Origin of the sequence: Candidatus Enterococcus wittei (genome assembly GCF_002140175.1) — a bacterium.
In the GTDB taxonomy this organism is placed as follows: Bacteria; Bacillota; Bacilli; order Lactobacillales; family Enterococcaceae; genus Enterococcus_B; species Enterococcus_B wittei.
On record NZ_NGMO01000001.1, the window covers coordinates 237,963 to 293,685 of the forward strand.

Below are 55,723 nucleotides of genomic sequence, written 5' to 3' on the forward strand. Positions count from 1 at the left end.
AGACAATATAAATCACCAGACGGCTTTCTTAGTTCACCTAAACGGTCAATGCAAATTCCCTTATTCCTCTTCTTCTGTTCTTAGCACATATGGTTGACCTTCATATGTGTACTCTGTATTCAATGTACCATCATTTTCATCCGTATAAATTCGACGGCTGAAAGGAAAGCGATGGCTTGTACCATCTTTTGCATCTTCCGCGGCTAGCACAAACTCGTCTGCTTGCGTTTCATTTAATTGGTTGATGACTTGATCAGCTAACTGATCAATATCGACTGTTTCCGATACAGCTACTTCTTGATAATCTTCTAAGAAAGCGTCTTGTTGTACAAAATATTCTTTTTCCATTTTAATCCTCCTCATAGATACAGGCTGCTATTTCTTCTCAAACAAGAGATCCTGCCATTCCTTCATTTTGGCAAAAAAATCATTCTCTGACAACTAATTGCAACTATCTGGAAAATAAAAGGTATCCATCAGGAAATATGTCCTCAAGTTGGAATAACTAAATGGTTAAAGAAAAGTAGAGGTCGGGAAAAGATTTCCCACCACTTGAATCCAAATAAGTAAGTAGAATCACTTTTCTTTTTGTTATCCCATCTAACTCTAAATGGATGTAATAAGGCTTGCTCAATTTCTGTCTTATTACTCAAAGATAGCCTTTTTTTCACAAGCATAGAAAATGATAATCAGACTGATGCCCTTTGAACCTCAAAAAGCAAACACAAAAACAGTCAGGACTTTAAGAAAGTAAGATAGATTTTCTCAAGTCCTGACTTCACCCTCCGAGCTTAACGGGCTATTTACAGTCGTTTGTTTATTATTGTTTTGTTTCCATTTCGCCTAAAGCTGCTTGAGCAAGAAGGTTCAAGTAGTTCCAAGGACGGTCAAAATGCGGTTGGAAGAAGAAGTCAGATAAGGCTAAGTCTTCTACAGTCATTTTGTTTTGGATAGCTAATGACATCGTGTTTGCAGATTGTGTAATATCATATTTAGACATGAACTGCGCACCAACAATACGATTGGTTCCTTTTTCATATACCAATTCCATCATAACTTTTTCTGTTGTTGGCATGAATTCTGGGCGATAGTTATCTTCAAATAAAGTCGCTTGAACATCTAAGTTGTTCATTGGCGCACTTTCTTTTGTTACGCCAGTTGAGCCAATCGTCCAACCAAATAAGTAAAGACCTGAAGTACCTTGTGTTCCTCGATAAGCCATTTTGTTTTCTGTCAAATTGTTTCCTACTAATAAACCTTGACGAACCGCATTTGTAGCTAAAGGAATATAGTTTTGGGTACCACTTGGATTGTAATGAACAACCGTAGAATCTCCAGCTGCAAAAATGTCTGGATCGCTTGTTTGCATATATTCATTCACTTTGATCGCACCATTTGGTAAAGTATCTACTTTTCCTTGGATCAATGTCGTATTTGGTCTAAACCCTACACATAAGATCACCATATCAGCGTCAAATGATTCACTCGGTGTCGTTACTTGTTTTACTTTACCATTTTCATCAGCAACGAATTCAGTCACGTTTTCACCAAGTGCTAAGGTAACCCCACGATCAACTAATTCTTTTTCTAGTACATCAGTAAACGGTTGATCCAAGTATTTGTTTAAAATACGATCTAAGCCATCGATCAATGTAACTTGTTTACCCGATTCAACAAACGCTTCTACTAATTCGATCCCGATGTAACCTCCGCCGACGATCACTACTTTATTTGCGTCTTTGGCTTTTTCAATGATTTCATTTGCCTGATTATAGTTTTTACATAAAAGAACATTTTCAGATTCGATTCCTTTGATTGGTGGAATGATTGGCCAAGAACCTGTTGTCATGACTAATTTGTCATACTCGACCGTTTCAGTTTCACCAGTCTTCAAATCTTTTGCGGTAACTTTTTTGTTTTCTGTGTCTACATCTGTTACGTCATGTTCCATTTTCACTGTTGCTCCTAATGAAGCAAGTTCTTCAGGGTTAGAGTAAAATAAGCCAGCTGGATCTTTTACTACGCCACCGACATATAATGCAATTCCACAAGATAAAAATGAAACATTATCATTACGTTCATATACAGTCACTTGCGCTTCTGGGTTATTTTTAAGAATGCTTTTTACAGCTGCTGTTCCTGCATGAGTACAACCAATTACTACTACTTTCATGTGTGTCCCTCCGATAAACGATTTGTCCTTTGACATTCCTTACTATACCAAAAATAAAACGTATCCAATAGTTTAATGCTTGTGAATTCACAAGAGCCAACTTGTTGTTTTATGCGCTTTTATTTTTAAAAGTACTTTATTTACAGGCTTTTTATTGTGAATGTAATAACTATAGGTGAACTGCTTGTGAATAAAAGAAAAAAGTTGGAAATATATCTCATCACTTCTTCTGATTTTATCTCTTAGCGCTCCTTTCCATCCCCTTTTCATCCGAAATCTATTGTAAACCAGTTTCGACAAAAAAAGAGCCGAATCATTCTGGATTAAGAAAAACTAGTTCCAGAATGATTCAGCTTGTTTATAGACTTGCATTATTTATTTTTAACTACACCTTGAATATACTGATAGTGACAGAAACTTCTCTTAAACACATCAAGAGTTAAATCAATTACTTTCTTTACAATTCGGACACAATCCATAGAGTTCTAATCGATGTTCGTGGATCTCAAAGTCAGTCAAACGCCCCGCAGCCATTTCGATGTCTTCTAGACCAGGATAATGAAAGTCAACGATCTTTCCGCAATTCTCACAGATCACATGATAATGACGTTGTGAACTAAAGTCAAAGCGACTTGAAGCATCTCCATATTTCATCTCTTGAACAAAACCAATACTGGTAAATAATCTGAGATTGTTATACACGGTCGCAACACTCATATTGGGAAAACGATGTTCTAATGCGCGATAAATTTCATCAGCGGTTGGATGTGAACGGTTTTCAATCAAATATTCTAATACCGCATAACGTTGAGGTGTAATTCGAATATTTTCTTTTTTTAAACGTTCAATTGCTTCTTCCACTTTCCTATTTTCCATATAAATAAACCCCACCTTATTCTTCTTGTCTTATCATACTATGTTTATTTTTTAAAATCTACTCAATTAAAAAGAAATCTGAAAGAATTTTTGAAAGCTCCATTACTATAGAATTAAAAGATTCGTTTTTCTAAAAATAAACAAATATTGTATAAATAGTCAAGTCTTAACCTTAAGTCTAATAAATTTGCAAAAGCGATCTCCAAATATCCACCTTTGTTCTGTTGATCACTTCCGCTTCCTATCTTTTTTTGGTACAAAAAAGCCAACCTCATCTTACTATCAAGTGGTTGGCTTTTCATGTATTTCTTATTTTGATCAATCTACAATTATTTTCATTCTGTTTCTTGATATAACGGCGTAGATAAATAACGTTCACCGTTATCAGGAATGACAGTTAGCACCTTTTTATCAGGGCCTAATTCTTTGGCTAAGCGAATCGCTGCTGCCACGGCGGCTCCACCTGAGATGCCAACGAGGATCCCTTCTTCATATCCCATTGCTCTTGCTGTCTGCATGGCTTCATCACTCGTTACAGACAATACTTGATCGTACACTTGAGTATCTAGCGTATCAGGCACAAAGCCAGTCCCGATCCCTTGGATTTTATGTGTTCCTGGTTCTTTTCCTTCTAAGACCGCTGATTCAGCGGGCTCGACTCCGACGATTTTGATCCCTGGATAAATCCGTTTTAGCTCATGTCCTACACCAGTGATAGTCCCACCTGTGCCGATCCCCGCAACAAATGCATCTAACCCATTGACTCCGAAAGCATCTTTGATTTCTGGGCCTGTTGTCTTTTCATGAATCATTGGGTTTGCTGGATTTTCAAATTGCAATGGTAAGAAGTAGCCATTTTCTTCAGCTAAACGTTTGGCTTCTTTGATTGAACCGCTAATGCCTTCTGTTCCAGGCGTTAAAATCAATTCTGCCCCGTATCCTTTCATCAACAAGCGACGTTCGATACTCATGGTTTCAGGCATAACGATTTTTACCTTATACCCTTTTGCCACACCAACCATCGCCAGTCCGATCCCTGTATTCCCTGATGTAGGTTCTATAATCGTGTCCCCAGGATTCAATACCCCATCATGCTCAGCTTTTTCGATCATACTCAGTGCAATGCGATCTTTCACACTACCTCCAGGATTAAAAAATTCTAGTTTCACAAAGACTTCTGCGGCATCTTGTGGTACTAATTTATTTAATTTAACGATCGGTGTTTTGCCAATCAACTCTGTAATTGAATGATAAATGTGTGTCATTTTTCTTCCCCCTTAAGATTTAACTCTCTTTAATCTTAATACAAAATCAAGACATCTGCGAATGTTTCGCTTTTAAAAAAGGAAAGAGCGTGGAACAAAAGTATTTTTTACTCTTGTTTCACGCTCTAAATTCGTATAATCGGCGAAATCAGAAGCACTTTCTTCGATAATAAGCCGAAATTCACAAAAATTTGAAAAGTAATTTTCGTGAATCCCTTCTTATTTCTCGGAGTTTACCGATTCTGTCCCTTTTTATTTTATTATGAATGATATACTTTAAACGTTCAATTCCTGACCAACTACTAGAGAATAATTTGACATGGACATTCCATTTTTAGCCATTAAATCATCAACTGACAACCCAAATTTTTGGGCAATATCCCAAAATGTATCGCCAGAGACGACTGTATAACTTTGACTGCTAGTAGTCGTAGTGGTAGATGATGAAGTCGTTGTTGTTGTCGTACTACTACTTGTAGTTGTAGTTGTCGTTGACCCAGTTGATGGTGTATCAAAACGTGTGAGATTATACGTATTGATCAATGTGTTCAATTTTGATCCGTAATTTGGATCAGTTGCGTAGCGCCCAGTTAAGTAAGATGTCGCATCGTAAAAACTTGTGGTATTACTTTTCCATACACCCGCATAATGATAATCTCCCGTTGAAAAACTAGTAGATCGCAAAACATTGGCATGATCTTGGAAAGATTCCCAATAAGAAGAATACTGACGAAAAGGTTCATTCAGTGTCACCCATTGGCCGTTCAAATATTCTTGGGTATTCATATACACGACTTGTTGACTAGAATGGCCTTTTACACCGAATAAATTATAATACGGCGCACTAGATAACCCTGAAGTGCCATATGCACTTTCAAGTAATGCTTGAGCGATCATAACAGAAGCATATAAATCATTACTTGCGGCTACTTCAGAAGCAGCCCAACCGATTTGGTTGATGAAAGCTTGAGGATCCGCACTTGTTTGTGTTCCTTGTTCATCGGCACGGACTTGTTGTGGTGCTGCTGTAACCATCATTGGCCCAACTAATAGGCTTGTTCCCACTAAAGGAGCGATGGCTTTCTTGTTGAGAACCATGGTCCGTTTAGGCCTATGATGTCGTGCGCTACGGGTTTTCAGCTCTTGCATTCGAATTCCTCCTCAGAATAATACACTAAATAAAAAAAAACTTCTTAAATTAAACTTAATCATTTAAATTATACGTTTAATTTTATATAAACTCAAACTAATACGCAAACTTTTACCTTTTGTAATCTAAGTGTAATAAAAAAGAAACAAAAAGTTACGCAATCCATATTTTATAAAATATTCTGACTTTTCATTTCCTTTACAAAAAAACAGAAGATCTAGCAAACCTCTTGCTAAGATCTCCTGCTTTCGCTAAAGATAACAAATTGATTATAGTTGGTTATACGTATTCACTACGTTGTCTACAGTAAATCCAAATTCTTCAAGGATTTTAGCTCCTGGAGCAGAGGCACCGAAATGATCAATTGTAATTGTTTTTCCTTCTGTTCCTACATAACGTTCCCAGCCAAATGAAGTGGCTGCTTCAATCGCTACACGCTTCTTCACTGCTTTTGGCAATACTGTTTCTTTATATTCTGCTGATTGATTTTCGAACAAATCAAAACTTGGCATCGATACAACAGACACATCTTTACCATTTTCAGCCAACACTTTTTGTGCTTTGACCGCCAAATCAACTTCCGCACCAGTAGCAATCAAAATCCCTTCAGGCTGTTCCCCTTTTGCTGGTGAAAGTACATAGGCACCTTTTGGAACCATAGTATCAGCCACTTCTTTCGTTGATGGTAGGACTGGTAAGTTTTGACGACTTAATACCAATATCGTCGGTGTTTCTGTCGATTCCATTGCCACTTTCCAAGCTGCACGTGTTTCGTTTCCATCAGCTGGACGTATCACATGGATATCAGGCATGCATCTTACAGAAGCTAATTGTTCCACTGGTTCATGAGTCGGACCATCTTCACCAACAGCTACTGAATCATGGGTTAGAACATAAATGACCGGTGTATTTTGGATCGCAGCTAAACGGACTGCTGGACGCAAGTAGTCAACGAAAACGAAGAAAGTTCCGCCGTAAATACGTGTTCCTCCATGCAATTGGATACCATTCATGGCTGATGCCATGGCAAATTCACGAACACCAAACCAAATATTGCGACCTTCGTAATGTTCAGGGGTAAAGTCTTTATCAGCTGTGACCATCGTGTTATTTGAACCGGATAAGTCAGCTGATCCACCCCAAAAACTTGGGATTGCTTTAGATAATTCTTGGATTACTTCTTTACTTGAAACTCGACTTGCCTGACTTTCTCCAACTTCATAAGTAGGAAGTTCAGCATCCCAGTTTTCAGGTAATTTGCCATCAAAGGCATCTTCGAATTGTTGTGCTAATTCAGGATAAGCAGCTTTATATTCGGCAAACATTTCACGCCAAGCATTTTCTGCTTTCTCTCCTTCTTCTACCATTGTTTGGCGGAAACGTTCCGCTACTTCTTCTGGTACAGTAAATTCAGGATAAGACCAGCCATATACTTCTTTCGCTTTTTTGATTCCTTCTAATCCAAGAGGTGCGCCATGGACAGCCGAAGTACCTTCGTTAGGTGCACCAAATCCAATAACAGTTTTAACTTCGATCAGCGTTGGTTTTTCAGTTTCTGCCTTAGCTGCTTCAATTGCTTTTGAGATTGCTTCTAAGTCGTTGCCGTCTTTAACTAAGATATGTTGCCAACCATAAGCTTCAAAACGGGCACCTACATTTTCAGTAAATGCTTTTGAGGTTGGGCCATCTAATGAGATATCATTTGAATCATATAAAACGATTAGTTTGCCAAGTTTCATATGGCCTGCCATGGAGCTTGCTTCTTGAGAAACACCTTCCATTAGGTCCCCATCACCGCATAGCGCATACGTATAATGATCCATCACTTTGTAATCATCTTTATTATAAGTAGCTGCTAGATGAGCTTCAGCCATTGCCATACCAACAGCCATTGCAATCCCTTGACCTAGTGGTCCAGTCGTTGCTTCCACACCGTCTGTATGGTGTACTTCAGGATGTCCTGGCGTTCTTGATTCCCATTGGCGAAATTGTTTTAAGTCATCAATCGTCACTTGATAGCCTGCTAGATGCAATAAACTGTAGAGCATAGCAGAACCATGCCCTGCTGAAAGTACAAATCGATCACGATCCGCCCAGTTTTTTGAAGTCTTTGGATTCACTTTCAAGTGTTTTGTCCATAGTGCATAAGCCATAGGCGCTGCTCCCATTGGTAATCCTGGGTGTCCTGAATTTGCTTTTTGTACTGCATCCACACTTAACGTACGGATCGTATTCACTCCAAGTTGGTCTATTTTATCAAACAATCTAACCCCTCCAGTAATTTAGGTTTTTTTTACCTATATTCTACACTTACATATTTTATAAGATACGACTCGAAAAAGCAATGTTTTTTAGTATTTTTTACTAAAAGTTGTCCTTTCGATTGTGTAAGCCTTTTTTCTTTTGGATTTCTTTCAGTTTTTCAGGTGTCACATCATTTCCGTCTGGATCAACAACTTTCATTCCTTCGATGTGGTGTCTCATTCCCGAACGAAAGGCACTTAAATAAGCTTCTCTCAATTGTGCTTGTTCTTTTTCTTCTGCTGGTGTCAGTCCTTCTTCTTTCTTTTTGCGGGCTAACTGATTGATGCGTTCAATTTTCTCAGGTGATAACATTTCCACCCCTCCTTTTGCTTCTACTTCATATTATATAAAAAAGAGAAAAAAAACAACTAAATCCAACGAACTTCATGCGAACATTTGTTTGAAATCATACATTTTGTATGGTACTATCTAGTTATCAAGTGAAAGAAGGTGTACCTTGTGGCCCGACAAACTGAAACAAGACAAATCGAAGTCTTACGATATATTCATGAACAAGTAAACCAAAAAGGCTATCCTCCAACTGTCCGTGAAATTGGAGAAGCAGTGCAACTCTCTTCTACCTCTACTGTCCACGGTCATCTTGCAAGACTAGAAAAAAAAGGATTTATCCAAAGAGACCCTACAAAACCACGTGCCATCGAGTTGACACAACAAGGATTAGCAAAAATCGGCATCAGACCCTCTACTATCCCTGTATTAGGTGTAGTAACAGCGGGTGAACCGATTTTAGCAGTCGAAGAAGCTTCTGACTTTTTCCCGGTGCCTCCAAATCTTTCTTCCGAAGAAGGAAGTTTGTTTATGTTGACGATCCGCGGTGAAAGTATGATCAATGCTGGGATATTAGACGGAGACAACGTAATTGTACGCAAACAAGAAACAGCACAAAATGGGGATATCGTTATTGCTATGACTGACGAAGACGAAGCAACTTGCAAACGTTTCTACAAAGAAAAAGACCATTTCCGTCTACAACCAGAAAATGATTTATTAGAACCGATCATTCTTGATCAGGTAGCTATTTTAGGTCGTGTCGTTGGACTGTACCGCAGTCACATTTATTAAAATAAGAACATTAGTGCATTCGTTTTTTGGGAGACGAGCTAGTCAATTAATCCTTTCTCTTAAATAAACGTTACTCCATCAGCAGAACTTCGGTGAACAACAGCTCTTTCAATAATAAGCCGAAGAATCCGAAAATAGGCAAACTATTTTCGAATTCTTCAGCTTATTTTTCAGGACAAAAAACAAAAATCTCCTCATTTGTCTTATCTATCCCTCTCTAAATCTATTTAACTTCGATTGATCATCTTCACATATTTTCTTTTTAATCTCTCATTTTCGAATATTTCCTCTTTACAAAGCGAACAAAAGTTCGTATACTATAAATACGAACTACTGTTCGCATTCTATAAAGAGGTGACTATTCATGAAATCAATGAGACGTTTTGGTTTAGTATTAATGGTTTTATTTTTAGGTATTATTATTGGTAATTTTGGTATACGTCCAGCGTTGTTGGTTTTTGTTCCGTTATTTACATTATGGTTCATGTTGTGGGATGAAAAAAAATACCGTCAATCGGAGCGTCAGCGGAGTCATGAAGAGACTTTTTATCATGAATCTTATTACAGTTCCAGGCATTCATAAATGAACGGTTTCCGTTCGTACATCAGGAGATAAAAATAAAAGCAAACGATAGAAAATCTATTCGTTTGCTTTTTTGTCTTTGCCTTGTCCAATTGACTGAAATTAGGCAATGGCTTATTTCAATGAAAAGCTAATTCATGCTTTCATTGTTATCCATAAAATGGAACAAAAAAATAAGCCCTCTCTTTTCGTATAATAAGAAACGAATATAAATGAGAGAGCTTATTGTTCCAATCAAAACACGTTACTGAATAATTTTTAATATTCCATCAAGGTGATCATATCATAGCCTTTGATTTTGTCACGGCCTTTAAGACCCATCAATTCGATCAAGAATGCACAGCCAACAACTACGCCACCAAGTTCTTCAATTAGTTCGATCGTTGCTTTGATTGTCCCGCCTGTTGCTAATAGATCATCACAGATCAATACTCTTTGACCAGGTTTAATCGCATCTTTATGAAGAGTCAATGTGTCCGTACCGTATTCAAGTCCATAAGTTACTTCGATTGTTTCACGAGGTAGTTTCCCTTTTTTGCGTACAGGTGCAAATCCTACACCTAGCTCATAAGCGACTGGGCAACCAACGATAAAACCACGTGCCTCTGGTCCGACTACCATATCAATGCGTTTTTCTTTTGCATAGTTTACAATCTGTTTCGTTGCCTCACGATACGCATCTCCATCTGCCATCAATGGTGAAATATCCCGAAAAATGATTCCTTCCGATGGATAATCAGGGATACTAGCAATATAATCTTTTAAATCCACTTTTATGTTTCCTCCTAGGTTGTTAACCATTTTTTTATGGTTGGAATATCACTTAACAGCAAAAATTCCTCAACTTTAATTTTCTTTAGTCGCTTCTGATAATGACTACTATCAGTCAACGGATGACTCTCAGGAGTCGCGACTTTTTCTAAAACGCCATTTTCTATTGTAACAAACTTCAATTCAAAAAACACCTGTATCATAAAAATTAATAATTTTTGTGGTATCTTCAAATACTGTGCAATCGCTCCTAGTTTGTGGCGGATATCGATTTTTTCTTGCGCATGAATCAGTTTGAATAGTCTAGCATATTGTTCTCTAGAACCGACACCATTCAAATAAGCTTCATCGATTGAAATCCCTAACAAATAGATTCGGCTAAATGACCCTATTGAAAGAATCTCTTTTAGTACATTTAATTCTTCAGGACAATCAACGATGACCAATGAGTGAATCCTTTGGGCATGAAGACGTTCTTCAAATGTTGCTAAATCTTCAAATAAGATAACTTGCTTTTGAACTTCCTCGTTCAATTCTTTGAGCGATTGCTCAGAAAAAGCCACGTATACTGCTTCTTTCACTTCTTCTGGCATTATGCGATAACGTTTCGCTCGCCAGTCGAAAACCTGCAAACCATCAACTGCAAAATCTGTGACCAGCAGTTGTGGTTTTTTTCTCCCGTTCCATTCATTAATGGATAATTTCCCTATCACATTGACATCATCTGTTAAAAATTCATTCTCCTCTGCACCAAATCCAAATGCGACTGCATCTAGTTGGCTGGCTTCATCGATAATGGAAAGCTTCAAATGTTGCTGGGTAGTTCCGATTCTTCTTGTGTTTTCAACAGTGACTTGTTTGAATAAAAATGTTGGTTCTGGATTATCTGTTCCAAAAGGAGCTAGTAATCTCAGTGACTCGATCCCTTCCACCGTAATATCTTTTGGAGAAACTACTTCATCGATCATAAGCACTGGTCCTTTAGATAAATCAATTTGATTTTTCTCAATGTATTGATTCATCTGCTCCTGTAAACGATCGATGTTTTCTGCTGGCATCGTTAAGCCCACGGCCGCATGGTGTCCACCAAAAAAAGTAAACAATTCACGCATCTCATTCAGCATTTCAAATAGATTCAACGCTTCGATACTACGCCCTGAACCTTTGGCTATCTTACCTTCTTTGACACCAAGAACGATCGTTGGTTTGCCTGTTTGATTCATGATTTTACCGGCAACGATTCCTAGTACCCCTTCATGCCAACCTTCCTTCGCTAATACGTGGATTTGATTTTCATGATTGATCATGGCTAATGCTTCATTTGTGATCTCTTCCACCGTTGCTTTACGTTTTTCATTGATCAGTTGCAATTGCTCCGCAAGTGTTTTTGCTCGTGTCTCATCGAAAGTTGCTAATAACTCCACTGCTGGATTGGGGTCACCCATACGGCCAATTGCATTTAAGCGAGGAGCAATCGAAAAACCAATCATTGTTTCATCGACTTCTCTGATTTTAACACCACTTTGATCAAACAATGCCTGCAAGCCGATTCGTTCGGATTGGCGAATAGCTGCTAAACCTAATACCACTAGCGTACGATTTTCATCTGTCATAGAGACTAGATCCGCTATCGTTCCTATTGCAACTAGATCCAGAAATTCCGCAGGAGGCTCTTCCAATAACGCCGTTGCTACTTTAAAAGCAACGCCGACTCCAGCAAGTTCCCCAAAAGGATAATTCCCTTCTGGATGTCTTGGATGAACAATTGCATATGCAGGAGGGAGCTCATTTGGCAATTCATGATGGTCGGTTACAATCACATCTACTCCACGTTGTTGCGCATAGCTAATTGCTTCATGCCCTGCAACGCCGTTATCGACTGTAACGATCAATTGTATCCCTTCATCGATCTTTTCCTGATAGACTGTTCGATTTGGACCATACCCATGTTCAAAACGGTTCGGCAAAAAGACTTCGACTTGTGCCCCCAGTAATTCCAACGTCTCTTTCATCACTGTTGCACTTGTGATGCCATCTGCATCATAATCCCCGTAAACCAAGATCGGTTCATTATTGATGACTGCTTCTTGGATTCGGCTAATTGCCTTATCCATATCATGCATTAAATAAGGATCATGCAACGTCTGCTCTTTTGGGTTTAAAAATTTTTGTATGCTATCTTCTTCTTGGTATCCTCGCTGCCATAGCAATTGACCGATCAAAGGAGATAGCTGCTTTTTTTCGATCATTTGGAGAAAGGATCCAGAAGGTTCTGTCTCATTTAGTTTCCAATCATAATTTGCTTGTCTCACTTTCTCACTCCTAACTTAGTCATTATAGCAAACGTCTTCTTCAAAAAAAAGAATAAAGAAAAGATAACCTAACTATAAAAAATAAATTTTCAAAAGATGAATTGAAATCCCAAAATGACTCATAAAACAAACCGGAAGATCAAAGAAAGTAGCACACTTTCAGATCATCCGGCTCAAAATGAGATAGGCAAATTTTTCAGGCTAATTCTAGTTTTGCCAAGCATAAATTACTAACTGCTCCTTGACACTAGACCATCACAAGAAAAAAATGATTCGCTTATTTTTATCGTCTTATTTCCATAATGGATACTTGTTTCATCCAACGATGTTGATTCTTCAATCTCAAAATTTTTCTGAGTAGAGGACTTCAACTCTTTTGTCCGCTTACGCGTCTATTTTATTAATCAAAATAATTTACGCTTTGTTTTGGTTTATGAACTGATGTTTCCTTTGGTTCGGTTAATTGTTTGATTTGTTCATTTTTTGCTTGTAATTCTGCTTGATAAGCAGCTTCCAATTCGGCTCGTTCATTTCGGAACTCTCTTTGTTGTGCTTCTGTTACTGCATCGATTTTCTTTTGAAGGTCCGTTTGACTCTCAGAAAGCTCTTTATTTAACTGTTTCAACTGCTTCTTTTGTTGCCACAAGGTTGCTGAAGCAGTCAAGAAAACAATTAGTGCCCCTATCAGTGCGGAGCCGATGATTACTAGGATAAGTGGGGCCTGAAAAGAGGCAAACCCAAAACGAACTGGAACATTTTGGTTATTCAATACAGCAAAAACGACGATCACTAACACCAATAAAAAACCAGCAATCACACTCGTTTGTTTTTTCACTTACTCTCCACCTACTTTTTATTAAAAATTCCACCTGCAAGATAATCGCCAATCGTCGGGAACAAGCCATAAAATTTCGCTGCAATTTCGAGGATGACTGGCTGATTGATCTCTCGTTTTGGATGTTTCATATTACGGACGATGATTTTGGCCAGTTTAGTCGAATCAAGGACAAGTTTCCCTACCTTTTCCAAGTAGGAACCACTTGGATCGGCTTTACCGAAGAAATCCGTTTCAATCGGCCCAGGATTGACTGTCGTTACTGCGACACCTAGTGGTTTCAATTCTAAGCGTAATGCATTGGAAAAACCGATCACAGCGAATTTTGTCGCAGAATAAACTGTCGATTTTGCTGTAGCCATTTTCCCTGCCATTGAAGCAATGTTGATGATATGACCTTGTCTATTTTCAGCCATATCGATGGCAAATTTTTGAGTCAAGACCATCATACCTAACACATTCACTTCAAACATATCATACGCTCGACCAAGATCAAAGGATAAAAAGTCTTCAAAGATACCAAAGCCTGCATTGTTGACTAAAATATCGACTGTACCAACTTCTCTTTTTACCTGTTCGTATAATTCTTCCACACTCTCAGGATCACTGACGTCTAGTTGAAAGGCATAAGCAGGGTTGCCACTTAATTGTCGGCATTTTTCTTTTACTTCATTGATCTGCTGAACCCGTCTAGCACACGTAATCACGATTGCGCCCTGTTTCGCTGCTTCATAACAGATTTCTGCGCCTAAGCCACCTGATCCCCCTGTGACGAGTACTACTTTGTTTTCTAAGTCCATTCATTTTCCTCCTCGCGAAATGGAATCTCTACAAGATCAAAGTCTTTCATTATTCTTGTATTTGGAAAGATTTCTTTCGCTTCATTTTCAAGTTCAAGCGCAGCTTTTCCTAGATACCTCGCGCTAATATGCGTCAATAACAACTGTTTTGTTTCAGCCTCTTTTGCCACTTCTGCAGCTTGATGTGTCGTGGAATGAAAATAATTGTGGGCCATTTTAGCCTCATTTTTATTAAACGTACTCTCATGTACCAAGACATCACTATCCTTAGCTAATAAAACGGAATTAGAGGTTTTACGAGTATCCCCTAAAATGGTGATAATCCGACCTTTCTTATCTGGTCCCACAAATTGGCGACCATCGATCACTCGACCATCTTCTAATTGGACTGTTTCCCCTTTTTTTAGTTCCCCATAGATCGGTCCAGCCGGTATAGCCATTTCTTTTAGTTTTTCTACTTGTAACTCGCCTTTATGATCGTGTTCTACAACGCGATAGCCAAAACTATCGATCCCATGGCTAAGTTTTTTTGTGTAGACTGAGAATTCTTGATCTTGAAAAATTGGCTGATCCTCTCTTAATTCAATGAATTTTAATGGATAGCTAAGTTTCGTTTGGGAAATACTTAAAGAATTCCTGATAAACTGCTCAATCCCTTGCGGACCGTAAATCTCTAAAGGTGTTTCTCCTCCTTGGAAAGAGCGACTACTGATCAACCCAGGAAGTCCAAAAATATGGTCCCCATGTAAATGAGTGATGAATATTTTTCCAATTTTCCTCGGACGGATGTTCGTTCGTAAAATTTGCATCTGAGTTCCTTCACCGCAGTCAAATAACCAAACTTCATTGCGTTCATCCAAGAGTTTTAAAGCAATACTTGAAACATTTCGATGTTTCGCCGGTACACCTGCACCAGTTCCTAAAAATTGTAATTCCATAATCTACCTGACTTTCTTTAAGCTCTAATTAATTTTAGGGGAATTCCAACCGATAATCAACTGAAAGTCGTAAGTTCCCTGAATTTTTCAAACATAAAGAGAAAAGAATGAATAACTTACGGGATAATCCATGCGCCTACTTCAAAAAAGTTTTCTTAAAAGTTTTTCTTAGTGTTTCTTTATTTGACCAAAATATATTTTGAGATACTTAAGATGGTGTCGAATCATCAGTTTCATCTACTGACTTCTGATGTTTTTCCTTCCAGTTCTTTTGTGCCGTTTCTTTCGCATGTTTTTCCAATTCTGCCGCATCATGTACATCTTTTTCCACTTCTTCGTAATCTAACCGAGTGATTTCTCCCCCTAGTTCCATCATGACTAATTGATTCAATGGGCGATTGTCTTCTTCTTCTGCAATCAAGATCAAACCTGTTGCTCCTTCACCAATTTTGTTACTAACAAAATCAAATACCGTTTGGGCATCTTTGATCTCTTTTGCATCTTGCGTTGCGCCAATCATACCGCCGGCAAACCAGCCAAGTAGAATTCCTAGTGGTCCTCCCAAGACACCGACAAGCATGCCTATCAAACCGCCTTTTGATGAGTTATTACTACCAGTGAAATCCAAAAAGTCTTCGATCTTAAATTGATGAGTGCCATTTGGTACATGACTGATCACAGCCATTTGTTCCCCTTTGATTGCTCGGGTGCCATGTAGCTTTTTGATTTCTGAAAAAGCTTGATACGCTTGACTTTCTATCTGGAAATTTAAAATAATGACCCGTTTACTCATTAAAACCGCCTCTTTCTTAACATTTTCTTTTAGTTTAACGTGGAACAAGTAAAAATAAAAGGAAAAGACTTCAGAAAAATAACAACCTGTACAAAAAAAGAGAAGCTGTGACCACAATCACAACTCCTCTTTTGCTCTTTTCTTTTTACTCAACGAATTCGAATTCAAATTCACCGATACGTACCAAGTCTCCGTCTTTTGCTCCACGTGCGCGTAATGCATCATCTACGCCCATCCCACGTAACTGACGAGCAAAACGCATGACTGTTTCATCGTGATCAAAATTCGTCATTTGGAATAGTTTTTCGATTTTCTCTCCAGAAAGAACCCAAGTTGCATCAGAGTTACGATCAATAGTGAATTCAGGCTCATCTGGATTAAATCCATAATGAACTGTTTCTTCCTCAATCTCTTCTTCATACAATGGAAATTCTGGTGTCACTTCTAATAAATCAGCCGTTGCATTCAATAAAGCATCGAGCCCTTTTCGAGTCACACCTGAAACTGGGAAGACTGGAATATCATCTGCAAATTCATCTTCTTTGTTTTTGTTCAATTGTTCTTTGAACTTTTCTAGATTTTCTTGCGCATCGGGCATGTCCATTTTGTTTGCGACAATGATTTGAGGGCGTTCTAGTAAACGTAGATTGTGAGAAGCTAATTCATGATTGATTGCTTCATAATCTTCATACGGATCGCGTCCTTCCATACCACTCATATCGATCACATGTAAAATGACCCGAGTGCGTTCAATGTGACGTAAAAATTGCGTCCCTAAACCTACCCCTTGTGAAGCCCCTTCAATCAATCCGGGTAAGTCAGCAGCAGCAAAACTACGTCCATCGCTAGTTGTGACCATTCCAAGATTAGGAACTAATGTAGTGAAATGATAGGCACCGATTTTTGGTCGAGCAGATGAAATCACAGAAAGCAATGTGGATTTACCTACAGAAGGGAATCCTACTAAACCAACATCTGCCAACACTTTTAATTCCAATTCGATTTTTCTTTCTTGCCCTGGTTCCCCATTCTCAGCAATTTCTGGTGCTGGATTTCGTGGAGATGCAAAACGGATATTGCCTCGACCACCACGGCCACCTCTTGCAACAACTAGTGTCTGACCATCTTCGATCAAATCACCTAATAAAGCACCCGTTTGTGCATCCCGTACTGTCGTTCCTTGAGGAACTTTGACATACGTATCTTCTGACCCACGACCATGCATACCTTTACTCATGCCATTTTCACCTGGTTGGGCTTTGAAATGACGATTAAAACGAAAATCCATCAACGTACGTAATCCTTCATCAACAACTAAGATCACATCACCGCCGTGACCTCCGTCACCACCAGCTGGTCCACCATCAGGTACATACTTTTCTCTTCGGAATGCCACCATTCCGTCTCCACCCTTACCAGCCTTCACGTCGATCGTTACTTGATCTAAAAACATGGACATATTTTCGTCCTCCTATTTCATCTATCTATTATTACAAATTAATGACTACCTGAATCTCCACAATAAACACAAGTCCAGTCTATTTTATCGGTCAAACACACTTTTGTCCATCATTAAACAGAAAATTTAAGCATCTATTACTGATTACTTCCATCTTATTTTACTGCAAAGGACATGGAAAACAAATAATAAAGAAGCTTTAGACTGGCATATCCGTTTAAAAGAGAACTTCTTCTTATCGAAATATGCTAGTCTTAGCTTCTATTTTCCATACTTATTCAAAAATTCTTTCACTACTTCTTGGTATTTTTCTGGATCTGCACTATAAGCTTTTGCATGTTCGGCCTTTGGTACACTATATTTTTCTTTTGGCCCTTTAGTTGCTTCGTAAACTTGATCCAACATTTCATATGGAACGAAGGTATCTGATTCACCATGAATAAATAACGTAGGAAGAGTGTTTTTTTGCAATTGCTTCACTGCATTTGCTTCACCAAAAAAATAACCTGCTCTAGCTTTCGTCATTAAACTCGTCACCGGTATCAGAGGAAATGGCGGAAGATTGAATAATTCATCCAATTGATAACTCAATTCCTCATTCACCGTAGAATAGCCACAGTCTTCGATGATGGCTTTCACATTTTCTGGCAATGTTTCGCCACTTGTCATCATCACAGTAGCAGCACCCATGCTGATTCCGTAAAGTACGATTTTTTCTGATGAACCATTTTCTTCAAGGACACGATTGATCCATTGTGTATAATCTTTTCTTTCAGGCCAACCAAAACCAATATAATTTCCTTCGCTTTTTCCATGCCCACGAGCATCAGGAACCAAGACATTATAGCCTAAATCATGAAACATTTTCGCATAATTGGCCATTGTTTCGGCATTGCCCATATAGCCATGAGCGACAATTGCTGTCTTATCGCTTTTGTCAGCAGGTAAATAAATGGCTGACAGTTTTAAGCCATCATTAGAGGTGATGTGCCATTCACTGCGATTAGTAGAATCAGCGAACCATCTTTGAGCCTCTGTTTCTTCCCCAGTTTTTGTCGTACCTGGTGTATCTTCTTCTAAAAAGTCTTTTTGCGAAGGAACAACTGCATAGTTATAAAAATAATTGCCAGCGTAAAGCAATACGACAATTACTAGCAAAATGACCCCAATTCCTATTTTCATCCAAAGTTTCATCGTTTACCTACCTCTTCATTTACAAAGTATCTTGAATAAAGTATAAACAAAGAAAACAAAGGATGCAATATCTGCAAAAATCAGTCAATTATTTTAGAATTTTTTTATGCAAGCGACAAAATTTTTTTGATTGAATACGTGTCCAATTATAAATATTCCTCCATATCCGATGATCTTTAGACAACAATCAAAAAAAACGAGCCTGACATGTTAAACATCGTCAGACTCAAATCATTGATTATTTATTTTCCACTAATTTGAAGTTCGACCAAGGTTTCAGGAAGTCAAGCAAGAATAATTCATCCTCTGAGATACGACCAACTACATTGACACGACCGTCATTTTTCATGTCCTTTAATGCGATTTGCGTTTCACCTTTATACTGTCCATATCCTTCGTTATCGATCAAGACATCTCCATGGGACATATCGCGTGTATTATGCGCTGGAAAAGGCTTATCTTTGTAATAAACTCGAGTCATCGTCGAACGCAAAATATATTCGGAACGGTCTCCACGATAACTATGCAGATTATCAAACAGACAAATCCGTTCATCTTCCGTGATATCCTCTGCTACATCTACTTTTAAAGTTGGATAAGACGCATTGAATGCTTCTGCCATTGCTTTAAGTTCTGCTTCACTTGCATAAGCATTACCAATTGAAATATCATCAATCAGCCCCGTCAACATCAAATGTTTGACTTGGGTAGAAATCTCTAGATCTCGATGATCTTCTAATGAGCATAGACCATCTTGAGTTGGCCACGGACCAAAATCAGCTGTCTGAGAATTGACAAACGCCATCGTATTTAGATTATATTTACGGAATTTTTCAGAACAGTAGACAAAATGATCATACCCCAAACCAGAATAACGATGAGGATAAAAATTATGGGATCCTAATAAATTCGAAGTATTAGGTGAATAACTCATGATATTATCGACATAATTTGTTCCAGAACTCATATTGATTTCAATTTTGATGTTATAGGGATTACGAGTCATTCTCGCTTCTTCTGCCCCAGTAAATCCGATATCTAAACGAATACCGTAGGCACCCATTTTATCAAAAAATGAAAGATCATCATAGGAAATCTCTAATTGTTCAAATAAAGATGGGTTAATATCCACCATGACTTCCATACCTAATTGATTTGCATAATCCACTACTTTTTTAAATTCTGCTAATACCTTTTCTTTGTCATCTTTGATTTGTAACAAACTAGTGAACACACGCTTAAAACCATATTTATGCGCTAGATCTAAATATTCTTTATCTTTCTCGAATGTCGAACGTTCTGGATAAATTGAAATACCTAATTTTCCCATGTGCAAAATTCCTCCTGTGTCTTCTGTTTTGTATCCACTTACATTATAACAAAGTCGCCATAAATGGTCTACACCTTTTGTGATTTAAAAAAGAAAATACCAAATTATAATAAAAACTATAGGTATTTACTATATAATTTGCTATCATTAAACATAACGATAATAAAAGCTGAAAGGAAAGAAAAATGAATAGAAAAAAAATCATTTTAAGTTTAAGTATGGCGGCAACCCTTTTATTTGCAGCAGGTTGTACAAATAATTCTACAGATAATACCTCCTCAAGTAGTAGTGAAACAACTGAAAAAACAACAGCAAGTAGTACAGTGGAGAGTATTGATTTGAACGCTTTAGATCTACCTCAATTAAGTTCTGAAGTTGCTGACAATGAAGATTTAATCGAAATGGTGACAAATAAAGGAACGATCAAAATCAAATTATTCCCTGAAATTGCACCAAAAGCCGTGGAAAACTTTATCACTCATGCCAAAGATGGTTACTATGATGGCGTGACTTTCCACCGAGTGATCAAAGACTTCATGATTCAAGGGGGCGACCCTAAAGGAAACGGAACTGGCGGGGAAAGTATTTGGGGCGAAGGCTTTGAAACAGAGATCTCTAATCGTCTCTATAACATCCGCGGTGCCTTATCTATGGCGCGTACCCAAGACCCCAATAGTAACGGCAGTCAGTTCTTTATCGTTCAAAATTCAGATGATATGCATGATGGGTTACTAAAAGACGATTATCCTCAAGCCATCATCGATGCTTATAAAAATGGCGGTTATCCTAGTTTAGACGGTGGATATACCGTTTTTGGACAAGTTATTGAAGGGATGGACGTCGTAGATGCCATCGCTAACGTCGAAACAGACAGCTCAGACAAACCAACTGAAGATGTAAAAATCGAAAAAATCAATATCTTACAAGAAGCTAAATAAGTAAACTCATCATAGAAACAGCCATCTTCCTATCAGATTTCACTCTGATAGGAAGATGGCTGTTTTGTGTTATTGTATTCTAAAGGTCAAGCTTGCTCATTAACGATAAATGTAAATTCGCATTCGCACACTATTTTGTCGTCGACATAAGCAGCTGAAAGAGCCGTTCCAACTGGGCCCTTCATTTTGGTGATTTCAAAATGACACTTCATCACGTCTCCAGGGACAACTTTTTGGCGAAATTTTGCTTTATTGATACCGCCTATATAGGCACGTTTCCCTAAAAATTCTTCTGATTTCAAAATCAAAATCGATCCTGCTTGAGCCAACGTTTCTAAAATCAACGCCCCAGGCATGACAGGATTGTCAGGAAAATGACCTTGAAAGAAATCTTCATTGATCGTCACATTTTTAGTTGCAATGATTTTCTTGCCAGATTCCAAAGTATCGACATAATCGATATAACAAATGGGATAACGGTTTGGAATGAGATCCATCACTTCAGTTGCTGATAATGCATAAGACATAAGTTAACTCCCTCTTTCAGGCATTTGCCAGAATTAATACTTTGATTATCAAAGTATCATATTCTTAACTATTTGGCAATCTTTTTTTATTCGTCAAAAAAATAGTTTGACAATCAAAGCATTTTGCATAATAATAAGAAGTCAAGAAGTTATTTTTTGAACTTATATATTTTTATAAACTAAACTTTCATGGAAACAAAGGAGTGTCTATATGTCATTTTTAAAAGGGAAAAAAATCGTAATCATGGGTGTTGCGAATAAACGTAGTATTGCTTGGGGTCTGTCTCTTATACACATCTAGATGTGTATAAGAGACAGGTCTATATGTCATTTTTAAAAGGGAAAAAAATCGTAATCATGGGTGTTGCGAATAAACGTAGTATTGCTTGGGGTTGTGCTGAAGCAATGAGAAAACAAGGTGCAGAAATCATCTATACGTATCAAAACGAACGGATGAAAAAATCATTAATCAAGCTGGTTGGAGAGGATGCTTTTACAGTAGAATGCGATGCCTCTAGCGATGAAAGTATTCAACATGCGATGGATGCTATCGGGGAATATGCTGGAGAAATCCACGGATTAGTTCACGCAATTGCCTATGCTAACAAAGAAGAGCTTTCAGGAAACGTTTCGGATATTTCTAGAGATGGCTATCAACTAGCTCAAGATATCAGTAGTTATTCTTTAATCGCTGTAGCAAAATATGCTCAAAAATATCTTGCTCCTAATAGTGGAATCGTCAGTATGACTTATCTAGGTTCACAGCGTGCCATCCCAAATTACAATATGATGGGAATCGCCAAAGCATCTTTAGAAGCTGCGATTCGTTACTTGGCAGCAGAATTTTCACCTAAAGGCATTCGTGTCAATGGTATTTCTGCCGGAGCAATCAAAACACTTGCAGTAACCGGTGTCAAAGACTATCAAAAACTAATTGAATTATCTGAGTCTCGTACGCCTGATCAACAAGGAGTTACCATCGAAGAAGTCGGAAATGCCTGTGCTTTCTTGATCAGTCCACTATCAAGCGGGATCATTGGTGACATTATTTACGTAGATAAAGGGGTTCATTTATCTTGATCCATAACAAAAAAGCAAGTATCAAAAGCCACTGGGCTTTGATGCTTGCTTTTTTCTAACCATATAAATTGATGATAAGTTATACCAGTATTCTACTATCTATAAAGAGGTACAAATAGATTTCCCTTTATTCAAACTAAATGAGATACAAGTTGTTTTCTTTTGGCCATAAATAGGGCAACTTAGGCGAAAAAATTTAAAATAGACATCGTTATTCCCGAGATTCTCCACTTTATCACTTTTCTTCCAAATTTTATCTAAAGTTCAGCTTGAACCCATTTAATATTTATCATGATAAACCCTTACTCTACTACCTCGATCCAACCTTTCGGTGCTTCAACATCACCAAATTGAATCCCAGTCAATTCATCATACAACTTTTTAGTGACTGGTCCTACCTCTGTTTCACTATGAAAGACGTGTAACTTGTTATTGTAATAGATACCACCGATTGGTGAAATCACAGCGGCTGTCCCACAAGCGCCTGCTTCTGTGAATTGATCAAGTTGATCAATGTAAATATCCCCTTCAATTACTTTAAGTCCTAAGCGTTCTTCAGCAATCTGCAGCAATGAGTTTTTTGTGATACTTGGTAAAATCGATGGAGACTGAGGTGTAATGAATTTCGCATCTTTAGTAATCCCAAAGAAATTGGCTGCCCCTACTTCCTCGATTTTTGTATGCGTGGCAGGGTCAAGATATACGCAATCAGAATAATCTAATTCTTTTGCCTCTAGTCCTGGCAATAGGCTTGCCGCATAGTTCCCTCCTACTTTAGCAGCACCTGTTCCCTTCGGCGCTGCTCGATCATATTCAGAAACAATGAAATTCGTCGGTTTCAAGCCACCTTTGAAATAAGCACCAACCGGCGTACAAAAGACCACAAACAAATATTCCGGTGCCGGATGAACCCCAATGTTTTCCCCAACACCGATTAAAAATGGACGTAAATATAGGCTTGCTCCTGTTCCATAGGGTGGCACAAATTCTTCATTTGCTTTGACAACTTCTTTCACTGCATCGACAAACATCTCTTCAGGTACCATTGGCATCAATAAACGTCTAGCACTATGATTCATCCGTCGGCTGTTTTGTTCAGGGCGGAATAAATTGATCTTCCCATCTTTTCTTCGATAAGCTTTTAACCCCTCAAAACATTGCTGACCGTAATGAAGGGCTGGTGAACCTTCATGGATCGATAAATAATTTTCTTCAGTCAGCTCACCTTTTTCCCATTCACCATCTTTCCATTTCGCGATATAGCGCCAAGGTGTCTTGATATAAGAAAATCCTAAATGTTCCCAATCTATTTGCATGTACATTCCACCAATCTTCAGTTTCCGAATATTTTAGCATTATCTTTTCTGTTTGTCATTGTTTATTTTAATTACATATACACATCAGTAGAGTTCATAGATATCTAACTATTTATTTCAGTTATTTATTTTCTTTTTCTGATGGTTCTTGTTACAATACAAAAAAGAACATTTAGAAAAGAGGATTTTATGTTTTCAATGATTACAGCAGCTGGAACAACCACTTCAACAGGAGAAACGCTCACCGATCAAGCAGTCAGTCAAGTCAATGCGTTTCAGCGTTTCTGGAATGGAATCGACTGGGATGGGATTCTGGCCACGCTGATCCAAAAAAGTTTGTATCTTCTCTTTTTGATCATTCTATTTGGCTTCCTTAACCGTATCGGCAAATATTTGATTGATAAGTCTTTTAAACAGTACTCTAAAAAAACCGTGATCAATGAAAGCCGCTTAAAAACGTTACAAAGTCTTTTGAATACCGTTTTTTATTATACTATGGGCTTCTTCTTTATCTACGCCATTTTATCCGTCATTGGCGTACCTATTGGTTCACTCTTAGCCGGAGCAGGAATTGCTGGGGTAGCGATTGGTCTTGGTGCACAAGGTTTTATGAGTGATATGATTAATGGCTTTTTCATTATTATGGAGCAACAGATGGATGTCGGTGATTATATCAAACTAACTAACCTAACCATTGAAGGGACAGTCGTTTCTGTGGGGATTCGAACCTTACAATTAAAAAGCGTGGATGGAACAGTCCACTTTATCCCAAATCGTAATATCACGACAATCAGTAACCTCTCTCGTTCAAATATGCAAGTCGTTTTAAATATCCGTATTGTACCTGAAGAAGGTTATGATAAAATTTATGAAATCATTCAAAAAGTCAATGAAACACTGGCTATAAAATATGAAGAAGAATTACAAACAGAACCATCCATTTTTGGTTTGGTCGACCTTGGAAATAGCAATTTTGCAATCCGGACTATTTGTTACGTGATCAATGGCAAACAATTCGCTTTACAAGAAGAATTCTTAAGCTCTTACGTCAAAGAACTGACGGCAGCCGGTTTTACGATTCCTAACACCCCCATTCTTTTGAAATAGTATATTCCGCTTTAAACAAACCGAAAAATTCGCAAATAGAAAATATTTACGGATTCTTCGGTTTGTTTCTGTAAAGTAGTAAGATGCCCCACTGTACGAATTCTTATACTTCAATAGGAAGTTTACATACTCCAGTTTGATCATCTATTGGTTTTCAGTAGTAACAATAGACTAGCAAAAAAATATGACCCCGAATAAAATCATTAAAAAAAGTTTTAACCTCTTGGTGATGAGTCGATATGAAAAAGTATCACTCTAAAATTAAAAATAAATAGAAAAAAGACGTTACTTTCCTTTTATTCAAAAATATTTTAATATCTCTCTTCCCAAAATCGATTTGAATGCAAACCTACATTGACAAGTTATTTCATTATTTTTAGATGGATTTTTTATCACTGTAAACCAACTTCTTGTATTTTTATAGAAAGACTGTCCTTATTGAAATGATTTTAAATCTCAAGAATCATTTTTTACTATCCAATCAAGACTGGCTTAGACATGTAAATGATATTTTAGGATTTCGATTAATTCCTGAAAATAGCTGTCAATCAACCTTTTTAGGTACTCTTCACTATCAATTACATTTTCTTTTCTTCCAACATGTTATCATCTATCTTCTTACATGTTGGAGGAAGACCTACACTACTTGGCTAGTGCTTTAGGTTGTAAGTTTAATTTTTTCTGTTTCTTGTTTATTTGTTGATCGATTGTAGTTTGGTTGATTCTGATGCTTTTTTCGGTACTTGTGGCTACAAGATTCAAGAAAGGTTGATTTGTTGTATCCTTTGTGATCTCTGCAGTCTTCACACTCTTCGTAGTTCCTACAGTTATCGGTACTTCTTTATTTGCTGTTTTCTCCTCTGTATTATCCGTTGTTCTTATGGTGGTTTGCTCTTGAGTTTTATTCAGTTGAAGATTTCTTTCAAAGATCCCATTTCCAAGTATGTAAGGTAATGCTAGATATAAAAACATGGAACGATTGGTTTTCTCGGAGACATTAGGCTCACTGGATTCCTTTTCTGATTCCACCTCCTTTACGCTTCTTGTCACGCGTGGCCGTTGATTAAAACCTCTACGGTCAGCGATATCTCTGAGGAGCGTCATAACCATCTCCACATCCATCATCTGAAAATTAGCCCGCAACATTGGATTTCTATAGATTTCGTTTGCCACGGCCCAGACTGATATCGTTGGCTTGTTCAACGATACCGCCAAATGGTTCACAAATAATTTAAATGGGACAGATTCTAATAGATTTGGGTATTTAGCGATGTAATTGTTTATGACATCTTCTCCACTCCTACTAAAGCCTGACTCAACACGAGAATAATAAATTACATCCTCTTTCGCTGACATAATATGTGTTGTTTCATGTAAGATTACTTCACGTGCAACTGGTGCTAGTTGAGCGCCTTTCTCGATATCTGGATCTAAATGAAAAGCATCCGCAAAAATAAACATTCGACATTCTGGATCACCTCTTACTGCCATTCCTTCTGGACCAGGTGATTTATAAAGAGAGCGGTACTCCTGAGAGCCTGGTAGACGAACTAAATCAGTGGAAACAATCCAAACATTATCAAATCCAAAATCCACTGTTTGTTGAAGAAATTCTCCCCCTTTTTCTGCTATCGATTTTAGTCTCTTGACGATTTCGACTAAGATCTCTTCTTGATTGGTTAATCCACCCAATTTAAACATGTTGGTCAAATATTGACCTTCTAGAGTCTCTACAAATGTTTCTTCTTTTAACAAATTCTCACATGTTTCAATTACCTTTTTACAAGTCTCTTCTGCTTCCATAAAACCTTCTACCAATTTTTCTCGAAAAAGTTTGATAAATTCTGGCACCCTATCTGAGTTAAATCCGACATATATACGAAAGTCAAGTTTAGATGTCTGAGGCAAGTACATAAGGATGTCCTTCATCATTCTATCCTTTAGCCATTCGCTGTCATCAAAATACATCGGTGGGCATTCTGGAAGAAATCCTGAAAATTCACCGAGTGCAACACGGTAATCTTCCACTCTCGGCCACCAAAAGTCTGGTGGATATGCGACTGCTCCTCTAAGCCTCGTCCACTTTTCTGAATGTCCAAGTGAAATCGTTGGAAGTTCATTAGGTGGTGGAAGTAAAATGTTTCTATTTTCCTGTAAGGCCGCTAGTTGTGAATTTATATACGATTCTTCCACTGAATCCTTTGCTGTTTTTTTCTGCAGATATCCTTTACTTCTTCGGCTTGGTGATTCTATTTGTTTTAAAAAAAGCTCCTCCCTGACTTGCTTCTTCTCCAACTCAGTCTCAAATCGAAATTGCCTTTTTTCTGCATCAAATCTCAAGACCGTCATTTCCTCATTGTAATTTTTTTTCACTAAATGATATCGATTTAATTCGTTATCCAGTAAAATCAATGGAATGTAGTGCTCCTTGATCTTGATGTAGGATCTGTCTGACTTTTCCCACATCAAACCTCTGCAGTCTGAGGCAGAAAGAACACTTGGGTCCTTTCTCGTTTCAAACTGATCCACCATCCCAGCAATCTTTGTCTCTACCTCTTTTGAGACAAAAGGAGAAGTTGATGCTTCAAAATACCATTCCACGCCATTATAATTCACTGGTAGGAATTTTCCCGTATGTGGGTCATAAATATCCAATCGGATACCGTGCCCCTCGATTGCCGTGATGGATACCGGAATGTGCTTTCCCTTCATTCGGATAAAGCGTTTGGTTTCTTCTCCTTCTTTGGCTACCGTTACAAGTATTCCTACCCCATAGGCTTGAGGATTGGGATTCTCTTCGAGGACAGAAATCTGATCTTTATCCAGTTTGACCTCCAAACGATCGATCAACTTTAGTTGATCCGCCGTAAATTTGGCAGGTCCCCTATAGAGTTCTAACTGGTTGCCTTTCAACATGTATAAGTCACCAAATACCTCTGCAGTTTCCAGATTCGTCACGCGACTATATAAATGAGCTTTTACGATTCTCACAGGGACTACTAATCCATTTTCTGGCAATCTTCCCATGACAATAAACTTTTTCAATGCCTCTCGTGACTTCTCCATGGTCTCTATTCTTTCTAACAGGTCTTTTGTCTTCTTGGTTACCCAAAATTCATTTTTAAAGTTCACTAATTTTTTGGTAACCAGTCGTCCCCCACCTATGACTAACTCAAACCCTGGATCGATGGTCCGTGCGAGACTGAACACAATTTTTCTGATTTCAGCTACTTTAGGAAGGAAACTAGTACTGCTTTTAATAACACCTTTAATACCACCTCTGGCAAATGCTCGGGCCACCCCTAACGCAAATTTCATATTGAGAGAAGTGATTTGTCCTAATACTGGAATGAAAAGCAACGCATCAATCGCACACGAAGTAATTGCTTTCCCAATATCTTGATCAATGATTCCTACCACACAATCATAAAATGGGATGAAATGCTTGATGACATCCCAAATTTTTTCGAGATCCGCTTTATCGTTTCCCGAATCGTACAGTTGTTTATATAGTTGATCACTATGTTTACGACTCAATGTCTCAATGAACGGTTCTATTTCCACCCCATGGGATAATTTCTTGCTTCGATTCACACGAGCAGAGAACTGAAAATATTTATCCCCTATACGTATCTCATTTCCTTCTTGTCGATACCCTTTCTCCCAAAGATCTTTTCGATTGAATAACCCATATTTGAGATAGGATAAGGGATCTTGATCGACTCGATAGAGGAGATATCCCCCTTCGTCCTCAAGTCTCTTCAATGCATACCAACGTTCTTCATTCCCTTGAACAGCCACAAACAGATCCGTTTTATCTAGACTAAGCGTGGTATCCTCCCACGTCACTCGTCCTTTCAAATTAATCAGTAACATCCCACCTGTTCCTGGTGCCCCACCTGTATAGTGGGTTTCATTTTTCAACTCGGCAAATCCCTCGTAAAGGGTAGTTGTTTTTGAGAAAATAAACGCACGTTCCTTTTTATCAACTGCATTCAGCGCAAATTCAATCAGTTTTTTATCAAGAGGAAAATACGTTTCCGAGACGTTTTTTGTCAACTTAGTATACATGACTTCTAGTTTAACTGGAGACCAGTCGATGTCTGGACAAGGATCTGAGCCTATAAGATAATTTTGTTTGATGATATGAAAATACATGAAAGAATATTTGTCACGACATTTCTGTGCCACCTTTGCTGCTATGGCATCTTTCCGACGCCATTGAAGCAGGGCTTCCTGATATACTTTATACAATCGATTAAGTATTTTTTGATTTTCAACAAATTTAAAATAGCCAGCTTGTTGATACCCTATAAACGTGCTAATTGCGACTTCTTTGTAGGTACCTGCAGCCAATGCCTCACGTAATCGATCTGGTTCCAGTTGAGCAATAGCCAATAAGGCGGGCATCAGAAGAGAACGTAATTCTTCATAGTTGGTCATTCCTTTTTCAAGGATCGTTTGCCAAAAATGCTCTCCCATCAACCGATAATCCTCTTGACTAAACGACTGAGGATAGCCTCCCTCTTTTAAAATTTTCGCGCCTGTTAGTTGCATCAATGATTGATAATCCGAAATCAATACGTCATCGGCTAGACCACTCCTATCCACAAAATAATTAGGCAGCTCCTGCTGAAGCAATAAATTCCACAAATTTCTAAAGATTTCCCTATGTTCATGAGAAAGGATAGGCGCATCTAATTGAATCAGCCCTTCTTTCTCTAGGTTTTCGATCGTAAATAAATTCCTCAGACGTCCAATAGTAAATCGGTCGATATCTGGAGCTGACACCAGTGTTTTGACCATATAAGCTTCCATCGAACTCCCTAATATCGTTTCAAAGACCCATTTCATGATGGTTAATTCAGCATCTTTATTAGAAATATTCTCCTCTATTTTTCCACCATAAAGCTTCAATGATTTCAGAATCACTTTCGCTAATGGTTCTAGTTTTTCAAGATTGAAAATCGTTTTTTTATTCTCTTCTTGTGTGACCCATTCTCCCAGGGCAATCAACAATAGTTCTTTCGTTGGTTGATCAGAAAGTAATTTTTTCTGTTTTAAAAACTCTTCGACTTGTTTCTTCACATTTGGATCACGCCATTGAACCGTATCAGCCTTGGACTTGTCTGGACTTATTGATGTAGGCATACTCGTTTCTTCTGGTTGCCTTGTTTGTTCTGTTTGATTTGCCTGATTTGCCTGATCTGCCTGTTCTGCCTGTTCTGTTTGTTCTGTTCCAAAAGCTACGGTAGCACTTAACCGATTTCTATTGTCCTCCATCATTACGTGTACCCATGTGGTGACAGTCAGATAGGCTTCTTCCTCTGAAATAACTGTCTCTTCTCCCATATCAAGAAAGAGTTTCGCTAATTGTTTGATTTTAATGGTATCCAACGTTACTGGATTTGCTCCTTCAAGTAGCGCCCAATCCCCAACTATATCTATCAGCTTATTGGTGTCTGCACCTTGACAATCGATCCCTTTTTCGGTGAAAAAATCCATGAGTTTTTTTCGGATGTTCTCTTTTTGTTCGCTATTCCACTCAGGTAAACTGGGTTTCTTTTCCTCCTTAACAACAGTCTTAGTTGGATCATCGGCATTTTCTTGCAAAAATGCTTGGATCTTTTCATTGATTTCCTGAGTGACATCGTTTTCCTCTTCTTGTATCACCTCTAATTCGGAGGCTGTCGTTCCATTGACTTGACTGCTTTCTGTAGTTGTTTCTCTTATCTGGGTCTCATTGAATGTTCCATTATTTCCCTCTGATTCTAGAAAAGGTATTCTAGTAGTTGGCGACGGCATAGCCTCCGCACCTAAAAACTGGAGGCCAATGGACTGTTGGAGAAAACCATCGACTACTTTATAAAAATCTGTGGCTAGTTGCCAAATTTGAGGCATAAAACCCTCTTTTTCAGGATTCAATATAGACTCATTTTTCATCAATATTTCAGGTGTCGTTTCTAGTACGGGGTCTGATACCTTTTCTGGAGTTACTTCTGATTGCTTCTTTTTCTTTTGTATTGCTGGATTTGAAAATGATGTTTTCCACTGATCATTTAAGTTCTTTTCTAACAGTGAGTTAGTGGGAACTTGTTTCCCATAATCTACCGAAAAAGTTTGCAATAACAAATCCACAAAATACGACATCAACGAACTGTTTGTATCTTCTTGTTCTTGAGCATAAGGTGTATGTTCGTGTTGGGAAAAAAACTGGTAAAATCGCTCCGTTAATCCCGTCCAAAATGTTTCTGTCACTTGATTATGTATATAATTTTGGGTATCTATTGTAACGTTATGTTTGTTTTCAAAAGAATCTTGGAAGATTTGGCTTAGTTTTTGAGCTGTTTCTTCTGCAGAAAACTGAGAAGTTCCTTGAACATTCGTGCCGGTCACAGGGTGAGTAGAAATAAAAAGGTCCTCACTTTCTTGTTTCATTCCTTGATTATTTTGTGCCTCAGCTCTACCTACGGCATCCTGACAAACCGTAGTAAAACTCGTTTGTTCCACACTTTCTCCTGTGACGATCCATGTGTTCACCTGATCCGTCCTTCTCGTAGTGCTACAATTCATCAGTTGATAGAGGTCATGAACTTTCTGATGAAAAAAAACACTTAATTCATGCGCCCTCTTCGCTACATCGATGTCTTGTTGTGTGGACGTTGAGGTCCGATTATGTAATGTCTGATTGCTAAAAAGAGAATTAGCACTAACCAACGATGGTGCGATCGATATGGCAGGATGAGACATGGTCTGGTTCATATTCAAGGACTGGATTCGCTCACGATTGATAGTGGAGGTTGAAACGAAGGAATGGATCCTTGTCTGATTCCCGTCTCTTCTCACATCAATCCGTGTACTCACTTCAAATGCTGGGGGAGTTCTTTTTAATACCATCTGTTGATCGGGTAAATCTAATGGTGGAACCATCGCCAACAAGGTCCCCCAGGTATGAACCCAGCCCACTGGGCGTTTTATTCCTTCGGGTGTAAGGGTGTGTCCTGATGTGTTGGAGACATTATTTAAAACTCTTTGATCATCTCCTGACTTATTCTTGTCATTCATTTGGTTGTAGAACCGACCACTTGTTCTTCTGGAAGCAGTTTGTGGTATCCTTGACTTTTTCGGCATCTCTGACTTCTTTGGTTTAAATGGTATCCTGAATTCCTGTGGCATCTTTTTCACTCCTTCATTGAATTTATAGGGATGTTTTGTTGCATAAGCCTTCATTAATAGTAGCTACGGATCAATGATTTTCTATCAATAACAAATTTTTTAATTGTATCAAAATCTCTCCGCATTTTCTTCAAAAAAGCAACACTTTTTTTGCAATGAGCAATATTTCAGTAGATATAAAAAACGTGAAATAAACAAAAAAACAGATATAACCTGGATGAATCAAACGAAAGATCACCCATCTTTATAGTTTCAGTCATTTGCTCTCTCTTTAGAGCCTCCTTTCATAGTGATTTTATAAAATAAAGGAAGGCAAATATCATCTTGGAATTTGTAATTATTTGTCTTGCCTTACTTATATTCTTAAAGTAAGAAAGCAGCGAATCCACGAACAAAATATGTCCACGCACTTTTTTGATAGCAAAAAATGTCTATAGATAAGCTTAGCAATCTGTTTTGAGTTAGCATCTTTTTTCTTTTTCCTCACTAAGATTAGTTGACAAATAGTCATTATTTTTTCGGTTCTAACTTAATTTTTACTGATCAAGACAATAAAATAGAACCACAAAAAATATGGAAACCTATTTTCTGCAGCTCTATCTTATCACTTAGGTCAAAGCGTTATTGCCACACCCTAACTTACGATATCAATTTTTTCTCTTATTTCGTCAATTTTTGGTAGGACGATATTTTGTCGTTCTAATTCATGTGCCATGTAGTTGACTGCTTTCAACAGTTCTTTTCGTGTAATGATCCCTTTAAATACCTTTTCTTCCGTTACAACTGGTAAGAAAGAAGAATCCACTAATAAATGTAAGACTTCTTCTAATTCCCAGTTTTCATCAATGGTCGGCACATCAGTTTCCATCACGTCAGCCACGGTTAAGCCCTCTAACGGATCCATACTGATAGTTTGCAGATCAAGCATTTTATTGACTACATCGGATAAACTCACAAGTCCAACAAAACGATCGTCTTTTCCTAAAACAGGTATTTTTGAGTATCCTACTTTTGACAAGACTAGCAACCCATGAGATAACGGATGCTGATACATGACATTTGCCACGTTTTCTGCAGGAATCAAAAACGTTTCTTGATTTTGCAGTAATAATTCTCTTACAATTGGTCCAATCATTAGTTGGCCTCCATTTCAATTTCTTTCAACATCATTCATTCTACCGAAAACGGATGCAAAATACATGTAATTGGCTCTTTTTTTAGCAAAAATTAGAGATTTTTAAATGAACGTCTAAAAATCAAAAGCCAATTTATCCATCGGTTGATGTCTACGATTATAATACTGAACGTGAAGACCTTCAGAAATACGATCAATCAACGCATAAGCAGGAATCATGATAGGGCCACGAGGCTGTGAGATACTTCCAGGATTGAGAAACAATATCCCTTGATGAAATTCACATCCTAGTTGATGCGTGTGTCCAAAAAGTGCGATCGTCGCTTGTTGTTCTTCTGCTTCTAAAGCGAGTTGAGTTAAACCAAAGCGAACATTCGACAAATGACCATGAGTCATATACACTTGGTCTTCTCCCGTATCGATCAATCGTTTCGTTTTGAAATCTGTTCCAAAGTCACAATTTCCTTGCACACCATAATATGTTTGCCATAAAGAATCATCATCAGCTAGTTCTGAGTCTCCACAGTGAAAGAAGAAATCCACTTCTTGTTTGTACCGATCCAGCAATTCTTGCAGGATTTTTCGATCACCATGATTGTCACTTACTACTAAATAACGCATTTAACTCTCCCCTTCTAGCCATTCCTGCCATTGTTTACTTAATTTTTCCATGGCCAAACCTCGATGACTATGTCTATTTTTTTCTTCACTAGAAATTTCTGCTGCAGATTGCTGATAGCCATCAGGAATGAATAATGGATCATAGCCAAAGCCATTTTCTCCTTTAGGAATCCGGCCAATCTTTCCTGGCCACTCAGCTTCTACCACTAAACTCTCTTTATCAGGTGCCGCAAATACTAAGGTGCAATGGAATTGCGCTGTACGCTCTTCATCAGGCACATCTGTCAATTCAAATAATAGTTTTGCATTATTACTCGCATCATTTTTATGCTCACCAGCAAAACGAGCGGAGTAAACGCCTGGTCTTCCCCCTAATGCATCGACCTTTAGCCCGGAATCATCAGCTAGAACGGGGTGTTGTAATAATCGGGCAATCGTTTCTGCTTTTAGGCGGGCATTCTCTTCAAAAGTTGATCCAGTTTCTTCGACATCGGGTATTTCTGGATAATCAAACAGTGTCTTGACTGTATAACCTTCTTTTGCGAACATCGCACGAAATTCTTCCGCTTTTCCTGCATTTCTTGTAGCAATAATGATTGTTTTATCTTTATTATCCATATTGTTTGACTCAATACTACTTAATAAGACATTTTTTTGTTCCAAAATCAACGACTCGATGGCTGTCTTTCCGTAAAATAGCATTTCATTCAACTGTTCACCGTCAAAGGTTGCCTCTTCCCCAGTTCCTTGAATCTCAACGAATTTGCCGGATTCTGTCATCACAAGATTCATATCTACAAAAGCCGAGGCATCTTCTTCATAATCCAGATCAGTTACACAAGTTTGATCAGGTAAAATACCAACACTGATTGCAGCTAGGTGCTCTTTGATTGGGTCTTTCACTAATTCTCTTCTTTGTAGCAATGTATCAACTGCTAAACGTAATGCGACAAATGCTCCGGTGATACTGGCCGTACGGGTTCCACCATCTGCTTGGATCACATCACAGTCGACGATGATACTGCGTTCACCTAGTTTCTCTAGATCAACAACAGCTCGTAATGAACGACCAATCAGACGTTGAATCTCCATTGTTCGTCCACTTAATTTTCCTTTACTGCTTTCTCGACGATTTCTAGTAGATGTCGCTCGAGGCAACATACTGTATTCAGCAGTAACCCAACCGGTGCCTGTTCCTTTTAAAAACGGGGGTACAGATTCTTCAACAGTTGCGGAACAAATCACTTTCGTTTCCCCAAAGCTGATTACTACTGAGCCTTCGGGATGTTTGAAGACATTTGTTTCAATTTTGATTTCTCGTAATTCTTGTGGGCTTCTTCCATCATGGCGCATGTTATGCTCCTCCTAATTCAATATGTTCAACGATGATTTCATCAAGTTCTAGCCAATCTTCAGCGATTTCTTGGAAAAGCTTTGCTGAACCTGTGGTGTAAAATCGGCAAAGTGACCGACCATTCTTCGGTGAATTACTAATTTCGAAATAATCGAGTAACATGGATACTTCCCCAATCGTTTCTGCGCCTGAATCAATCAGCGCCACGTTTTCACCAATGACATTTTGAATGATCGGTCGAAGCAAAGGATAATGGGTACAGCCGAGAATCAACGTATCAAGCTTTTTCAGTTCCAGTGGCGCTAATGTTTGTGCCACGATTTTTTTTGCTACCGATGAATGATATTCTTTACTTTCAACGACTGACACAAATTTAGGACAAGCAAGACTAGTCACTTTCAATTCAGGCGATTTCTCAAGTAAGGCTATCTCGTAAGCTCCACTTTTGACTGTCCCTGCTGTTCCGATGACACCAACACATTTGTTTTTTGTTTGTTTTACAGCAGCTCTAGCCCCTGGAAGGATAACGCCGATCACTGGAATCGGTAAAGCTGCTTTGATTTCTTCTAAAGCTACGGCAGTCGCAGTATTACATGCGATGACTAACATTTTAATGCCTTTTTCTAAAAGAGCATTGGTCATTTCCCACGTAAATTGGACGACTTGCTCCGCAGGTCTTGGCCCATAAGGACAACGTGCTGTATCTCCTATATATAATATATTTTCATTAGGCAATTGTTTCAGTGCTTCTTTGACGACGGTCAGGCCACCAACACCGGAATCAATAAAGCCTATAGGGCGTTTATCTGTCAATCAGATCATCCTTTTTCAATAAATTCTACCTTCTATATTGTGGACTTTTTGGCTTGAATTATCAAGTCCAATCTATTCTGTTCGTAAGAGAAATTTTGTTTGCAAGTCACTAAAAAAAGACAAGTCGAATGGAGCCATTCGATACCTTGTCTTTTCTGATCATTGTTATCAAGCGTTCATTTATCATGAACTAATCCTTTATTTAATAACTATATTTCCGTTTTTCCAAAGCTGCGGAAAGAAGGGATAAAGCATAGCAAACCACAAAGTACATTAATGTCATCATGACAAACATCGGCAATACATAATTTGTATTTTGACCATAAATGATCCGTGCTTGGTGTGTCAATTCTGGCAATGAGATAATGACCGCTAATGACGTATCTTTGATCAAAGAAATCAGCTGGCTGACAATCGCCGGAATCATTGATTTAAATGCTTGCGGCAACACGATCGTCCGCATCGTTTCCACATAAGTCAGACCTGTGGAAAGACCAGCTTCCATTTGTCCTTTAGGTACAGCATTTAAACCTGCTCGAAAAATCTCCGATAGCATTGCTGATTCAAAGATCGTCAATGCTGCTACTGCCGACCAAAAAATATTCATCTGGATGCCAATCTGTGGTAAAGCAAAATAGGTAAAGAAGATGATCAGTAACAATGGAAGATTACGAATAATATCAATAATAAACCCAAGTATTTTTGAGAGATAAGGGATATCTGCAAAACGCAACACACCTGTTAAACCACCGATCAAAAAACTAAAGATGATCGAAAATAACGAAACCTCGACCGTTACTTTTAATCCTTCGAGTAGAAAGCGGATATTCATCCATGAAAAAGCACCACTAAAATCCATCTAATTTCTCCTTTCTATGAACGAACCGCCCATTTTTTCTCAAGATAAACCATTAAGTAAGACAATGGTAATGTAATCACTAAGTAAAATAAGCCAACGATGATATACGTATCAAAAGTGTTGAAAGTTTCACTGGCAATCAAATCCCCCTGATACATCAAATCTAGTCCAGCAACAATCGCTAGAATCGAAGAATTTTTGACTAAATTGATGAATTGATTTCCTAATGGAGGAATAACAATTTTAAAGGCTTGTGGCAAAATAATGTATCGCATCGTTTCTGCATACGTAAATCCTGATGACAGCCCTGCTTCTGTTTGACCTTTTGGAACTGTTTGGATCCCCGATCGGACGGTTTCCGCAATAAATGCAGAGGTATAGATCGTCAAACCAATCGTTCCTGCTTGAAAGCCATCAAAGCTGATCCAATAAAGAGGGATCACTACGTAAAAAAACATAACGATAATCAATAGTGGGATATTTCTAAAAAACTCTACATATGCTTTGGCAAGACCACTGATGATTCTGTTATGAGACAGTTGGAATATAGCCATCAATGTCCCAATCACCAAGCTGAAGAAAAGAGCCAAAATACTAGCATAAATCGTCACTTTAAACCCATCAAGGAAAGTTGGTCCATAAGTTTGTAACAGTTCACCCATTTTTTCCCCTCCTTAATCTATTTTTCCTTGGTTGGTATCTGGGAACCATTTTTCATAAATTTTATTATAGGTCCCGTCTTCTACCATTTCTTCCAAAGCTTTATTAACAGCATTCAAAAAATTTTTTTGTCCTTTGTTGATGGCGATTCCATAAGGTTCTTCAGTAAAGGTTCCCCCTGCCAGCTCATACTCTGGGTTTTCATCAGCCATCCCTAATAAGATGGCATTGTCCGTCGTCATCGCATCCCCTTGACCGGACTGAAGCGCAGTAAACCCTTCTGCATAATTCTCTAATTCTAAGATCTTTGCATCCGGCGCTTGCTTTCTAATATTAGCCGCTGAAGTTGAGCCTTTGACCGCAAGTACCGTTGTATCCGCATTTAGATCTTTGATACTTTTGATTGGACTTCCTTTTTTCACAAGTAACGATTGCCCGGCATCAAAATAAACAGATGAAAAATCAACTTGCTTTTTACGTTCATCGGTAATCGTCATCGTAGCAATAATGGCATCGATATTCCCATTTTTAAGTAAAGGAATCCGCGTTTTTGATGTCACTTCAACAAACTCAGCTTTTCCAGCTTTTCCTAAGATTTTCTTAGTGATTGCTTTTGCAATATCAATATCAAAGCCTTTGACACTTTGGCTTTCGATATCCATCATGCCGAATAGGCGAGTATCATATTTTACGCCCCAAATGATTTCATTCGTCTCTTTACTTCGTTTTAAAATATCTTCTTCTGCTAAACTATTTCCTTTGCAGCCAGTCAATACGAGAAAAACAAGCCCAAAAAGAAAAAATAAACGCATCATTTTTGTTTTACGCATCTTGTTCCTCCTATCAATGATTGATCACTTTGCTGATAAATTGTTTTGCTCGTTCTTCTTTAGGATTTTCAAAGAAGTTTTTCACATCGCGACTATCTTCCAATACTTGACCTTCAGCCATAAAGATCACCCGATCTGCTACTTCTTTTGCAAAACCCATCTCATGGGTCACGACAATCATGGACATGCCGTCAAGGGCAAGCTTTTTCATAACATCCAATACATCGCCAATCATTTCTGGATCAAGCGCTGATGTTGGCTCATCAAATAACAGCATTTCAGGATTCATCGCTAATCCACGAGCAATCGCTACACGCTGTTGTTGTCCACCTGATAACATGGAAGGATAAGAATCTTTTTTGTCCAACATATTCACAGTCTTCAAGAATTTCTCTGCATTTTTGACAGCAGTTGCTTTATCTTGTTTCAATACTTTGATCGGTGCTAAGGTGATATTTTCTAATACCGTTTTATTAGGATAAAGATTAAAATGTTGGAATACCATGCCGACATTTTTCCGTATTTCCGTCAGCTTCGTCGTCTTATCGCGTATGTCCACATCATTGATCAATAGTTTTCCTGAAGAGATCGTTTCTAATCCATTGATACAGCGAAGCATCGTACTTTTCCCTGAACCAGAAGGACCGATGACAACGACAACTTCTCCTTTTTCGAATTCGAGATTTATATTTTTTAACGCATGGAATTTACCGTAGTATTTTTCCACGTGATCGAATTTAATCATTGCCATACCATTACACTCCCATTATTATTTAGTAAGATTTCTTTTAAAGATATATAATAGAACACATTATATCCGAAAGCAGATCCCCTTGTAAAGTTTCTTGGAAACTTACGTCATTTATTTTCTTAACACTTCAAAATAAACTACGCTTTTTTTCGCCTTTTTTCAAGTATTTTACTTACGAACAGTTGTTTCTTCTCTCAAAAAACGGTAAGATATGAAGTACTTAGTCTTACAAATTATAAAGAGGTGTTCTTTTTTTGAAAAATATCATATTAACAGGAGATCGTCCAACTGGCAAGCTACACTTAGGCCATTATGTCGGCTCTTTAAAAAAACGTGTAGAAATGCAAGCAGATGAAAACAATCAATTATTTATCATGATTGCTGACATGCAAGCACTAACAGATAATGCAAAAAATCCGGAAAAAGTATCTTCAAACGTCTTGGAAGTGGCTTTGGATTACTTAGCCGTTGGTTTAGATCCAACCAAATCAACCTTGTTTATACAATCCCAAATCCCTGAGTTAGCTGAGTTAACGATGTACTATTTGAACTTAGTCAGCGTCGGTCGTGTCCGCAGAAATCCAACCGTAAAAACAGAAATCGAACAAAAGAAATTTGGCGAAAGCGTTCCTACTGGCTTCTTCATCTATCCAGTTTCGCAAGCAGCTGATATTACTGCATTCAAAGCCAATCTCGTGCCTGTTGGTGAAGATCAAAAACCGATGTTAGAACAAACTCAAGAAATCGTGCAAAGTTTCAACCATACGTATGGAGAGGTATTAGTTGAACCTAAAGGCGTCTTCCCACCAAAAGGCATGGGTCGCTTACCTGGGATCGATGGCAATGGAAAGATGAGTAAATCATTAGGAAATGGGATCTATATCTCTGATCCAGCTGATGTCCTTAAGAAAAAAGTGATGAGTATGTATACTGATCCAAACCATATCCATGTAGAAGATCCTGGTCAAGTGGAAGGAAATATGGTCTTTACTTACTTAGATGTGTTTGGCAAAGACAAAGAAGCAATCGAAGAAATGAAAGCCCACTATCGTCGTGGAGGACTTGGTGATGTGAAGATCAAGCGCTATTTGATCGATGTGTTAGAAGAAAAATTTGGACCGATCCGTGCTCGCCGTGAAGAACTAGCGAAAGATCCACAAGCAGTCATGGAGATTTTACGTAAAGGAAGTGAAGAAGCTGCGAAAGTTGCTGCAGCCACACTTTCTGAAGTCAAAAGTGCCATGGGGATCAATTACTTCAACTAAAAATATAAAAGCTCTTTTCCAATAATGTTGGCGAAGAAAATGATTGGATGGCTGGAACAGAAGTGGTTAACTCCGAGAAACAAGAAAGAATTCATGAAAATTGCTTTTCAAATTTTTGTGAATCTCAGCTTATTATCGAAGGAATTGCTTCTCGCCGTTTATATGTATTTAGAGCGTGAAACAAGAGTAAATCATACTTTTGTTCCATGCTCTTTTCCTATTCATGACTTTAGGCTTTGTTAAATAAATCGCAGGAATTGAATCTACAAAAAAATCTTTAATCATTAGGATATAATTGCTCAGTCTTAATGAGAGGAACGATACAAAAAGGTATCCGAGTAAAAAACTAGAAAATCATAAAATAAACCGATCCTCAAAATTTAGACCGAAAGATCTAACTTTTAGGATCGGTTTAAAAAAGATTTTCTAGCTTTTTTTAGATTTATTAACGAATATTGGCATCCACTGTATCTGTCAAAGCTTTTTCGACTTTTGCCATTGCTTTGTTGATTTCTTCATCCGTCAAGGTTGCTTCAGGATTTTCAAATGTCAACGTATAAGCCAATGATTTGTAGCCTTTTTCAATGTTATCTCCTTGGTAAACATCAAACAATTGACAATCTGTTAAAAATTTACCTGCTGCTTTTTCAATCACCGTCATGACTTCTTGATTGGTGATCGCTTCTGCCACTAACATCGCAATGTCACGTGTAACACTTGGGAATTTCGTTACAGGTTTGAACGTCATTCCTTTTTGTGCCGCTTCAACAATCGCCTCTAAATCAAACTCGGCTACATAGGTTTCTGGAATATCATAGGCTTTAGCTGTCAATGGATGAACCTGCCCAACAAATCCAATGAAAGTTTCGCCTAAATAAATTCCCGCAGTACGTCCAGGATGTAATTCTTTTACGTTAGAAATCGCTTGGTAGCTGACTTCATCTGTCAATGATAATTGATTGAACAAGTTTTCTAAAATCCCTTTGATCGTGAAAAAGTCAACTACTTCTGGTTTAGTTTGCCAACTTTTTTCTTGCCATGTTCCTGTGATTGCTACTGCAGCATGAGTCCTTTCTTGGGGCAATTGAGCAAGTGGGTCATTTTCTTGATAGAAGACCCTCCCAACTTCATAAAAGGCCACATCCGTATTTTTACGAGCGGTATTGTATTGGATATTGTCCAATAGACCGCTGATCAGATTCATACGTAACACGGAACGATCTTCACTCATTGGCCAATCTAAACGAGTAACTGCCGTTTCTTTCAAAACGAATTGACGAGATTTTTCCTCTGTTGTCAAGGCATAACTGATTGCTTCTGTCAATCCGCTATCTTCTAGTAAAGTACGGATCTTACGAGTCGTTTTTTGTGCGTTGGTTAAACTTCCAGCGACTGTTTCCCCATTTGGTAGGGTGGAAGGTAAACGGTCATAGCCGTAGATTCTAGCCACTTCTTCAATGATATCTGCTTCAATTTGGATATCCCATCTTCTAGGTGGTACCACTACTGTAAAGCGTTCTGCTTCTACTTGATAACCAAATCCAAGCGCTTCAAAGATTTCACTCACTTCTGGGACTGTTAGTTCCGTTCCTAGGTAGTGGTTGATCCGAGTTAAAGTGATGTTTACTTCTGACTCTTTTGCTACGTATTCTGTCCCTTTGACTGCTCCTTGAAGGACTTCTCCGCCTGCTAAGGAGACGATCATTGCGGCAGCTACGTCACACGCTTGTCCGACTGTTGCTCGATTGATTCCTTTTTCAAAACGAGCGGAAGATTCACTTCGTAAATTGAATTGTTTAGCCGTCCGGCGAATCGAAACTGGATCAAAGATAGCAGACTCTAAAGCAACCGTTGTCGTCATTTCGGTAATTTCAGAATCTAATCCACCCATAACACCCGCTAAAGCCACTGGTGTTTTTCCATTCGTGATGACTAGGTTTTCAGATGTTAAATTACGTGTTTCTCCATCTAACGTCACAATTGTTTCTGCTTCTTTGGCTTGGCGGACAATGATTTCTTGAGACCCTAATTTATCATAATCAAAGGCATGTAAAGGTTGTCCAAACAAAAGAAGGATATAATTCGTGATATCAACGACATTATTGATTGGTCGAATGCCTTCATTCATCAAAATATTTTGTAACCATTGTGGACTTGGTTGGATCTTCACACCTTCAATGATACGGATTTGATAAGCCGGAACTAATTCTCGTTCTTCTACAGTGACTTTAATCTTATCTTTTGCTTGAAGATTGGCTTCAACTAATTGTTCATCATTAAAAGTCGGTGTTTGTCGATAGATCGCTCCTACTTCATAAGCCACACCACGCATAGATAAGGCATCTGCCCGATTGGGTGTGATCGATAATTCAATGATGGCATCGTCCATATCTAAATAAGAAAAAACTGGTTCACCATTTACTGCATCTTGTGGCAAATAGTAAATACCTTCTGCATAGGATTTAGGAACCACGCTGTCTGAATAGCCAATTTCTTGCAAGGCACAGATCATCCCATTGGATACTTGCCCACGCATTTTACCTTTTTTGATTTTGACATTCCCAGAAATCCGTGAATTCGGCAAAGCAACAATCACTTTGATGCCAGCTTTCACATTTGGTGCACCACAAACGATTTGTGATAATTCTTCTTCTCCGATATCCACTTGACAGATCGATAAATGATCAGAATCAGGATGTGGGATACATTCTTTCACTTCGCCAACAACAATTTTTTTCAGACCCTCTGATGGTTGGGTGATTCCTTCTACTTCAATTCCTGTAACAGACATTTTATCCGCAAGTTCTTGCGGTGTCACATTCGATAGATCGACATATTGATTTAACCATTTATATGAAACTAGCATCCTACTTTACTCCCCCTTGAACTGACTTAAGAAACGCAAGTCATTTTGATAGAAATTACGGATATCATTTACACCATAGCGTAACATGGCGACACGATCTGGCCCAAGTCCAAATGCGAAACCTGAATATTCTTCTGGATCGATCCCAGACATTTTCAATACATTTGGATGAACCATGCCGGCTCCTAAAATCTCGATCCAACCTGTATGTTTGCATACATTGCAGCCTGAACCACCACATTTGAAACAGCTGACATCTACTTCGACAGAAGGTTCAGTAAATGGGAAATAACTTGGACGTAAACGGATTTGGCGTTCTTCTCCAAACATTTTTTTCATCACAACTTCTAATGTTCCTTTTAAATCACCCATCGTGATATTCCGATCAATCACTAAACCTTCGATTTGATGGAATTGGTGACTATGTGTGGCATCATCGGTATCTCGGCGAAAGACTTTCCCAGGTGAGATCATACGTAGTGCACCTTTTGAAAAGTCATGCTTTTCCATCGTTCTTGCTTGTACTGGTGAAGTATGCGTACGAATTAAAATATCATCTGAAATATAAAAAGTATCTTGCATATCTCTTGCTGGATGATCTTTTGGTAAATTCATGCGTTCGAAATTATAGTGGTCAGATTCTACTTCATACCCTTCCACGATTTGATAACCCATTCCTACAAAGATATCTTCGATTTCTTCCATGATTTGTGTCAATATGTGCCGTGTTCCTTGTTTTACTGAGCGACCTGGCAAAGTAACATCTAGTGTTTCTTTTGCTAGAGACTCATTCATAGCTGCTTCTTCTAAAAGTTGTTTTCTTTCTTCGATTTTCACTGTTAATAAATCACGGATTTCATTGGCAAAGCTACCAACTTTTGGTCGTTCTTCTGGACTTAAGTCTTTCATTCCTCTTAAGACTTCTGTAATAGGTCCTTTTTTTCCTAAAGTCTCCACACGGATCTGATTCAATTCTTTTAGATCCGTAGCCTGTTTGATTTTAACGATCGTTGCTTCTTTCAAGCTTTCCAATTGTGCTTGTAAAGACATGCCTGTCTCCTCCTTCAAATTCAAATACAAAAAAGACCTCATTCCTTATAAAGGAACGAGGTCTTCGCGTTACCATCCTAATTTATGATACAAAAGCATCATACACTTACTTTATTAACGACAATTGCCGGTCTGGTCGAAGCCAGACGAACTCGGAAAGTGAACTTCATTTTTCAAACACAGGATCTGCTTGCAGTCTCTGACAGATCTCCCTGAACTGGTTTAACCAAACTACTCTTTTTCGTCAACATTCTTTATTTTATTCAACTAAAATTTAGTTTACAAGATTTCAATTATAAAATCAACTGCATTCTTCAGGCGTTACCCATTTTTCACTCCAGACTTGCAACTGAACGATCGCTTTTTGCAGATCTGCTCCTTTGTTTGTCAGCATGTACTCGGAACGGCTAGATTCATTACAAGAATAATTCCTAGTGATGATCCCTTCCTTTTCCAATTCCTTTAGTCTTTCCACCAATACGCGGTCACTGACCATCGGGATCTTTGCTGAGAGATCAACAAAGCGTTGAGGTCCATTTTCGAGTAAAACATCAATGATCAACCCATTCCACTTTTTACCTAAAATTGAGAATGTTTTTTCAAATTTGGGACACAGGGTAAATTCCGTCTGTGTAAGCTCCATTTTTCTCACCTCTTTTCAAAAGTATAGCATATTACTTACAAAGTGTAAGTCAAGATTGCTCATTTATGAGGGATTATTAAGATTTATTATCTTTTTCGCATGTAACAGCACTAAAAATACATCTCTAACTGGTTTATCCAATGCTTCTGTCATAGCCTTTTGATAAAGATTCAATTGACCACGATATTTATCGACTACTTTCTCGATTTCTTCTTCTTGATCAGGATGTAAAATGAAATCTGTCTTAAAATCATAGATCTGTACATGATCGGAAAAATCGAGGTAGCCGTCTACAATACCATGGACTAACAATTCATCTTCTACATTTGGATATCGATCAAATACATCTTTAGCCAAAAGCAACATAGAAAATGGTTGCTCTCTTTTTACTTTTTCTGGATGCTTAATCAAAGATTGCCCCAACTCTGTTTCGAAGAACCACAAAATCCCATTGATATCTACTTGTTTTGCTACCTTTTCATCCACCAACCGCTTTTCTACCAAATTCGCTAGTTCCTGTCGAATGGTTTCTTCTGTTGGTACTTTTAACGGTAATAACTGCAAAAGAAAATGGGTAGCTGTACCGACAGCGGCAGAAGAAACTCGGCGGTCTTTTTGTAAAAATCGAGGCTCGGCTAATTGTTGTTGTGTGTAACGGAAAGGTTGTGCGAATGCTCTTTTTTCACTACTTTCCCATGTAAGTCTTGCATCTGTTGAATCATCTGGATCTTCAAACAAGCGTTTGATCTCTGAAACCGATTGATAACTAGTGGTTTGTGCAGAAGCTTCGTAAGGATAAGTATAAGCAAGCCTGTCTTTCAATCTTTCTTCTAGTGGTCGTTGATTTGCTTTTGTTTCGCTCTTTTGATCATTTACCCTCAATGATTGACGCTGTTTCAACAACTCTTCTTGATTCATCCAAGTAATCGAGAACCCAGCTGAATCTTGTAATCTTGATAGTGTATGATTATCTGAAGTGTATTCACTCATTTTGGGATGACGAATCAAACTATAACCGATCCAGTTCATCAAACTACCATTGCTTTTCAAACGAATGGTAGGATCTAACACGAGTTCTTCTTGTTCATTGGCCTCTGCCCAAGTTTTCAGTGTTTCTTCTTTATTTTTATAGGAACCGACAATGAATAATTTTTGCTCTGCTCTTGTCAATCCAACATATAATTTTCGCATTTCTTCCGATAATAATTTCTTCTGTTTGGCCAATTTGATTGCCTGATAAGGTAATGTATCATACAATACTCGAGTTTTCGGTTCCATGTAGCGAACCCCCGCTCCTAGTTTTTCTTCAAAAGCATAGCGATTTTTTAAATCTTGTAAGTTGAACTGTTTGGTCATGTCTAATAAAAAGACGATTGGGAATTCTAATCCTTTACTTGCATGGATTGTCATGACACGAACTGCATTATCTTCGGAAGCAACTACTGGTTCTGCCAAATCTTTATCTTTTTCTTGCATCTTTTCAATAAAACGCACAAATTGATACAATCCCCTAAAGGAACTTTGCTCATAAGCCTTTGCCCGATCCACTAATGCGTATAAGTTTGCCTGTCTTTGGATACCAGCAGGAAGCCCTACGACATATTCTAAGTAACCTGTTTGATAATAAACTGCCCATAAAAGATCTGTGATAGACGAACGTCGTGCTAATTCACGCCAGTTTTGCAATTGTTCGTTGAAATGTAGCAGCTTTTCAGCTAGTTCATCTTGATTGGCTTGTTGATAGGCTAGAACTGCTTCATAATACGAATGCGTCCGATCTGCTAACCGAATACGAGCCATCTCTGGTTCGATCAAGCCGATGATAGGCGAACGCAGCACGGATGCTAATGGAATATCTTGATAAGGATTATCGATCAATTGCAATAGTGAGACCATGGTACGGATCTCAGTTGCTTGAAAATAGTTTTGCGCATCATTCATTTCTAACGGAATATCGAATGTCTTGAATACTTCCAAGATCGTCAGATTATTCTTTTTCGTTGGTGTCAATAAGACAATATCCTTATATTCCACGGGGCGTTCTTCTTTTTGTTTTTTATCATAGATCATGAACTTTTGATCGATCAGTTGGCGGATCTTTAAGCCTGTCATAAATAACTCGCCTTCTGTTTTGTCCTCCAGCAACTCATCTTCTGGTAGTTCAAACTCTGATTGTTCTTGCTCTTTCTCATAGATCAATACTTCAGGTTCGAATCGATCATTTTGAGGGAAATCTGGAAAACCTAAGACTAGTTTTGCCGCTTCATCGTAAGAAATTTGTCCCACTGCTGGATCCATCAATTGTTCAAAAATCAAATTCGTAAAAGCTAAAACTTCTTGCCTTGAACGGAAATTTTCTGCAAGAACAATTCGTCTACCGCCTTTTTCTTCAGAAAAATCTTCATACTTTCCGATAAAGAGGCTAGGATCAGCTAATCGGAAGGAATAGATCGACTGTTTCACATCACCAACCATAAACAAATTCCCTTTTGTTTCATCTGGTTCTCTCACCCAATATAAAATAGCTTCTTGTAATTGATTGACATCTTGATATTCGTCTACCATCACTTCTTTGAATTTTTTTCGGTAATAATCTGATGCCTCACTAGGAAGCAAGCCTTCGTCTGTACGTTTGGTTAAGATCTGTAAAGCTAAATGTTCAAGGTCATTGAAATCTAAGACCCCTTTTTCACGTTTACGCTCACTGAAGCCTTCCATGAAAGCTTCAGTGACTTCTGTCATCTTCTCAACGATTGGCAAAGCTTTTTTGCTTAGTTCTTCGATTTTTTGCGGCGAGACTGGGAAATAACTTTTTCCAACTTGTTGGATCAGTTTTTTTGCTCGGTCTCGTAATACTTTTACTTCTGCTGAGCGTTCTTTTAACTCCGCTTTTCGACTACTCTTAAATGTCGTAAATGTCAGATTCTCCAACTGACTATAAGCAGACGAAAGATCATCTTGTAAGAAAGCTTCATAGATTTGTTGAACTTGTAGGTGTTCACTGGCTACTTGGTCAAGCATCTTTTCAAGTCCTTCTTCTTGAGATAATCCCACCATCTCTTCATACAATTGGACACATCGGAAAAGATCTGCCACAACAAATGGACGTATTTGTTCTTGATACAACACAGACTCGGCGAGTCCGTCTTTTAAACGATACGCCTCAGGTAAATTCTTTAACCAACCAATTGGATCAGGATTTGCTCGGGCAAAATCATACAGTGAAAAGACGAGATTCGTCAATCCATCATCTGAACGATCATTTGAAAAATTCATGGTCAATTGAAAGAAAGGTTCTTGATTTTCAGCGTAGAGATTTTCTCTTAATTCATCCCAGACATCTTCTTTCATCAAGATTGTCTCTGTCTCATCCGTAAGCATCCGAAAGACTGGATCAATATCGATCAAGTAGTAATATTTTCGGATCACTGACAAACAAAATGCGTGGAGAGTGGAGATCGTAGCTGTCGGTAATAAAATCAATTGTTTGGTGAAATGCTTTTGCCAAAACGGATCACTTTCACTATTAAGGGCTTCTTGTAATGCTTCTTGAATCCGTTCCTTCATTTCTTTCGCTGCTGATTCTGTAAAGGTCACGATCAATAACTCGTCGATATTCACGCCCATTTTTAATTTTTCAATCACTCTGCGAACCAACACTGTAGTTTTCCCCGATCCCGCAGAAGCAGAAACCAGCAAATTATCTCCTTGATCAAAAATGGCTTGCCACTGCTCATCGGTAAAACGTTCATTTTCCGGTTTTAAAGGAATTGATGTCACTCTTCTTCACTCCTTTTCAGTATTCTTCGCAATGCTTCTTCTTTATCTAATTTTTCTAAACGATGATAATTGTTTTCTTTCAACATCACGTCAAAGGTACAAATACTTCTGAATGGACAGTAACCACAAGCAATTCGTTGTTTATCTTTATACGCTGGGTTTAGTTTGATTTCACCAGACGTGATGGTATCTCCAGCTAAACGCATATTTTCACGATTGTGTGCCATAAATAAGCGTAGTTCTTCTTCGGTATAAAACTTCTCTTTGCTATAGCTACCTTTTTGAAGTTCATCCTTGGCATTTTTCTTCACTGGATAAATCAATGAACTTTCTTTGGCTTCTAATGAGTGGTCAAGCACTTCTAAAAGTCCAGGATCATCAACGAATACACCGTCATAACTGAATTTCTTCAAAGTACTTTTCTCAACTTCCGTCGTATCTGTCAGGACAGGGTTATGGACATGTAGATAGTAAGAACCAGCTGGTTTAACTGCAGCTTTTCCTGTTAGTCGTACCGCATCCATCAACGCAACATCAAGATATGTCAGCAATTGCATCGCCATTCCGTAATAAGCTTCCGTTACATCAAAAGAACGTCCACTTGATTTATAATCTACCACACTCAACCATGTGTTTGCTTCCTCATTTGCGACATCGATCCGATCGATTTTTCCTCGCACATGAAGTTTTCCACCTTTGTTCAAAGGAATTTCAAGGCCAGGAATTCCTTGAGCTCCTGCGATCTGGCCAAAAAGTATTTCCGTTTGCAAAGGTTTCATACCTGTATTTTTACTTTGTTTTTGCAAAGCCCACGCTACTTTTTGGATCGTTTGCCCTAATTGATAACGAATGTAATTCATCCGAGCAGAACTATCTAATATCTCAAAGCGCAATTCACCAAATACTTCTTGTAAGACCCTTTCAGTAAACTCTTGTCGTTGCTGATCAGACATTTCAACTAATGATAGCTGATTCGAAAAGAGTAACTTAAAGAAGCGATCCAGTGATTCATGATAAAAATCACCGGTTGCTGCCGGTGTCAAACCATAAATATTCCGCTCTTTTAGTTTCAGCCCAAATTGAACAAAATATTTATATTCACAGTTATAAAAATTTTCCATACGTGAAATGGATGTATAAATTTCTTTCCCATAAAGAGCCTCTGCCATCTCCTCTGGTAAAGAAACAGGGAGATTTAAATGTTCTTGACTTTCAAAAATCGATAAAGCAAAATTTCGCCATTCCGATCGTAAGACAAGTTCTTTCAATTGTTGCCAATAAAGTGGTACAGGTTGCTTTTCGTCTTGCGCTAAACGATACACTCGATTGATTGTATCAATCCCGCTTCGATATGTTCCCACATAACAGTCTGGCTCACTATTTAACTGTAAATGTACTTTTTGTTCGATAGGAACGCCTAGATACTCAATAACTCGTCTTAAATAAGGAGATATTTTCAATGTATTCGTATCATAGCTTTGCGCATAACTTAAATACAATTGCTCCCTTCCAGAGACGAAGACCAAATAAGCTTGAAATGGCTCAAATGACATGCTTTCCTTCGCTGGATCGACTAAATACTGATCATCAGACAAGACATTATTGAGTGCTTCACGTTCTTCACTAGATAACAAGCCTCTAGTTTCTTGTCGATCAGGAAATACTTGATCATTCAACCCAATAGCAAATGTGACAGCCGCTTGATTTGCTCGTACGAGTTCCAAACGATTGACTCTTACTTGGTCAATCGCAGTCGGAATTTTCCCGTAGTTCAGATTTTCTAATCCACTCGTGATGATTTCTTGGAATAACGTCCAATCAAACGGAGTATCTCCATAAATCAACGCATATTCATCAAGGAGATCCATCAATGCTCCCCACGTTTGTTCATGGTTTCTAGCTGCTGCTAAGGCGCCTCGAGCTACCTCTTGATCACGCCAAAATAGTAATTGTTTTTGGACACCACTAGTAAGCAAAAACTGATAAAACACAGTCGCAGCTTCTTGCCCTGTTTGACAATCCTTGATTTTTTTAAAAAAAGTCGGAACAGTCTCACGAAATAATCGTCTGACATTGTTTGACTGCATCTCTAATGCTTTGACATCTTCCAGCTGCTCTGCTTCAAAGTCGTAGGATACAAACTGCCAATCCTTTTCGCGTAACCAATAATTTCCTTGATAATTGTAAGCTAAAGCTACATTTTCTGTCACATCAAGATCTTTTCGAAACTGATTTCTTTCTTCTTCCCATTCACTTAGGTCCCGTGGTTCATTCGTTGAAGGAATCACTAGTTCGGTCTTAAAAAAACGCATGATATCATTTAGCCGATACTGATAACGATCTAAAGAAAATAGACTATTGATCCACTCAATCAATGGATGATTTTCCATTAGTTGATCCTCATCAAGATAAAATGGGATCGCCATTTCTCGAAAAATTGGTTGAAGAATATTGCCATAAAGCCCCATATCTTTCGTTAAAATTTGAATGTCACGGTAACGGTACTGTCCTTCGCTAACGAGTCGGCGAATCTCTACAGCCACTTGGCGAATTTCTTCTGTCGGGTTTTCTGCCTCCCAAAGGCGAATCTTATCTTGTTCGCCTAGTTTCCTAGCATGGATCGGTTGTTGACTGGATGTTTCTTCCCACATTCGTTGCAAGGCCTGAAGTTCTTGATTTACTTCTTGATTTTGTGCATACTCATCCACTAATACTGGCAAGTTCAATCCTCTTGCTGCTTGGATCAATTGCAAATAAAGCTTTCCAGACGTGTAAAATAGTGATAGTGGATCAGGCAATTCTGTCGGGTAAGGACGATCCAATAATAAATCAACGACCAAATGCCCCTTTTCCATCATTCGTTGCAATAACTGGTACTCGCGGGCATTGATCCTAGAAAACCCACTGACTAAAAACTTGATATGAGAATAATCTTGAGATGCCATATATTTTACTAAGATCGACAAAGCATCTTCAGACTGTAGTGCCCGTTGCAACAATTCCTCTTCAAAAGCAGAAAAAATCAATTGAAGATCTTTCATTTTCAATTGCCGATCTTCTTCTTTCGGGGAATCTGTCAAAATAGCTGTAATAAGATCTGACGGCGCAATATTGCCGGTTTGCAACTCCCCATATAACTCTTGCAATTGTCGGATAAATCCCTTTTTTCTGATTTCACCTCGAAAAATCGTTAACTCTTCACGATTTTTTTCTAAAATCTGTCGCAATATCATGGCTGTTCCTGATTCTGAAAGTTCATTTCCAGAAAGTAAAGTCGTTTGCTGTAATAAGTACCAAGCTAAACGATAGAAACTAAAAACCTGGATATTGGTAGTACTAAAAGAACTTTTCCCACCTTTTTTACGCATTTCTGCCAATAGTTCTTGTTCTTGCTCGAATTTATTATAGTTAGGTACAAGGAAAAACACTTGATTTTTTTCATCCTGCTCTAGCCAAGCCGTTGCTTGATCTGTCAGAGCTTTACGATGATCTTTGAGACCGTTCCCTAAGATAAATTGTAGCGACATGTTTATCCTCCTTTTCGATCTTTTACATATGCTACATTATAACAAAAAACACTGAACATTTGTTCTTTTTGCTATTTTTTTCAAAATAAAAAAGTCAGGGATGGTCTCAGACCGTCCCCGACATGTTTCTCATACTTATGCATTATTTCTCATTTTATTTCGAGCAAAATCTCTCTTGCTAAATATTCTCAGCAAATATTGTTCTCACCTATTAATGGATCGATCCCATCAATTTTTTGATTGGTTCTTTGATTGCAAATAGGATCACTGCCCCAACAATTGCCACCACTCCGATAATTCCAAAGTAAGCTGACTCGGTACCTGGTGTGTAGAAACGCGCAATTTGTGCGTTTATCGCTTGGGATGATGCATCTGCCAAGAACCAGATCGCAATGGTTTGTGATTCAAAGGCTCTTGGTGCAAGTTTTGTCGTAACCGATAAACCAACTGGTGATAAACACAATTCAGCAATCACGATGATAAAGAAACTTCCAATCAACCAAAGTGGGCTGACTTTCCCTGAAGTTCCATACAACATTCCAGGAAGCATCAACAATAAATAAGATAGACCGGCAAATAGAAGTCCTAAAGAAAATTTAACAACTGTTGATGGTTGACGTTTACCAAGTCTTGTCCATAAAGTGACGAATACAGGCGTCAATGCAAAGATAAAGATTGGATTCAATGATTGATACCAACTTGGTTGAATCGTCATACCAAACAAAGTCGATTGGGTTCTTTCACTCGCAAACAGTGCTAGAATCGATGATCCTTGTTCTTGTAGAGACCAAAAAATAATGGCTGCTAAAAATAAAGGAATATATGCCCATACTCTTGGTTTTTCTTCGACTGTGACATCTTTTGACGATAACATTTTGATAAAATAGTAAAGTGGCAAGATAATTCCTAATACACTGATAACGTTGACAAAGAAATCAATTGACAAATGTCCAGTTAGTTGCGCCACTCCAAAAATAACCGCTAATACTACTAGTCCGATCACTACATTACGAATAAAACCATTACGCTCTTCTTTCGTCAATGGATTAGGTGCAGTCGTACCAACTCCATCCAATGTTTTTCGACCTTGGATCACGTATTGCAAAAGACCAAAAAACATCCCGAAAGCTGCTAATGAAAAACCTAAATGGTAGTTATATTCTTGTCCAATGGTTCCGACAATCAACGGTGCTAACAATGCACCTAGATTGACACCCATGTAAAATATAGAAAATCCTGCATCTCTTCGTAGATCTGTCTTACTATATAAATGACCGACCATCCCTGATACATTGGGTTTCAAAAAAGCAGTTCCTATGATGATCAAAGCCATCGAAATAAATAAAGTGGAGACACCAAACGGCAATGCCAACACAACATGCCCAATCATAATAAAGATACCACCAATGAAGACCGTCCGTTTCGCACCTAATACTCGGTCTGAAAACCAACCACCGACGATGCTAGACATATAGATCAATGAACCATAAATCGACATGATAGACAATGCAGTCGCACGTGGTAACCCTAGACCACCGTTAGCAACGGTATCGTACATATAATAAATAAGTAATGCCCGCATCCCATAATAGCTGAATCGTTCCCACATCTCAGTGAAGAACAGTGTCGACAACCCCTTCGGCTGGCCAAAGAAGCCTTTGTCTTGTTTTTCCATAATTTCCTACCCCAATTCTTTAAATTTTCAGAAAATAATACACACATTTACCGAAAAATTTAACTAAAAAACTTATCTAAAAAATATATACTTATTTTCTATAAAAACAAGAAGTTTTTAATTATAAAACAATAAGAAAAAACAAAGGTTATTTTTAATAATTGTTTTTATCTATTTTTTTCTAACACTAGAAAAGTTTCTCCTTCACTCTTGTATCCGTTCTCTTATTTTTTTACTTTTCATCCTTTTCTATCTAAGTAAACCAACTAAAAAATTCTTCTATATTTCTGAGCAGTTTGTTTTACTTACTTTTTGTAAGGTGTTATACTTCATTTTGTCATCAAGGAAAAAATAAACCAGACTCAAAGGAGAATATACTATGATTACTTTTACTGATACTTTAAAAAAACGCCGTTCCATCTACGATTTAGGACGTAATGTCACTTTATCAAACGAAGAACTTACTTCATTGATCCAAGAAGCTATTAAAGAAAGCCCTACTGCTTTCAATGCACAATCGACAAGAGCCGTAATCCTTTTCGGTGACGCTCATGAAAAAGTTTGGGAAATAACTGAAGAAGCTCTTCGCCCTTTAACACCACCAGAAGCATTTCCTAACACACAAAATAAATTAGCTAGTTTTAAAAAAGCTTACGGAACTGTCTTGTTCTTCAAAGATACAGACGTAGTCAAAGGTTTACAAGAACAATTTGCATTATATGCCGATAATTTCCCTGACTGGTCAGAACAGTCAAATGGAATTGCCACAGCTAATACCTGGGTAGCTCTAACAGAAAAAGGCCTTGGAGCTAATCTTCAACATTACAATCCAGTCATTGATGAAGCAGTTGCTAAAGAATGGGACATTCCTACAAATTGGAAACTACGTTCACAATTAGTTTTCGGTTCTCCTGAATCACCCGCTTTAGAAAAAGAATACATGAATGACGAAGATCGTTTCCGCGTATTTGGTGAATAATCCATCAATCTTGTGATTGAACCTATTTGTTCAACAAAATAAAACAGCCAAAGAATCCGAAAATAGTTTTTTCTATTTTCTCGATTTTTTGGCTTATTTTTTGAAGATATTAATTTTTAGTATACCCTATTCTACAGTAGAAATGGACATTTAATTTATGGTTATAATCGTAAAATATAAAAATCAAAAAGGTATGAAACAAGCCGATAACACATAAAACACATCTTCCTTTGATAAAATCCATCAAAAGTAGATGTGTCTTCTTGATACTGTCTCTTCTCGTCTTAATTCATGTGTAGCTATACGATAAGGCAAATCAACAACTGTTTATTCGTCCCCTTGGTCAATCATAATATCGATTTCTGCTTCATCATTTAAATGCTGCGCTAAAAATGAGATCAGTTCTTCCATTGATACAGAAAATTTCAACATAGGCCCTCGCCATCCATTGCGAAAAAAATTCATCTTAATTTCCTTAGAATCTTTCGGCTGGTATAATACAATTTTAGTGATCTCAGAATAAGGGACATTTCTTCGATCAAAACTGTTCAATACGAGACCTTCTTCGGTCAGACCCCGACTATCTAGCAAAAAGCTCAACAGAATAACCGAAGCTAATAAACCTTTTGCCAAGTCATCGATTGTTGGCTGGTTCATTAAAGTAAACCAGAAAACTAATATGGCAATAAAAGGAACAACTAAATAGACCCAACGGTTTCGAACTGCCTTATACACGATTTCTTTGCGAACAAGCCAGAGAAACAGACACATGATAATAACAAATAAAAAAAGTAAAATAGTTAAAAATGATACCATATCATTGATTCACACCTTTGTTTTTTGAACTCTTAGAAAAAGAATACATTGTTCTATATATTATAAAAAGGACTTGCAGCATCTATGAG

Annotated in this window: 41 protein-coding genes; 7 read left to right on the plus strand and 34 right to left on the minus strand. The window is 38.0% G+C overall.

Annotation, left to right across the window (positions count from 1 at the left end; genetic code table 11):
• Positions 1-60 precede the first annotated feature (60 nt).
• From A5844_RS00845 to A5844_RS00875, 7 genes are all read right to left on the minus strand, one after another.
• Entirely contained in the window at positions 61-348 is a 288-nt protein-coding gene (locus A5844_RS00845) for a DUF5960 family protein (protein ID WP_086283181.1), read from the minus strand.
• 472 nt (positions 349-820) lie between these two features.
• Positions 821-2,173, minus strand: coding sequence for an NADH oxidase (locus A5844_RS00850; RefSeq protein ID WP_086283182.1), 1,353 nt, complete (start codon positions 2,171-2,173; stop codon positions 821-823).
• Positions 2,174-2,617: 444 nt separating this feature from the next.
• Positions 2,618-3,049, minus strand: a complete 432-nt coding sequence (locus A5844_RS00855) for a Fur family transcriptional regulator (protein WP_086283183.1) — start codon at positions 3,047-3,049, stop codon at positions 2,618-2,620.
• A gap of 335 nt (positions 3,050-3,384) precedes the next feature.
• Entirely contained in the window at positions 3,385-4,314 is a 930-nt protein-coding gene (gene cysK / locus A5844_RS00860) for a cysteine synthase A (RefSeq protein ID WP_086283184.1), read from the minus strand.
• A 276-nt stretch (positions 4,315-4,590) separates the two neighbouring features.
• Positions 4,591-5,463, minus strand: a complete 873-nt coding sequence (locus A5844_RS00865; RefSeq protein WP_086283185.1) for a glucosaminidase domain-containing protein — start codon at positions 5,461-5,463, stop codon at positions 4,591-4,593.
• Between the two features lie 270 nt (positions 5,464-5,733).
• On the minus strand, positions 5,734-7,728 hold the full coding sequence (gene tkt / locus A5844_RS00870; protein ID WP_086283186.1) for a transketolase: 1,995 nt from the start codon (positions 7,726-7,728) through the stop codon (positions 5,734-5,736).
• 100 nt (positions 7,729-7,828) lie between these two features.
• Positions 7,829-8,080 (minus strand): DUF896 family protein, encoded by a 252-nt coding sequence (locus tag A5844_RS00875; protein WP_086283187.1) that lies wholly within the window; start codon positions 8,078-8,080, stop codon positions 7,829-7,831.
• A 147-nt stretch (positions 8,081-8,227) separates the two neighbouring features.
• On the opposite strand from A5844_RS00875, the gene lexA reads away from it, so the two are divergent.
• Both lexA and A5844_RS00885 read left to right on the plus strand, forming a co-directional pair.
• Entirely contained in the window at positions 8,228-8,851 is a 624-nt protein-coding gene (gene lexA, locus A5844_RS00880) for a transcriptional repressor LexA (protein ID WP_161972792.1), read from the plus strand.
• A gap of 364 nt (positions 8,852-9,215) precedes the next feature.
• Positions 9,216-9,434: a hypothetical protein gene (locus tag A5844_RS00885; protein WP_086283189.1), complete on the plus strand. Its 219-nt coding sequence runs from the start codon at positions 9,216-9,218 to the stop codon at positions 9,432-9,434.
• Positions 9,435-9,692: 258 nt separating this feature from the next.
• Here the strand turns inward: A5844_RS00885 and A5844_RS00890 are convergent, their stop codons facing one another.
• From A5844_RS00890 to A5844_RS00930, 9 genes are all read right to left on the minus strand, one after another.
• Entirely contained in the window at positions 9,693-10,205 is a 513-nt protein-coding gene (locus A5844_RS00890) for an adenine phosphoribosyltransferase (protein WP_086283190.1), read from the minus strand.
• A 14-nt stretch (positions 10,206-10,219) separates the two neighbouring features.
• Complete coding sequence (gene recJ / locus A5844_RS00895) at positions 10,220-12,517, minus strand: single-stranded-DNA-specific exonuclease RecJ (protein ID WP_086283191.1); 2,298 nt, start codon at positions 12,515-12,517, stop codon at positions 10,220-10,222.
• Between the two features lie 400 nt (positions 12,518-12,917).
• Positions 12,918-13,352, minus strand: coding sequence for a LapA family protein (locus A5844_RS00900; protein WP_086283192.1), 435 nt, complete (start codon positions 13,350-13,352; stop codon positions 12,918-12,920).
• Positions 13,353-13,363: 11 nt separating this feature from the next.
• Positions 13,364-14,152 (minus strand): SDR family NAD(P)-dependent oxidoreductase, encoded by a 789-nt coding sequence (locus A5844_RS00905; RefSeq protein ID WP_086283193.1) that lies wholly within the window; start codon positions 14,150-14,152, stop codon positions 13,364-13,366.
• Complete coding sequence (gene rnz, locus A5844_RS00910) at positions 14,143-15,090, minus strand: ribonuclease Z (protein ID WP_086283194.1); 948 nt, start codon at positions 15,088-15,090, stop codon at positions 14,143-14,145. Before rnz ends, A5844_RS00905 begins: the two co-directional genes overlap by 10 nt.
• Positions 15,091-15,298: 208 nt before the next feature.
• Positions 15,299-15,883, minus strand: coding sequence for a DUF1269 domain-containing protein (locus A5844_RS00915; protein ID WP_086283195.1), 585 nt, complete (start codon positions 15,881-15,883; stop codon positions 15,299-15,301).
• Positions 15,884-16,028: 145 nt separating this feature from the next.
• The gene (gene obgE, locus A5844_RS00920; protein WP_086283196.1) at positions 16,029-17,342 is read right to left on the minus strand and encodes a GTPase ObgE; all 1,314 of its coding nucleotides are present in this window, start codon (positions 17,340-17,342) and stop codon (positions 16,029-16,031) included.
• A gap of 261 nt (positions 17,343-17,603) precedes the next feature.
• The gene (locus tag A5844_RS00925) at positions 17,604-18,536 is read right to left on the minus strand and encodes an alpha/beta hydrolase (protein ID WP_086283197.1); all 933 of its coding nucleotides are present in this window, start codon (positions 18,534-18,536) and stop codon (positions 17,604-17,606) included.
• Positions 18,537-18,774: 238 nt separating this feature from the next.
• Positions 18,775-19,866 (minus strand): DUF871 domain-containing protein, encoded by a 1,092-nt coding sequence (locus A5844_RS00930; protein WP_086283198.1) that lies wholly within the window; start codon positions 19,864-19,866, stop codon positions 18,775-18,777.
• Between the two features lie 185 nt (positions 19,867-20,051).
• Between A5844_RS00930 and A5844_RS00935 the strand changes: the two genes are divergently transcribed.
• On the plus strand, positions 20,052-20,804 hold the full coding sequence (locus A5844_RS00935; RefSeq protein ID WP_086283199.1) for a peptidylprolyl isomerase: 753 nt from the start codon (positions 20,052-20,054) through the stop codon (positions 20,802-20,804).
• 86 nt (positions 20,805-20,890) lie between these two features.
• Here the strand turns inward: A5844_RS00935 and fabZ are convergent, their stop codons facing one another.
• Positions 20,891-21,331 (minus strand): 3-hydroxyacyl-ACP dehydratase FabZ, encoded by a 441-nt coding sequence (gene fabZ, locus A5844_RS00940; RefSeq protein ID WP_086283200.1) that lies wholly within the window; start codon positions 21,329-21,331, stop codon positions 20,891-20,893.
• Between the two features lie 324 nt (positions 21,332-21,655).
• On the opposite strand from fabZ, the gene fabI reads away from it, so the two are divergent.
• Entirely contained in the window at positions 21,656-22,411 is a 756-nt protein-coding gene (gene fabI, locus A5844_RS00945; protein WP_086283201.1) for an enoyl-ACP reductase FabI, read from the plus strand.
• Between the two features lie 302 nt (positions 22,412-22,713).
• Here the strand turns inward: fabI and A5844_RS00950 are convergent, their stop codons facing one another.
• Positions 22,714-23,727 carry a branched-chain amino acid aminotransferase gene (locus tag A5844_RS00950; RefSeq protein ID WP_086283202.1) on the minus strand — a complete coding sequence of 338 codons (1,014 nt, stop codon included), beginning with the start codon at positions 23,725-23,727 and terminating at the stop codon, positions 22,714-22,716.
• 189 nt (positions 23,728-23,916) lie between these two features.
• On the opposite strand from A5844_RS00950, the gene A5844_RS00955 reads away from it, so the two are divergent.
• Positions 23,917-24,834 (plus strand): mechanosensitive ion channel family protein, encoded by a 918-nt coding sequence (locus tag A5844_RS00955; protein ID WP_086283203.1) that lies wholly within the window; start codon positions 23,917-23,919, stop codon positions 24,832-24,834.
• Positions 24,835-25,476: 642 nt separating this feature from the next.
• On the opposite strand, the gene A5844_RS00960 is transcribed toward A5844_RS00955, so the two are convergent.
• The 9 genes from A5844_RS00960 to A5844_RS01000 all read right to left on the minus strand — a co-directional run bounded on the left by A5844_RS00960 (position 25,477) and on the right by A5844_RS01000 (position 39,033).
• The gene (locus A5844_RS00960; RefSeq protein WP_086283204.1) at positions 25,477-32,010 is read right to left on the minus strand and encodes a hypothetical protein; all 6,534 of its coding nucleotides are present in this window, start codon (positions 32,008-32,010) and stop codon (positions 25,477-25,479) included.
• A 634-nt stretch (positions 32,011-32,644) separates the two neighbouring features.
• The gene (cbpB, locus tag A5844_RS00965; RefSeq protein ID WP_086283205.1) at positions 32,645-33,145 is read right to left on the minus strand and encodes a cyclic-di-AMP-binding protein CbpB; all 501 of its coding nucleotides are present in this window, start codon (positions 33,143-33,145) and stop codon (positions 32,645-32,647) included.
• Positions 33,146-33,259: 114 nt separating this feature from the next.
• Positions 33,260-33,766: a metallophosphoesterase gene (locus tag A5844_RS00970; RefSeq protein WP_086283206.1), complete on the minus strand. Its 507-nt coding sequence runs from the start codon at positions 33,764-33,766 to the stop codon at positions 33,260-33,262.
• Positions 33,767-35,119, minus strand: a complete 1,353-nt coding sequence (gene rph, locus A5844_RS00975; protein WP_086283207.1) for a ribonuclease PH — start codon at positions 35,117-35,119, stop codon at positions 33,767-33,769. It abuts the gene before it with no gap.
• Between the two features lies 1 nt (position 35,120).
• The gene (gene racE / locus A5844_RS00980) at positions 35,121-35,933 is read right to left on the minus strand and encodes a glutamate racemase (RefSeq protein ID WP_086283208.1); all 813 of its coding nucleotides are present in this window, start codon (positions 35,931-35,933) and stop codon (positions 35,121-35,123) included.
• A gap of 202 nt (positions 35,934-36,135) precedes the next feature.
• Positions 36,136-36,792, minus strand: a complete 657-nt coding sequence (locus A5844_RS00985; RefSeq protein ID WP_086283209.1) for an amino acid ABC transporter permease — start codon at positions 36,790-36,792, stop codon at positions 36,136-36,138.
• A 14-nt stretch (positions 36,793-36,806) separates the two neighbouring features.
• Positions 36,807-37,454, minus strand: a complete 648-nt coding sequence (locus A5844_RS00990; protein ID WP_086283210.1) for an amino acid ABC transporter permease — start codon at positions 37,452-37,454, stop codon at positions 36,807-36,809.
• 12 nt (positions 37,455-37,466) lie between these two features.
• On the minus strand, positions 37,467-38,282 hold the full coding sequence (locus A5844_RS00995) for a transporter substrate-binding domain-containing protein (RefSeq protein WP_086283211.1): 816 nt from the start codon (positions 38,280-38,282) through the stop codon (positions 37,467-37,469).
• A 13-nt stretch (positions 38,283-38,295) separates the two neighbouring features.
• Positions 38,296-39,033, minus strand: a complete 738-nt coding sequence (locus A5844_RS01000; protein WP_086283212.1) for an amino acid ABC transporter ATP-binding protein — start codon at positions 39,031-39,033, stop codon at positions 38,296-38,298.
• A 254-nt stretch (positions 39,034-39,287) separates the two neighbouring features.
• Here A5844_RS01000 and trpS point away from each other — a divergent pair, with 254 nt between their 5' ends.
• Positions 39,288-40,298 (plus strand): tryptophan--tRNA ligase, encoded by a 1,011-nt coding sequence (trpS, locus tag A5844_RS01005; protein WP_086283213.1) that lies wholly within the window; start codon positions 39,288-39,290, stop codon positions 40,296-40,298.
• Between the two features lie 445 nt (positions 40,299-40,743).
• On the opposite strand, the gene pheT is transcribed toward trpS, so the two are convergent.
• The 6 genes from pheT to A5844_RS01040 all read right to left on the minus strand — a co-directional run bounded on the left by pheT (position 40,744) and on the right by A5844_RS01040 (position 53,839).
• Positions 40,744-43,164, minus strand: coding sequence for a phenylalanine--tRNA ligase subunit beta (pheT, locus tag A5844_RS01015; RefSeq protein ID WP_086283215.1), 2,421 nt, complete (start codon positions 43,162-43,164; stop codon positions 40,744-40,746).
• 6 nt (positions 43,165-43,170) lie between these two features.
• Positions 43,171-44,214, minus strand: a complete 1,044-nt coding sequence (gene pheS / locus A5844_RS01020) for a phenylalanine--tRNA ligase subunit alpha (protein WP_086283216.1) — start codon at positions 44,212-44,214, stop codon at positions 43,171-43,173.
• 301 nt (positions 44,215-44,515) lie between these two features.
• Positions 44,516-44,857: a winged helix-turn-helix transcriptional regulator gene (locus tag A5844_RS01025; protein ID WP_086283217.1), complete on the minus strand. Its 342-nt coding sequence runs from the start codon at positions 44,855-44,857 to the stop codon at positions 44,516-44,518.
• Between the two features lie 63 nt (positions 44,858-44,920).
• Entirely contained in the window at positions 44,921-48,637 is a 3,717-nt protein-coding gene (addA, locus tag A5844_RS01030; protein WP_086283218.1) for a helicase-exonuclease AddAB subunit AddA, read from the minus strand.
• The gene (locus A5844_RS01035; RefSeq protein WP_086283219.1) at positions 48,634-52,164 is read right to left on the minus strand and encodes a PD-(D/E)XK nuclease family protein; all 3,531 of its coding nucleotides are present in this window, start codon (positions 52,162-52,164) and stop codon (positions 48,634-48,636) included. The genes addA and A5844_RS01035 overlap by 4 nt, the downstream gene beginning before the upstream one ends.
• A gap of 211 nt (positions 52,165-52,375) precedes the next feature.
• Positions 52,376-53,839 (minus strand): peptide MFS transporter, encoded by a 1,464-nt coding sequence (locus tag A5844_RS01040; RefSeq protein ID WP_086283220.1) that lies wholly within the window; start codon positions 53,837-53,839, stop codon positions 52,376-52,378.
• Positions 53,840-54,218: 379 nt separating this feature from the next.
• Here A5844_RS01040 and A5844_RS01045 point away from each other — a divergent pair, with 379 nt between their 5' ends.
• Positions 54,219-54,818 (plus strand): nitroreductase family protein, encoded by a 600-nt coding sequence (locus tag A5844_RS01045; protein ID WP_086283221.1) that lies wholly within the window; start codon positions 54,219-54,221, stop codon positions 54,816-54,818.
• 327 nt (positions 54,819-55,145) lie between these two features.
• Here the strand turns inward: A5844_RS01045 and A5844_RS01050 are convergent, their stop codons facing one another.
• Complete coding sequence (locus tag A5844_RS01050; protein ID WP_086283222.1) at positions 55,146-55,634, minus strand: hypothetical protein; 489 nt, start codon at positions 55,632-55,634, stop codon at positions 55,146-55,148.
• Between the last annotated feature and the right edge of the window lie 89 nt (positions 55,635-55,723).

Bases quoted from the DNA above. Each gene is read 5' to 3' on its own strand.
- A5844_RS00845 (WP_086283181.1), bottom strand. From the start codon at position 348: ATGGAAAAAGAATATTTTGTACAACAAGACGCTTTCTTAGAAGATTAT.
- A5844_RS00850 (WP_086283182.1), bottom strand. From the start codon at position 2,173: ATGAAAGTAGTAGTAATTGGTTGTACTCATGCAGGAACAGCAGCTGTA.
- A5844_RS00855 (WP_086283183.1), bottom strand. From the start codon at position 3,049: ATGGAAAATAGGAAAGTGGAAGAAGCAATTGAACGTTTAAAAAAAGAA.
- cysK (WP_086283184.1), bottom strand. From the start codon at position 4,314: ATGACACACATTTATCATTCAATTACAGAGTTGATTGGCAAAACACCG.
- A5844_RS00865 (WP_086283185.1), bottom strand. From the start codon at position 5,463: ATGCAAGAGCTGAAAACCCGTAGCGCACGACATCATAGGCCTAAACGG.
- A5844_RS00875 (WP_086283187.1), bottom strand. From the start codon at position 8,080: ATGTTATCACCTGAGAAAATTGAACGCATCAATCAGTTAGCCCGCAAA.
- A5844_RS00885 (WP_086283189.1), top strand. From the start codon at position 9,216: ATGAAATCAATGAGACGTTTTGGTTTAGTATTAATGGTTTTATTTTTA.
- A5844_RS00905 (WP_086283193.1), bottom strand. From the start codon at position 14,152: ATGGACTTAGAAAACAAAGTAGTACTCGTCACAGGGGGATCAGGTGGC.
- rnz (WP_086283194.1), bottom strand. From the start codon at position 15,090: ATGGAATTACAATTTTTAGGAACTGGTGCAGGTGTACCGGCGAAACAT.
- A5844_RS00915 (WP_086283195.1), bottom strand. From the start codon at position 15,883: ATGAGTAAACGGGTCATTATTTTAAATTTCCAGATAGAAAGTCAAGCG.
- obgE (WP_086283196.1), bottom strand. From the start codon at position 17,342: ATGTCCATGTTTTTAGATCAAGTAACGATCGACGTGAAGGCTGGTAAG.
- A5844_RS00925 (WP_086283197.1), bottom strand. From the start codon at position 18,536: ATGAAACTTTGGATGAAAATAGGAATTGGGGTCATTTTGCTAGTAATT.
- A5844_RS00930 (WP_086283198.1), bottom strand. From the start codon at position 19,866: ATGGGAAAATTAGGTATTTCAATTTATCCAGAACGTTCGACATTCGAG.
- A5844_RS00935 (WP_086283199.1), top strand. From the start codon at position 20,052: ATGAATAGAAAAAAAATCATTTTAAGTTTAAGTATGGCGGCAACCCTT.
- fabZ (WP_086283200.1), bottom strand. From the start codon at position 21,331: ATGTCTTATGCATTATCAGCAACTGAAGTGATGGATCTCATTCCAAAC.
- fabI (WP_086283201.1), top strand. From the start codon at position 21,656: ATGTCATTTTTAAAAGGGAAAAAAATCGTAATCATGGGTGTTGCGAAT.
- A5844_RS00950 (WP_086283202.1), bottom strand. From the start codon at position 23,727: ATGCAAATAGATTGGGAACATTTAGGATTTTCTTATATCAAGACACCT.
- A5844_RS00955 (WP_086283203.1), top strand. From the start codon at position 23,917: ATGTTTTCAATGATTACAGCAGCTGGAACAACCACTTCAACAGGAGAA.
- A5844_RS00960 (WP_086283204.1), bottom strand. From the start codon at position 32,010: ATGCCACAGGAATTCAGGATACCATTTAAACCAAAGAAGTCAGAGATG.
- cbpB (WP_086283205.1), bottom strand. From the start codon at position 33,145: ATGATTGGACCAATTGTAAGAGAATTATTACTGCAAAATCAAGAAACG.
- A5844_RS00970 (WP_086283206.1), bottom strand. From the start codon at position 33,766: ATGCGTTATTTAGTAGTAAGTGACAATCATGGTGATCGAAAAATCCTG.
- rph (WP_086283207.1), bottom strand. From the start codon at position 35,119: ATGCGCCATGATGGAAGAAGCCCACAAGAATTACGAGAAATCAAAATT.
- A5844_RS00985 (WP_086283209.1), bottom strand. From the start codon at position 36,792: ATGGATTTTAGTGGTGCTTTTTCATGGATGAATATCCGCTTTCTACTC.
- A5844_RS00990 (WP_086283210.1), bottom strand. From the start codon at position 37,454: ATGGGTGAACTGTTACAAACTTATGGACCAACTTTCCTTGATGGGTTT.
- A5844_RS00995 (WP_086283211.1), bottom strand. From the start codon at position 38,282: ATGCGTAAAACAAAAATGATGCGTTTATTTTTTCTTTTTGGGCTTGTT.
- A5844_RS01000 (WP_086283212.1), bottom strand. From the start codon at position 39,033: ATGGCAATGATTAAATTCGATCACGTGGAAAAATACTACGGTAAATTC.
- pheT (WP_086283215.1), bottom strand. From the start codon at position 43,164: ATGCTAGTTTCATATAAATGGTTAAATCAATATGTCGATCTATCGAAT.
- pheS (WP_086283216.1), bottom strand. From the start codon at position 44,214: ATGTCTTTACAAGCACAATTGGAAAGCTTGAAAGAAGCAACGATCGTT.
- A5844_RS01025 (WP_086283217.1), bottom strand. From the start codon at position 44,857: ATGGAGCTTACACAGACGGAATTTACCCTGTGTCCCAAATTTGAAAAA.
- A5844_RS01035 (WP_086283219.1), bottom strand. From the start codon at position 52,164: ATGTCGCTACAATTTATCTTAGGGAACGGTCTCAAAGATCATCGTAAA.
- A5844_RS01040 (WP_086283220.1), bottom strand. From the start codon at position 53,839: ATGGAAAAACAAGACAAAGGCTTCTTTGGCCAGCCGAAGGGGTTGTCG.
- A5844_RS01045 (WP_086283221.1), top strand. From the start codon at position 54,219: ATGATTACTTTTACTGATACTTTAAAAAAACGCCGTTCCATCTACGAT.
- A5844_RS01050 (WP_086283222.1), bottom strand. From the start codon at position 55,634: ATGGTATCATTTTTAACTATTTTACTTTTTTTATTTGTTATTATCATG.